Here is a 57,671-nt window from a genome sequence, read left to right as displayed (position 1 = left end):
GCCTCGACCAACGCCGCGGGCGGCGTGGGCGGAACCTTCGCGCCGTCGCTGTTCGTGGGGGCGTTCACGGGGGCTTCGATCGCCCTGCTGTGCAATGCATTTTTCGACTGGGACGTCTCGGTCGTCTCGTTCACGCTGGTGGGCATGGCCGGCGTGATGTCGGGCGTGATGAAGGCGCCGCTGACCTCGATCTTCCTCATCGCGGAGCTTTCGAACGGCTACGGGCTGTTCATCCCGCTGATGATCACGGCCTGCATCTCGTTCGCCGTGGACTACTACCTCGACCCCGACTCGATCTACACCAAGCAACTGCGCCAGCGGGGCGAACTGCTCACGCACGACAAAGACCAGTCGGTATTCGTCTTCCTGAAGCTCGACGATCTGATGGAGACCGATTTCCTGCGCATCAAGGAGAATTTCACACTGGGCGACATCGTGCACATCATCTCGACGGCACGCCGCAACATCTTCCCCGTGATCGACAACTTCGGACACCTGCTGGGCGTCGTCCAGCTGGACGACCTGCGCGAGGACATGTTCAAACACGAAAAATACGGGCATCCGATCTCCGACTACATGATCCAGCCCCCGGACAAAATCCTCGAACACGAGTCGATACAGGGCGTCATGGAGAAATTCGAGGACAAGCACACCTGGATGCTGCCCGTGGTCGACAAACAGAACCGCTACCTGGGCTTCATTTCCAAATCGCGCATCTTGAACGCCTACCGCGAACAGCTGGTGAAGATACAGCAGTAAACCGGGGTTAACCTCCGCATCTTCGCTACAATGCCCATAATCACTCCGCACCTCCCGTTGAAAAGGGAGGCTTTCCCCGACGATAAACCTACGGCAATATGACGACAGAAAATCCCTATCCCTGGGCCGACGGCATGAACTGCGCGGTTACGGTATGCGACACCGGGGGCACGATCCTCTACATGAACGACAAGGCGCGCACGACCTTCGCCCGGCACGGCGACATGATCGGCAAAAACCTCTTCGACTGCCACAGCGAACGGTCGCGCGGAATTATCCAGCGCCTGCTCGCCGACGGGGGCACGAATGCCTACACGATCGAGAAAAACGGCGTCCGCAAAATGATCTACCAGACAGCCTGGCGCGTGGACGGCGTCGTGGGCGGACTGGCAGAAATCTCGATGGAGATTCCTGCCGAGATGCCGCACCACATCCGCAACTGATTCCGGAAAGGAGAAGCACCAGGGGTGCAGGAGTTCCCCCGAGCCGGATTACGACTCCCGGACTACCATTTTCGGACTACGACTCCCGGACTACGCCCCCCGGTATCATGAATTCGGGGTACAGCTTCCATCCCATACCCGATTCCCGGGGTTCAGGGTGTGCGTGCCCGGGAATTCGGGATACATCCGGAGCCGCCCTGCGCAATTCCGCCCCGGTAAATCATACCGCCGAACAAAATTTTTAGAGGGTCTAAAAGACCCTCTAATTTTTATGCCGCAAAAATTTTGTCGTGTTTATTTGCTAAAATGTAAAATATACTTTACATTTATCCTGTCTCAAACCTTTAAACAACCACGTTATGACAAAGGAATTACTACTTCCCCACAGTTTTAAGAAAATCGGCTGGGTCATCCTGATCCCGACGTTGCTGTTGGGCGTACTGATGCTCATCGACGGCTTCAACGGCTACCCGACCTACCTGATGCCGGCCCAAGGAACGGCCTGCTACGAAACGCTCTGCTCGGCAACGACAGGCCGTGCGCTGAACAACATCGCTCTGGTGGGCATCTGCATCGGCGGGATATTCGTAGCCTGCTCCCGCGAACGGATCGAGGATGAAATGATCTCCCGCATACGGCTGAACGCCCTGCTGACGGCACTTTACGTCAACTATGCCCTGCTTATCGCCACGGCGCTATGCACCTACGACCTCAGTTTCCTCTACGTCATGATCTACAACCTGCTCACCATGCTGCTGATATTCCTCGCGGTATTCCGCTGGAAACTGTGGCGTCTGAAACACGCGGTCGCAGATGAAGAATAGGATCCGGGTCGAACGCGCCGAAGTGCGCATGACCCAGCAGCAGTTGGCCGATGCTATCGGCGTAAGCCGCCAGACCGCAAACGCCATCGAGGCCGGGCGCTTCGTCCCCTCGACGGTACTGGCACTGAAGATCGCCCGGATCTTCGGCAAACCCGTCGAACAGGTTTTCCAGCTCGAAGAGGGGGACTGACCGCGGAGACATACCGGCAGACAAGACACGCGGGGACGGTACCGCATGGTACCGTCCCCTTTGTTTTCACGGCAGGCGCTCCGTTCCGAACAGACCGTCCCCGTCTATGCGGCGTGACGCAGTTGCGAAAGCCCTATAACTTGATGTCGTAAATCTGGATCACGCCCTGCAACTTCCCTGCATCGTCGGTGACGAGCAGCGACGTGACCTTGTTACGGGTCATCATCTTCTCGGCCTCGATCAGTTTCTTATCCGCGGAGATGGTTTTCGGGTTGGGCGTGGCGATATCGGCGGCCTTGATATTGAAAAACTCGGCGCGGCGGCGCTCCATCGCACGGCGCACGTCGCCATCGGTCACGATGCCCTCGATCCTCTCGCCGTCGCAGATGATGATGAGCCCCAGCCCGCCCTTGCTGATGGCGTGGATCATATCCGTAGCCGAGCAGTCGGGCGCCACGACCGGGAGGTCGTGCGAACGCATCACGTTGCCCACGGTCATCAGCAGGCGACGCCCGAGGCTGCCGCCCGGATGCAGGCGTGCGAAATCGACGCTCGTAAAGCCCCGCATCTGCATGAGCGACACGGCCAGCGCATCGCCCATGGCGATCTGCGCCGTGGTCGAGGTCGTCGGCGCGAGGTGCAGGATGCAGGCTTCCTCTTCGACGCTCACGTCGAGATGGATATCGGAATTCTTCGCCAGCGCCGATTCGGGGTTGCCCGTCATCGACACCAGCTTGTTGCCGTTGGAGTGGATGAAAGGCACGATCTTCAGGATTTCGTCGGTCTCGCCCGAATAGGAGAGCGCCAGCACGACGTCGTCCTTCGAGATCATCCCCAGATCGCCGTGGAAGGCCTCGCCGGGGTGCAGGAAGAAACTCGGGGTTCCGGTCGAGGCCAGCGTCGCGGCGATCTTGCGCCCGACGAGCCCCGACTTGCCCATGCCGGTGACGATGCATTTGCCGCTGCATGCGAGGATCAGCTCCACGGCATCGGCGAAATTGTCACCCAAGGTCTCCTTCATGTGCTTGAGCGCCAGCATCTCGGTATTGATGGCCTTGCGGGCCAGGTCGAGGATCTGCGCTTTGGTGGTATCGGTCATTATAGCAAGGTTTTAATGAGATTCTCCAGATCGTCGAGTTGCAACATGTTGGGGCCGTCGCTCCTGGCGCAGTCGGGGCAGGGGTGCACTTCGAAGAAGAAGCCGTTGGCACCGAACGCCCGGGCCGCCCGGGCCATGGCCGGCACGAACTCGCGGTTGCCTCCCGTCGTACCGCCCGCACCGCCGGGACGCTGCACCGAATGGGTACAATCCATCACCACGGTCTGCGCGATGCGCAGCATGTCGGGGATATTGCGGAAATCGACCACCAGATTGTTGTAACCGTAGATATTGCCGCGTTCGGTGAGCCATATTTCCGAAGCCCCCGCATCGCGCGCCTTCTCATAGGGGTACTGCATGTCCAACCCCGAAAGGAACTGCGCCTTTTTGATATTCACGGTCTTGCCCGTCCTGGCCGCGGCGGTGAGCAGGTCGGTCTGCCGGCAGAGGAAGGCCGGGATCTGGATCACGTCGACGACCTCGCCCACGGGCGCGGCCTGCCACGCCTCGTGGATGTCGGTCAGCAGGCGCAGCCCCCATTTCGCCCGCACGTCGGCGAGCATACGCAACCCCTTTTCGAGTCCGGGGCCGCGGAACGAGGAGATCGAGGTGCGGTTGGCCTTGTCGAACGAGGCCTTGAAGATAATATCCGTCCCGAGGGCCTTGTTGATCGCCACGAGGCGTTCGGCCACGGTGTCGAGCAACTCGGCGGATTCGATGACGCATGGGCCGGCGATGAATTTCATAGCTGTCATTTTATAAATTCCGGATGGTGTGACAAAAACTCCTCGGCACGTGCGAGGTCTTGGGGCGTGTCGATGCCGATGGTCTCGACGCCGGTGATGCCCACGCCGATCCTGTAGCCGTTTTCGAGCCAGCGGAGCTGCTCGAGCGACTCGGCCTTTTCGAGCGTGGACTGCGGCAACGCCGTGACGGCACGCAGCACCTCCGTGCGGAAGGCATAGAGGCCGATGTGCTTGTAGAACGTATGGTGCGCAAGCCACTGCGAGCGTTCGACGCCGCGCAGGTAAGGGATGACCGAACGCGAAAAATAGATGGCCCGCGACTGCGCATCGAGCACCACCTTCGGCGAATTGGGGTTTTCCAGCGCGGCCAGGCCGTCCGCTTCGGCAAAGGGTTTCACGAGCGTGGCGATGTCCGTCGCGGGATCGTCGAAGCAGCGCTTCACGGCTTCGAGCTGCGACGCCCGGATGAAAGGCTCGTCACCCTGCACGTTGACGACCACGTCGTAGGGCTTTCCCTGCCTGAGGTAGGCTTCCCAGCAGCGATCCGTGCCGCTCTTATGGTCTGCCGAGGTCATCTCGGCCTTGCCGCCGAACGCCACCACGGCATCGTAAATCCGCTCGTCGTCCGTGGCGACCACGGCATCGTCCAGTACGCCCGCCACCTGCTCGTAGACCCGCCGGATAACGGGTTTCCCGCCCAGCACGGCCAACGGTTTGGCCGGGAAGCGGGTCGACGCATAACGCGCCGGTATGATTGCGATAAATTTCATCGGCAGAGGAATTGATCCATAAAATTAAAAAAGTAAAAGGTGAAAAACAAAACTTTCCACCTTTTACTTCTTTCGGGTCGCTATATGAGCGCCTGTTTCAGCACTTCGTCGTTGGTCTTCACGTAATGGAAGGTCAGTCCGTCGATGTATTCGGGCTTGATCTCGGCGATGTCCTTGCGGTTCTCCTCCGAGAGGATCAGCTCGTTGATCCCGGCGCGTTTGGCCGCCAGAATCTTCTCCTTGACGCCGCCCACCGGCATCACACGGCCGCGGAGCGTCGTCTCGCCCGTCATGGCGATACGATCCCGGACTTTCCGCCCCGTGTAGGTCGAAACGATCGAGGTCACCATCGTAATGCCGGCCGAAGGGCCGTCCTTCGGGATCGCACCCTCGGGGACATGGATGTTGATATCGTTCTTCTCGAACAGCGCGGGGTCGATGCCCAGCTCCTTGCTGTGTGCCATCACCCACTCGTGGGCGATCGTAGCGGACTCCTTCATCACATCGCCCAGGTTACCCGTCAGGCTGACCTTGCCCTTGCCGGGCGTCAGCACCGACTCGATGTAGAGGATGTCGCCGCCGACCTCCGTCCAGGCCAGGCCCGTCACGACGCCCGTCATGCCGCCCACCTCGTACTCTTCCTTGAGGAACTTGGGCATGCCGAGGATCTTTTCGACCTCCCTGGCAGAAACCTCCGGGGCGAAAACCTCGTCGAAGGCGATCTGCTTGGCTCGGGCGCGGGCGATCTTGGCCAGCAGTTTGTCGAGCGAGCGGACACCCGACTCGCGGGTATAGCCGGCGATGATGCCTTCGACTACCTCGGGGGCCATCGTGAGCTCCTGCTCTTTGATGCCGTGCGCCTCGCGCTGCTTGGGCAGCAGGTGGTCGAGGGCAATGCGCACCTTCTCCTCGATCAGGTAGCCGGCGATATTGATCATCTCCATGCGGTCGCGCAGCGCCGGTGCGATGTTGGCGATATTGTTGGCCGTGGCGATGAACAGCACTTTCGACAGGTCGTACTCCATGTCGATGTAGTTATCGTGGAAGGTGGTGTTCTGCTCCGGGTCGAGCACCTCGAGCAGCGCGCTCGACGGGTCGCCGTGGTTCGAAACGGTCACCTTGTCCACCTCGTCGAGGATGATGACCGGGTTCGACGAACCGCACCGCTTGATAGTCTGGATGATCCGTCCCGGCATGGCGCCGATGTAGGTGCGGCGATGCCCGCGGATTTCCGACTCGTCGTGCAGGCCGCCGAGCGAGATACGCCCGAACTTGCGGCCCAGCGCCGCCGCCACCGACTTGCCCAGCGAGGTCTTACCCACACCCGGAGGGCCGTAGAGGCAGAGTATCGGGGATTTGAGATCGCCCTTGAGCTTGATGACGGCCAGGTGTTCGAGGATACGCTCCTTGACCTCCTCCAGCCCGAAATGGTCGCGGTCGAGCTGCTCGCGCGCGCAATTCAGATCGAGATTGTCCTTGGTTACCTCGTTCCACGGGAGTTCCAGCAGCAGTTGCAGGTAGGTCATCTGCACCGAATATTCGGCCACGGCGGGATTCAGCCGCTCGACCTTCTGCAACTCTTTCTCGAAGGTTTCGCCGACCTCCTTGGGCCAGTTCTTCTTCTTGGCCTCCTCGCGCATCTTCTCGATGTCGGCATCGGCGCCGTCGCCCAGTTCGTCCTGGATCGTACGCATCTGCTGCTGCAGGTAATAGTCGCGCTGCTGCTTGTCGATCTCCTGCTTCACGCGCTCCTGTATCTGGTTCTTCAGCTCAGCCAGCTGCTGTTCGCGGATCAGTATTTCGAGCAGCTTGCGGGCACGGGCCAGCAGGCCGGGGGCCTCCAGCAACGACTGGCGGTCTTCGTCCGTAAGCTCCATGTTCGAGCAGATGAAATTGATGATGCCGCGCTTGGAGTCGATGTTCTTGATGGCGAAGGCCGCCTCCTTGGGCATCGACGGCGAAACGTTGATGATGTTGAGCGCCACGTCGCGGATCGAATCCACGAGGGCCTCGAACTCGATGCTCTTCAGGTCGGGCGTCGTATCGCGCAGGGCGGTCACCCGGGCCCGGAAATAGGGCTCGGTCGTTATGTATTCGCGTATTTCGATCTTCTCCAGGCCGTTCAGGATCACCGTGAGGTTCCCGTTGGGCATTTCGAGGATTTTGATGATGCGCGCTGCGGTGCCGACCTTGTACATGTCGTCCGGCGCGGGGTCTTCGACGTCGCTCTCGCGCTGCAACACGGCGCCCAGAATGCCGCCTTCGGCATTCACGGCACGTACGAGGCTGATGCTCTTGTCGCGTCCCACGGTGATCGGGGTGATCGCACCGGGAAAGAGCACCGAACTGCGCAGCGTAAGGATCGGGATGATCTCCGGCACTTCGACCTCCTCGGCAACCTCGTCGCCGCCGGTCACGATCGGAATCACGTGGTGTTTGCCGTCGAGCAGCTCGGGAAGCAGGCTCGCATCTTCGACTTCGATGGTTTCGATTATCTTATCTTTTTTACTCATAGTTTACAGATACAAATATATAATGGTGCAAAGGTAACGATTTTTTATAGATATTTATTTTATCTTTGACAGAATGTTAATAACTTTGCAGGCCAAATAACGAAGCAAAACATTCACACCTTTATGCAAATCGCTGATAAATATTCGCCACAGGAGATCGAACAGAAATGGTACGACTACTGGATCGACAACCGGCTGTTCCATTCGGAACCCGACGGACGCGAACCCTACACGATCGTCATCCCGCCGCCCAACGTGACCGGCATGCTCCACATGGGGCACATGCTCAACAACACGTTGCAGGACGTGCTGATCCGCCGTGCCCGCATGTCGGGCAAAAACGCCTGCTGGGTGCCTGGCATGGATCACGCGTCGATCGCCACGGAGGCGAAAGTCGTGGCGATGCTGCATGAAAAGGGCATCGAGAAGTCGTCGCTCACGCGCGAGGAATTCCTCGAATACGCATGGGAGTGGAAGGAAAAATACGGCGGCATGATCCTCAGGCAGCTGCGCAAGCTGGGCGCCTCGTGCGACTGGGAGCGCACCTGCTTCACGATGGACGAACCCCGCACCGAGAGCGTCATCAAGGTATTCTGCGACCTTTACGAGAAAGGCAAGATCTACCGCGGCGTACGCATGGTCAACTGGGATCCCGCGGCGCAGACGGCGCTGTCGGACGAAGAGGTGGTATTCAAGGAGTCGCACGGCAAGCTCTACTACCTGCGCTACATGGTCGAAGGCTCGGACAAGGCGGTCATCGTCGCCACGACGCGCCCCGAAACGATCCTGGGCGACACGGCGCTGTGCGTCAACCCCAACGACCCGCGCTACGGCTGGCTGCCGGCCGGGGCGCGCGTCATCGTACCGCTGGTGAACCGCGCAATCCCCGTAATCCGCGACGAATACGTCGATATCGAGTTCGGTACGGGCGCGCTGAAAGTGACCCCGGCGCACGACGTGAACGATTACATGCTGGGCGAGAAATACAACCTCGAGGTGATCGACATCTTCAACGACGACGGCACGATCAACGACAAAGTGGGGCTGTACGTCGGCATGGATCGTTTCGACGTCCGCAGAAAGATCGAAGGCGACCTGGCGGAAGCCGGCCTGCTGGAGAAGACCGAGGATTATACCAACAACGTGGGCTATTCGGAGCGCACGGGCGTGGCCATCGAGCCGAAACTCTCGATGCAGTGGTTCCTTTCGATGGGGCAATTGGCCGAACCGGCGACGAAGGCCGTCATGGAGGACGCGATCCGCTTCGTGCCCGAAAAATACAAGAACACCTACCGCCACTGGATGGAGAACATCAAGGACTGGTGCATCTCGCGCCAGCTGTGGTGGGGCCAGCGCATTCCGGCCTGGTACCTGCCCCAAGGCGGCTTCGTAGTGGCCCCGACGGCCGGGGAGGCGCTCGAAAAGGCGCGCGCGAAAACCGGCGACGCCTCGTTGCAGCCGTCCGACCTCAGACAGGACGACGACGTGCTGGACACGTGGTTCTCGTCGTGGCTGTGGCCTATTTCGGTCTTCGACGGCATCCGCAACCCCGGCAACAGGGAGATCAGCTACTACTACCCCACCAACGACCTGGTGACGGGCCCCGACATCATCTTCTTCTGGGTGGCGCGCATGATCATGGCGGGTTACGAATACCGCGGCGAAAAACCTTTCGGAAACGTCTATTTCACGGGCATCGTCCGCGACAAGATCGGCCGCAAGATGTCCAAGCAGCTGGGCAACTCGCCCGACCCGCTCGACCTGATCGCCAAATACGGCGCCGACGGCATGCGCATGGCAATGCTCATCTCCTCGTCGGCAGGCAACGACGTAATGTTCGACGAGGCGCTCTGCGAGCAGGGACGCAACTTCGGCAACAAGATATGGAACGCCTACCGCCTGGTGAACGGCTGGTCGGCGGACGGCAATGCCGCACAGGACGAGAACAACCGCCTGGCTGTCGAATGGTTCCGCCAGACGCTCGGCGTCGCTTTGCGCCAGATCGCCGACGATTTCGGCTCCTACCGCATTTCAGAGGCGTTCAAGACAGCCTACAAGCTCTTCTGGGACGACTTCAGCGGCCTGTACCTGGAGATGGTGAAACCCGTCTACGGGCAGCCGATCGACGCGCCGACGTTCGAAGCCACGCGCACGTTCTTCGACTCCCTGATGCGCGTGCTGCACCCCTTCATGCCCTTCGTGACGGAGGAGATCTGGCAAGACCTCGCCCCGCGCAAAGAAGGCGAGTCGATCACCGTCGCCCCGATGCCCCAGCCGGCCGAAATAGACGGGCAGTTGCTGGCGCGGTTCGAGCTGGCCAGGGAGGTGATCTCCTCGGTGCGCAACGTCCGCAACCAGAAGAACCTGCCGCAGAAGGAGGCACTGACGCTCAAGGTGATCGCCGACGAGAACTACCCGGCCGAGTATGCCCCCGTGATGCAGAAAATGGCCAACCTGACGGGCATCGAGACGGTGACGGAGAAAGACCCGGCGGCCGCAGCGTTCATCGTCAAGACGACGCAGTACTTCGTGCCGATGGCGGGCAAAATCGACGCCGAAGCGGAACGACGCAAACTGACGGACGAACTGTCCTACCAGGAAGGGTTCCTCGCGAGCGTAATGAAAAAGCTCTCGAACGAGCGTTTCATGCAGTCGGCCCCCGAGAAGGTGGTGGCCAACGAACGCGCCAAGCAGGCCGACGCCGAGGCCAAGATCGCGGCCATCAAGGCGCAACTGGAAGCCCTTTCGTAAAAAGGACGGACATGCCTTGTCCCGAATTCCTGCGGGGTTCGGGACAGGTACTTTCCACCGCGGCCATGCCGCAGACGAACCATACCCGCACCGCAGGGCCGGGTTTAACGACAACACGATTTGCCGACAATCACCATATATACCGACGGCTCGGCGCTCGGGAACCCCGGGCCGGGAGGCTACGGCGTGGTACTCCTTTCGGGACAGCACCGCAAGGAGCTGTCGCAGGGATTCCGCCTGACGACCAACAACCGCATGGAGCTCATGGCCGTCTGCGTGGCGCTCGAGGCGCTCAAGTTCGACGGGTCGGACGTCACCGTGTATTCCGATTCGAAATACGTCGTGGATGCCGTGACGAAAGGCTGGCTCTTCAGCTGGGTGAAAAAGCGGTTCGCCGGTAAGAAAAACCCCGACCTGTGGATGCGCTTCCTGCGCGTGTACCGGCATCACAACGTCCGCTTCGTCTGGGTCAAGGGGCATGCCGACACCGTGGAGAACAATCGCTGCGACCAACTGGCGGTCGCTGCCGCCAACGACAAGGCGCATTTACTGGAAGATACGGGTTACGAACCCTGAAAAGGGGCGGACAGCATGTCTGCCCCTTCGTTTTTTTCGGTTCTAAACTCCCCGGAACTTCGCACTTTTAAGCCGGGAATTCCGAATTTCACATTATTATTCCTATCTTTGTCACGATTATCACATAAACTGCAAATAATCCGCCCGTAATGTTTAAAATATACATGAGGCTTCTGGGTTTCGCCCGACCCATCCGCAAATACGCCATCCCCTATTTCTTCTACTCGCTCTTCTACGCACTGTTCAATTCGCTCACGTTCCTGCTGATCATGCCGATCCTCAAGACGATGTTCGATGCGGATTACACGTTCGTATACGTGGAGAAACTCCCCCCGCTGGCGTTCAACCAGGAATACCTGACGGCGCTGTTCAACTTCACCTATTCGCACCTGTTCAACGAATACAACCCCGAAAACGTCCTGCTGCTGCTGGCCATCGTCACCATTTTCGTGAGCCTGCTGAGCAACCTGTTCCGCTACATGGGCGCATGGACGGTCGAGAACATGCGCACCCGCACCCTGCAGCGCATGCGCAACGAGATGTTCTCCAAAGTCGTGGACATGAACGTGGGCTATTTCAGCGACCAGCGCAAGGGCGACATCATCTCGAAAATCACCTCGGACGTCGGCGTGGTGCAGTTCTGCATCACCAACACCTTGCAGGTGGCTTTCCGCGAACCGTTCCTCATCATCGGCTATACGGTCATGATGGTCGCCATCTCGTGGGAGCTGGCGCTCTTCTCGGTGCTTTTCCTGCCCGTCGTGGCACTGATCATCGGCAGCATCGTCAAGCGCCTGCGCCATCCCGCACGCACAAGCCAGCAGCGCATGGGCGAACTGGTCTCGACGCTCGACGAATCGCTCTCGGGCATCAAGGTCATCAAGAGCTACAATGCCACGGGCTACGTCAAGCAGAAGTTCTACGACCTGAGCGAAGACCTGGCGCGGCTGACCCTTTCGATGGCCCGCCGCCAGCAGCTGGCTTCGCCGATGAGCGAATTCCTGGGCATCTCGGCCGTAGGCGTCATCCTGGTATTCGGAGGTTCGCTCGTATTCAAGGACGCGCTCAGCCCCGAAGGCTTCATCGCCTTCATCGCCATGTTCTCGCAGATAACGCGCCCGGTGCGCACGTTCATCGACCAGTTCTCCAACATCAACCAGGGTATCGCCGCCGGCGAACGCATCTTCTCGATCATCGACGCCCAAAGCGAAATCCAGGACAAGCCCGGGGCGATCGAACTCGACGGGCTGAAAGACAAGATCGAATTCCGGGACATCCACTTCTCGTACGACGGCAGCCGCGAGGTGATCGAAGGCATCTCGTTCGAGATCAAGCGCGGCGAGACCGTGGCCCTGGTAGGCCCTTCGGGCGGAGGCAAGTCGACCCTCAGCGAACTCATACCGCGTTTCTACGACGTGAAGGCGGGCGACATCCTGATCGACGGGGTCTCGGTGCGCGACTACACGCAGGACAGCCTGCGCGCCCACATGAGCGTCGTGGCACAGGACACCGTGCTTTTCAACGACACCATCGAAGGCAACATCGCCATGGGCAAGGCCGGGGCCACGCACGACGAGATCGTCGAGGCGGCCCGGATCGCCAATGCCGACTGCTTCATACAGGAAGCACCCGAAGGCTACCAGACCAACATCGGCGACCGGGGCGTCAAACTCTCGGGAGGCCAGCGCCAGCGGCTTTCGATCGCACGCGCCGTGCTGAAAAACCCCGAGATACTGATCCTCGACGAGGCCACCTCGGCACTCGACACGGAGAGCGAAAAACTCGTGCAGGATGCCCTCAACAAGCTGCTCGTCGGCCGCACATCGGTGGTTATCGCCCACCGCCTGTCGACGATTCACAACGCCGACAAGATCATCGTCGTCGACCACGGCCGCGTGGCCGAGCAGGGCAACCACACCGAACTGCTCGCCAAGGGCGGCATCTACGCCAAGCTGATCGAATTGCAGTCGTTCGACTAAAAATGCCGGCATGTACCGATGAGAGGCGAGAAGGAGAAGATGCTGGCGGGCGAATGGTTCGACCCGCATGACGCGGAGCTGACGGCCGACCGCGACCGTGCCACGCGCCTGATGCATCGCCTCAACGTCGAATGCTGCGGCCACGGCGACGACTACCGCACCACGCTCGGGGAATTGTGCCCCAACGTCCGCGGGTTCATCCGCGAACCTTTCCACTGCGACTACGGCTACAACATCCACATGGGCGAAGGTTCCTTCGTCAATTTCGACTGCGTTTTCCTCGACCTGGCACCGATACGCATCGGCTGCGGGACGCTCATAGGCCCCAAAGTGCAGCTGCTCACGGCGCACCATCCGTTCGACACCGCGACACGCGGGACGGCCCTCGAAGCAGGCAAGCCCATCGTCATCGGCGACCACTGCTGGCTGGGCGGCGGGGTGATCGTATGCCCGGGCGTCACGATCGGCGACAGGGCGGTCGTCGGGGCCGGGTCGGTCGTCACACGAGATATCCCCGCGGATTCGGTCGCAGCAGGCAACCCTGCACGTATCATCCGCCCGCTCTAAATATCCCCAGACATCCCATTGCACCATGTTCACACCCGACACCCCTAATTTCCAATCCCTGATGCTCATGCTGGACGCCGCCCACATGGGTTGGTGGAAAGCGGATTTCCAGGCCGGCGAACTGCATGTCTCCGAATATATCGCCAAGCTGCTGGGGCTCGACGGCGACAAAGTCCGGATCGGGCAACTGACACACCTGGTTCGCGAAGACTACCGGATGCCGATCCACAACGAATTCATGGCGCTCAAGGTCGACAGCAAATTCGACAGGACGTTCCCGATCGAACTTCCCGAGGGCGAAGTCTGGCTCCACGCCCAGCTCGTCGGACGGCAGACCGACCCCGCAACGGGTACGCACCTTTTCGGCTACATGCAGCGCGTCCCCGTGCACGACCGGCGCGAAGCAGAAATCCTGACGCTCGAAAACAACTACCACACGGTCGTAAAGGAAAACAAGCATATGGACGTGCTGCTCGACCACCTGCCGATCGGATATTTCCGCATCCGGCTGCTTTACGACAGCGACGGACGCGCCATCGACTACCTTTTTCTCTCGGTCAACCGCGCGGCGCAGCAAATCGTGGGGATAGAACCGGACGCATATATAGGCAAGACGGCACGCGAGACCGGGCACCCCGTCGATGCCCATATCGACAAACTCGCGCACATCCGCCTCGGCAATTACAAGACCGACGAATGGTTCGCGAAAAAAACCAGGCGCCATTGCCGCAGTTTCCTGTACAATACGCCCAACGACGGAAGCGAGATTGTGATCCTGATCCTCGACATCACCGACGCCATAACGGCACACAAGGCACTGGACGAGCAGGAAAAACTGCTGCGCAACATCATCCAGAACGCCCCCGTCGGCATCGAGATCTACAACGACCGGGGACGGCTCATCGACATCAACACCTGCGACCTGGAGATGTTCGGGGTGAAAGATCCGGGCAAAATACGCGGGCTCAACCTGTTCGACAACCCTAATTTCCCGGAGGAGACGAAAATCCGCATCCAGCACGGCGAAAGTGCGGATTTCACCGCCCGTTACGAATTCGGAAAACTCGGCGGCTACTACGAAAGCACGCGCCCGGGGCATTTCGACTGGACGGGGCGCATACGCTGCCTGTACGACGACCGGGGCGAACTCACCCACTACCTGCTCATCAATATCGACAACACCGAGTTGCGGCAGATCCAGAACCGGGTTTCGGAGTTCGAAGCCCTGTTCCGCATCATCTCCGAATATGCCCAGGTAGGATATGCCAACTACAACCTCTACAACAAAGAGGGCTATGCGCAAAACGTATGGCTGCGCAACTACGGGGAGGCCGACTCGGCGCAGATCGTCGACGTGATCGGCAAATACCGCCACATCCACCCCGAAGACCGCAAGCCCCTGCTCGACCTGCTGACCCGCTTCTCCGCGGGTGAAGTGCAGTCGGCAACGGCCATCTGCCGCGTGCAGCACGACGACGGACGGAAAACATGGATCAAAACCCACCTCATCTGCCGGGACTACCGCCCCGGCGAACAGGTCATCGACATGCTGGGGATCAATTACGACATCACGGCACTCAAGCAGACCGAACAGGAGCTGATCGCCGCCAAGGAGCGCGCCGAAGAGTCCAACAAGCTCAAATCGGCCTTCCTGGCCAACATGAGCCACGAAATTCGCACGCCGCTCAACGCGATCGTAGGCTTTTCGGAACTGATGGCTACGGAGGCCGATCCCGACCAGCGCAAAGAATTCGCCGACCTGATCCTGGTAAATAACACCCTGTTGTTGCAAATCATCTCCGACGTACTCGACCTGGCCCGGATCGAATCGGGACGCATAGAGATCGTCCGTACGAAATTCGACGCCCGCGATTTATGCCGCGAGGTGGCCGAGACATTCCGCCTGCAAGTCGCCGAAGGGGTCGTCCTGCGGCTGGAAGACAGCCTGCCCCGGCTCCAGCTCGAGGATTACAAGCAGGGACTGCACCAGATACTCGGCAATTTCGTACGCAATGCCGTGAAATTCACGATAAAAGGTTCGATAACGATCGGGTTCTCGCAACGCCCCGGATGGGTACGGTTCTACGTCCGCGATACGGGCATCGGCATCCCCGAGGAGGAACGCGCCAAGATTTTCGACCGGTTCTACAAGGTCGACACCTTCACGCAGGGCACCGGGCTCGGGCTGCCGATCTGCAAGAACATCGCCGAACAGCTCGGCGGCCGTATCGCGTCGATTCCGCCGTCGGCGCGGGGTCGTGCTTCTGGGTCGAAATCCCGGCCGGGAAATAGCCCGCTCCGGGCAGATGCCGCCACGGACGGAATAGGTGCAATTTTGCACGCTTTTCAAATCTTTTTTATATCTTTGCAAGTTGTCGGAAAAAGAGGAATCTTTCCGGCACTTCCGGCCATGCCGGCGTACGACCCCGAACGAAATAAAAAACACATATACCATGAAATTCAATGAGTATAAAGGCCTCGACCTGGCCCAGATAGCCGCCGACGTGCTCGGCGAATGGGACGCCCACGACACATTCCACAAGAGCATCACCACGCGCGAGGGGCACCCCGCGTTCGTATTCTACGAAGGCCCCCCGTCGGCCAACGGGATGCCGGGCATCCACCATGTCATGGCCCGCACGATCAAGGACGTCTTTTGCCGCTACAAGACACAGCAAGGGTATCTCGTGCACCGCAAGGCGGGCTGGGACACGCACGGGCTTCCCGTGGAGCTGGGCGTCGAAAAGAAGCTCGGCATCACCAAGGAAGACATCGGCAGGAAGATTTCGATCGAGGAGTACAACCGCACCTGCCGCGAGGCCGTCATGGAATTCACGGGGGCGTGGGAAGACCTGACCCGCAAGATGGGGTACTGGGTCAACATGGACGATCCGTACATCACCTACGACAACAAATACATCGAGACCCTGTGGTGGCTGCTCAAACAGCTTTTCGACAAGGGGCTGCTCTATAAGGGCTATACGATCCAGCCCTACTCGCCGGCTGCGGGCACGGGGCTTTCGACGCACGAGCTGAACCAGCCGGGCTGCTACCGCGACGTGAAGGACACAACGTGCACGGCGCAGTTCAGGATCATCCGCGACGCGAAAAGCGAAAAGCTCTTCGGCGACGCCGAAGGGCCGCTCTATTTTCTGGCGTGGACGACCACGCCGTGGACTTTGCCTTCGAACACCGCGCTGGCCGTAGGCCCCGCGATCGAATACGTGAAGGTCAAATGCCGCAACCCCTATACCGACGAACCCCAGACGGTCATCCTCGCCAAAGACCTCGTCGCATCGTACTTCACCAAGAAGATGGAGGGAACCTACCAAATCACGGGCGAAAGCTGGATGGGGCCCGAACTGGAGGGGATCCGTTACGAGCAGCTGATCCCCTGGGTAAAGCCGACGGGCGACGCATTCCGTGTGATCGTAGGCGACTATGTGACTACGTCGGACGGTACGGGCATCGTGCACATTGCACCGACGTTCGGCGCCGACGACGACCGTGTGGCCAAGGCCGCAGGCATCGCCCCGCTGTTCATGGTCGACAAAGCCGGCAAAAACCAGCCGATGGTCGACAAGCAGGGCAAGTTCTTCGTACTCGAAGACCTCGACCCGGAATTCGTAAAAAACAACATCGACGTCGAAAAATACAAGGAGTATGCAGGCCGCTACGTCAAGAACGCCTACGACCCGGAGATCGCCTGCGATGCCGAGACAACGCTCGACATCGACCTGGCCGTGATGCTCAAAGCCGAGAACAAAGCGTTCAAGATCGAAAAGCATACCCACTCCTACCCCCACTGCTGGCGTACGGACAAGCCGGTGCTCTACTACCCGCTCGATTCGTGGTTCATCCGCACCACGGCGCTGCGCGAGCGGATGATCGAGCTGAACAAGACGATCCGCTGGAAACCCGAATCGACCGGGTCGGGACGCTTCGGCAAATGGCTCGAAGGGCTGGTGGACTGGAATCTTTCGCGTTCGCGTTTCTGGGGTACTCCGCTGCCGGTATGGGCTACGGAGGATTATTCGGAACTGAAGTGCATCGGTTCGATCAGGGAGCTGATGGATGAGATCGAAAAGTCGATCGCCGCGGGCTTCATGAAGGGGAACCCCTACAAGAATTTCAAGGTCGGCGACATGTCCAAGGAGAACTACTCGACCCGCAATATCGACCTGCACCGCCCCTATGTGGACAATATCGTACTCGTGTCGTCGAAAGGCGAGCCGATGAAGCGCGAAAGCGACCTGATCGACGTGTGGTTCGACTCGGGTGCCATGCCGTACGCACAGCTGCACTATCCGTTCGAGAACGGCGGCGACTATTTCAAGTCGGTCTACCCGGCCGATTTCATCGCCGAGGGCGTCGACCAGACGCGCGGCTGGTTCTTCACGCTGCATGCCATCGCCTCGATGCTCTTCGACTCGGTAGCCTTCAGGAACATCATTTCGAACGGGCTGGTGCTGGACAAAAACGGCAACAAGATGTCGAAGCGCCTGGGCAACGGCGTCGACCCGTTCGAGGTTCTCGCAACCTACGGGGCCGACGCTACGCGCTGGTACATGATCTCCAACTCGCAGCCGTGGGACAACCTCAAATTCGACCGGGACGGCGTGGACGAAGTACGCCGCAAGTTCTTCGGGACGCTCTATAACACCTACTCGTTCTTCGCACTCTACGCCAATGTGGACGGATTTACGGGCAAGGAGCCGGAAGTTCCCGTCGAAAAACGCCCGGAGATCGACCGCTGGATCATTTCGTTGCTCAATACGCTCGTCAAGGAAGTAACCCGCTCGCTCGAGGATTACGACCCGACCCCGGCGGCACGCGCCATCCAGGAGTTCGTGGGCGAAAACCTCTCGAACTGGTACGTGCGCCTGAACCGCAAGCGTTTCTGGGGCGGCGGTATGAACGACGACAAACTGGCGGCCTACCAGACGCTCTACACCTGCCTGGAGACCGTTTCGATGCTCGCGGCACCATTCGCACCCTTCATCTCCGACCGCATCTTCCGCGACCTGAATGCCGTCAGCGGCCGCCACGCGGACGAGTCGGTACACCTCTCGACTTTTCCGAAGGCCGACGAAAAGCTGATCGACACCGACCTGGAAGAGATGATGTCCCTGGCACAGCGCGTATCGTCGATGGTGCTCGCCCTGCGCCGCAAGGTGTCGATCAAGGTGCGCCAGCCGCTCACCAAAATCCTCATCCCGGTGCTCGACCCGGCCATGGCACAGCATATCTCGGCCGTAAAGAACCTCATCATGAACGAGGTGAACGTCAAAGAGGTCGAACTGATCGAAGACACCACGGGCATCATCACCAAGCGCATCAAGCCCAACTTCAAGACGCTGGGCCCGCGCTACGGCAAATACATGAAGCAGATCGCCGCCATGACCGCGGAGTTCTCGCAGGAGCGTATCGCCCAGATCGAAGCCGCAGCCCAGACCGTACTCGACCTGGGGGCTGAAAAAATCACCGTAACCCCGGCCGATTTCGAGATCACCTCGGAGGACATGCCGGGATGGCTGGTGGCATCGGAAGGCAAACTTACCGTAGCGCTGGACATTACGCTGACGGAAGAGCTCCGGGCGGAAGGCGTGGCACGCGAGTTGATAAACCGCATCCAAAATATCCGTAAGGACTCGGGATTCGAGGTGACGGACAAGATCCGCGTCGAGATCGAACAGAAGGAGTTCGTAGCCGGCGCGATCGCCAAATATGCCGGATATATCGCATCGCAGACGCTCGCCGTCGAGGTGAAAGCGGCCGCACGGCCCGAGGGAGGCGTGGTCGTGGATTCGGATGTCGACGACGAGCCGATCCGGATCGCCGTAACACGCATCTGACGGGCGAACAAGGGCGGCAAAACCGCTTCGGGAACGGCAAATGCGTCTTGCTGAGAACGATATAAAGGGTGCGTCCGGACGATATCGTATATAACGATATAAAATTTGGTGTTTACGGAAAAATTGTTTAATTTTACATAAAACCAACAAGGAGAAGACGACTATGGCAGACGAAAGAACCAGATACAGCGACGCCGAACTCGAGGAGTTCAAGCAGCTCATCCTGAAAAAGCTTGAGAATGCGCGCGCGGACTATGAGCTGCTGCGCGCCACTATCACCCACACGGCCGATAACGACACGGAGGATACCTCCCCGACGTTCAAAGTCCTCGAAGAGGGCGCAGCGACCCTCTCGAAAGAGGAGAGCGGACGTCTGGCGGCACACCAGATGAAATTCATACGGAACCTGGAGATGGCCCTCGTGCGCATCGAAAATAAGACCTACGGCATCTGCAAGACGACCGGCAAGCTCATCCCCAAGGAGCGGCTGATGAAAGTGCCGCATGCCACCGAGTGCATCGAAGCCAAAGAGGGGCGCAGGTAAACCTGCAATCCGGATATGACAGAAAAAAGACGACTTTCGGGGTCGTCTTTTTTATTCGGGCCCGGCCGTCTGTCCCGGCACATGCCCGCCGACAGGCAGCCGCTATGTCAGCCGCAACGGCTGCTGGATCGACAGTCTTCACAACAGCCGCAATGACAGCTGCCTTAGCAGGTGCATTGTCAGTCTCAACGGCAGGGCAGACCGGCACCCGAAACCTCCCGTTTTTTGCCAAGGGTAACTCCTACGGGCCAGAAACTGTATTTTAGCAGGTTCAGGCGCACTTTTTCATCAAAAAATACGTTATCTTTGACGATATGTATCGCCGGATTTGCATACTCGTGCTGACCCTCCTCGCTGCGCAAAGCGTCTGTTTCGCCCGCACGGTCAATCCCGGCATGCGGGCGCCGGACAGGGTTTCCCCCGGCGGATTCTCCCCCGACAGCCTGAACACGGCGACCTCGGAGCGCAACCAGCGCCTTTACGACAGCATACAATCCAAAACCAACCGCCGCGCAGTTCCGCGCATGCTTTACAGGATGCTCTTCGTCAAACCCGTACTCGATACGACGATGAACGGGCGCGTATTGGACGAAAGCAGGCTGCTGGAACCTTACGCCGGGAAAACCGTAGGCGACATCACCATCGAGCGCATGATGCCGTTCGACTCATGCGGCAACTGGTTCGAGCGCGCAGGCAACAAAACCCACATGCTGACCCGCGAACGGGTTATCCGGCGCGACCTGCTGTTCAAGCCGGGCGACAAGTTCGATCCCCAGCTGGTCGTGCGCAACAAGCAACTGCTGCGTTCGCGCCCCTACATCTCCGATACCGAGGTGATCGTCGTACCCGACTCGCTCGATTCGACGCGCGTGAACATGGTCATCCGCACGCGCGACAGCTGGACGATCAGCATCGACGCAGGCATACACGGCGAAGGGCGCACCATGGTCGGGCTTTCGGACGCCAACATTTTCGGCACGGGCAACACCCTGAAACTCAAGACCAATTTCAGCCGCAGGGATTTCTCCTACGGAGGCAACATCGTGGAATACAAAATCCCCAACGTGCTGGGAACATTCTACACGGCCGACTTCTCAGCCGGCCGCGACTTCTACAACTCGGAACTGAACCTCGGGCTGCGCAAGGAGTTCATCCGGCCGACGGACTACGAGATCGGCCTCACGTACAGCGACATAAAATCGAAACGCTACATGGTAGACCTCGACACCTCGCTGCTCGTGAAAGTCCGCAACCTCGACGTATGGGGCGGCAAGTCGCACTACATCCGCTCCATCAAATCGAGCGTCTTCCTGACGGGCCGTTACAGCTATGCCCGGTTCAGCCGCCGCCCGCCCGTCACGGCCGACTACAACCCCGCGCTGCACGACCACGACGCCATGCTCTTCGGCGGGGGGCTCTACCGGGAAAAATTCTACACGGCGAACATGGTCTACGGATTCGGTACCCGCGAGTATCTGGCGACGGGTTACAAAGCCGAGCTGGTGAGCGGCTATTCGTGGGGCGAGTTCAACGACGAGATGTACCTCGGCATGTCTTACCAGACAGGCGGCTTCCGGGGGATGGGCTATATCATGGGCGGCTTTACGCTGGGAAGCTACATCGACCTCAAAAGCGGTATGTGGCGCCACAGTGCCGTCGACGTAGACCTGAAGTGGTTCTCGAACCTGTTTCTGTTCCGGCGCAGCCGCATCCGCCAGTTCCTGGCGTTCAACTACACGCAAGGCTGGAACCGGGGCGAAGGCAGCGACGAAATGATCCGCTTCACCCACGACAACGGGTTGCAGGCGCTCAAAGAGTACGTCACCGGAACCAACCGCATGATCCTCAACACGGAAACGGTGGTCTTCACCCCCTACCAGCCCCTCGGGTTCCGCATCGCGGTATTCGGGTTCGCAGACTTCGGACTGATCGGCTATTCGCCTAACATTTTCAAAAACGATTTTTTCACCTCGTTCGGAGTGGGTGTACGGCTCCGCAACGAGCGGCTCGTATTCAACACGGTGCAGATCCGCCTGGGAATCGCCTTCGGCAAACGCGGGTTGGTCGAGAGCGAATATTTCCGCCTGTCGAACGCCACGCGCGTCGAACAGTACCGCTACCGCCCCACCCGCCCTGAGATCGTAGGGTTCAAGTAAGCGCAACGCGCCGCAACAGGCCCGCAAGCGAAAGCCGCAGGCATGAAAAAACGGAGGCCACGGCCCCCGTTTTCGCCATTCCCCGCCCGGGGAGCGTCATTGCTCGACGATCTGTCCCGTCTCGTCGATCGTCAGCACCCGGTCGTATTGTTTGACCTTGGCTCTGAAATCGTGGAAATCTTCGGCCTCCTGGTACTTGCAGGGAACGACTTCGTTCCCCTGCCGGTCGATATACCCGTACCCGAGCCCCTTGATGAAGACACGCGCCAGCCCGCAGCTGAACGGATAGGCCTCGTGGTACTTGAGCGGCACGACCAGCTGACCGTTCGTGGCGATATAGCCCCAGCGGGCATCGTAGAAATCTTCGGCATTGGTACCGAAGCGCATCACGGCGGCACGCATCTCGCTGAACTCGGCGGCATCGTCCCACTTGGCCGGTATCACTTCGCGTCCCTCGGTGTCGATATAGCCGCAACGGGGCTCCATACCCTGGAAATTCATGCCGTAGAGGTCGGTATTGAAAGGCGCCAGCCCGTCGTTGAACCTGCCGATGCGTTTATAGCGGAACGAGCTGACTTCACCGCCGTTGCGGTCGACAAGCCCGAAATTGACATTGTTGTAGCTCACCACGGCCACCCCGCCCGAGAAGGGCCGCGCCACGGAGAAACGGGGCGAAATAGCCACATTCCCCTTGACATCGACATACCCGTAATTGCCGAACTGTTCCAGCCTGAACGCAGCGAGCCCCTCGCCCGGGGTGTCGAGGTAGTAGTAGCGGCACGGGATCGTCTCGTGCCCCAGCGTGTCGATAAGTCCCCACTGACCGCCGTAGGGCTCGTCGCGCAGCACCATGCTGCCGCCGTAGTTCGTCCGGGCATAGCCGTCCTTGAAATCGGAAATATAGGAGAAGAAACAAGGCAGCACTTCGCGCCCGTCGGCGCCGAGGAAGCCATGTTTGCCGTCGCTCGTCACGGGGATCAGCCCGTAGGCGTTCGGCTCGCCGATCAGGTTATAGGCACAGGGGACTACCACCTCGCCGTCTTGGCGCAGGACGCCCCATTTACCGTCGCGCAGGACACGCATCCAGCCACGTTCATCGGGTTCACCGATCTCGGAATAAAGGCAGGGAATGACGGTTTTCCCCGTTTTGTCGATACGGCCCCAGAGCTCGCCGGACTGAACCCAGGCCATGCCGTCGTCGAACGCCCCGGCCACCGTAAATTGCGGCGCCACGACCGCCCGGCCTGCGGTATCTATATAGCCCCACAGCCCTTCGGGCTCCTGCACGGCGGCCAGTCCGTCGTCGAAACTCCGGGCATCGGCATAACGGCATTCGATGACCAGCCGTCCCGTCCCGTCGACATACCCCCAACGGCCGACCCCCTCGTTGATGTCGAGCACCGCAGCACGGTTATCGTTCACGGATCCGACCTCAGCATATTTGGCCGTGCGCTGCTCGAATGTCCGGCCGCATGAAACGAGCGTTGCGACCGTAAGAAAAAATAGCAGGCGTTTCATAGCTTCTGTTTTGTATTTTACATGCAAAGATAACTTTTTCCATCCTAATTCTGCAAGTTTCACGCCCGTATCGCATGGCCGACGAAAAAACCCGGGGCGGCAGAACCGTCCCGGGCACGAACTTTTTATACTTATGGCCTGCTTATTTTTTCCTGGTCGTAATCTCGATGACGCCGTTGCGGGCTTTCCTGCCGTATTTCTCGACCGCCGAGGCATCCTTGAGTACGGATATGTTCTCGATCCGTCCGGGATCAAGCCCCTCCAGTTTTTTGGTATCCTTAAACACCTTGCCGTCGATCACGACAAGGGGTTCCTCCCCCTTTTCAAACGGCGACTTGCCCGATCCGCGGATCACGATCGTACTGCTCTTCAGCGTACCGGCATCCTCTGTCTGCTCCATATGTTCGGCGACCTTGCGACGGATCTCGACGCCGGCTGCCGTCGACCCGGCCTCGGCAGCTTTCGCCAGGGCAGCCTGTACCCGGGGGTCGGCCAAATGCGCCTGCGCCTCCTGTATCTGCTTCTGCGCCTCTTTCCACTCGTCGCTGGCCATATACTTGCGCACGGCCTCCTCCTGCTCACGGACGGCTGCGAGTTGCGCGGCAGACAGCCTGCGTGCCGAGGAGAGTTCCTTCTGTGCCTTGTCGAGTTCGGCCTGAGCCTTTTTCCACTCCTCGCCCGACATATATTCGCGGGCAGCCTCCAGTCCGGCACGGGCAGCCTTCATCCCTTCCTCTGCGGCTTTGAACCCGGCTTCCGCGGCCTGGGTCGCCTGCCCCGGCGACAGTCCGTCAACCTGCACCGCGTCCGGTTGCGTCTTCATGACGGTCACGCCCCCGTCGTCGGTGACGGTCACCCGGCTCTGGCTGACGACAGTCTTCTTCCCGTCGCTGCCGGTAACGGACACGACACGTCCGCGGGTTTTCGCACCGGCGTCGATCCCGGCCTTACCTGCGGGCACCGTAGAACTGCCGACCACCCTGACATCCGACATCTTCCCGGAACCGCGCACCACGACCTTGGCAGAGCCGTCCTCGGCGTCGACCGGGTAATCCCGCGCACCGCCGGCGGCATCCTTCGTCGAAACGACCACTACGCCGTTCCTGCCTTTCTCACCGTACAGGGCTTCTGCCGAAGCATCCTTGAGTACCGTCACCGAAGCGATCCGGTCAGGCGACAGTGTATCTATCGACGCCACCTCGAGGCCGTCGACCACGAAAAGCGGCTTGCCGGATTTTCCGTCTGAAGAGTAAAAATTCGTCCCTTCGATGCGGATCGAAACATTTTCTTTTTTACCTTTGTCATCAGGAAAAACATAGGCGGTGCGGGCGAACGCCCCGAGGGCAAGCCCCGTCAACGGCAGCAGGAAAAGCACCCTGGCCCCTGCCCACCGCGACGATCTTTTACGTAACATCATGGTAATACGGTTTTTAAGTTTACTGTGATTAAAGCTGTTGGCGACTGAGTACCACCTCCCGCCGGCAGCTTTCCTTATTAATAACAATTGGTATTGCCGGGCATCGACGCCGCTGTCCAGCACCGCCTCGTCGGCTTCGTATTCATGGATGGCGCGCAACTCACGGCGCAGGAGCCACATTGCAGGGTTGAACCATTGCAGGCACCCCGCAAGGTCGGTCACCAACAGGTCGAACGAGTGGCGCAGCCTCAGGTGGGCCTTCTCATGCAGCACGATCGCCTCGCCGTTCTCGGCCAGATCCTTTTCCGACATCACGATATACCGGTACCAGCTGAACGGTACGACCGGCTGGTCGGTGCGTACGAGCACGGAACCGTCGCGCAATCGCTCCCTGTGCCCCCGGCGGATCATGTGCAATACGCCGCATACCGACCCGAGCGTCCATAACAACGCAGCGGCGGCTCCCGCAAGGAAAGCGGCCGTCGCCGCCTTATCCCACGGGAAAGGTTGGGATTCCGGCTCCGCGGACGGGGCGTAGCCCGCATCCTCCGTCACCGGGAGTTCCGGCATGGCCGGGAGTTCGCGATAGACCGTAATGACACACAGCGGCAACACGAACGACAACACCATCGCCGCCAGCACCACGATCCGGTTCAGGCGGTGGAAGGTCTCGCGGCTCAGCAGCAATTTGAAGAAAAGGTAGAACACCGCCAGGCAGGCGCCGACCTTCAGGCTGTACAGCATCAGTGTGTACATGGCTAACGACGGTTTTGGGTTTCGATACGGTCGATCAGCTCGCGCAGTTCGTCGACCGAGATTTTTTCCTCCTCGACCAAGGCGGAAACGGCCCCGAGGTAGGAGTTCTCGAAATATTTGCGGATGACCCCGCCCAGCGTGCGGCGCGAAAATTCCTCCTCGGTCACCACCGGATAATACTGGTAGGTACTCCCGAAGGTATTGTGGGCGACATACCCCTTGGCTTCGAGGGCGCGCACCATGGTCGAAAGCGTATTGAAATGGGGCTTGGGTTCGGTGGCGAGCGCCACGAGCTCGCGTACGAAAAGCGGGCCGTGCTCCCAGAAGCAGCGCATCAGTTCCTCTTCCCTGCGTGTCAGTTTTTCCATCATACCGGTTTTGGTTTCTGTTATCCGCCCTGCTCCGATCGGCCGGCCGGGCTTACGGAAACAAAGGTAACTAAAAAAACTTCACCTGCAACTATTTTAGATAGTTTTTCAACTATATTTTTTAGTTTCACACAAAATGCCGCGAAAATACCGGCAGGGGAAGGAGCGGAAAGAAGCAGGGGAAGAAGAGAGAGGAGCCGGGAAAAGGCAGGGAGAGATTGGAAAAGATGATTATACAGACCGGCAAGCGTGGAAGGGCTCGGCAAGGTCAGAGGGGTGGAAAAGAAAGGTCGGGAAATGAAGAGGAAAACAAAAAGCCCCGGCTATTTCAGCCGGGGCATATGGATACCAACGGGATTAATCCTCGTCGCGGTACATGTGCTCTACGTAAACAGCGTGCTGCATCGCCTCGCGCTTGGCGATCGAAGGCTTGGTGAAATATTGGCGGCGGCGGAGTTCCTTCAGGACGCCCGTGCGCTCGTATTTACGTTTGAACTTCTTCAGGGCGCGTTCGATGTTTTCGCCCTCTTTTACCGGCATGATAATCATAGTAGTATTCTTTTTTTTGTTTTTTTAATATCGTCGTTTACTTAAATTCCTCCGGGGTTCGCATCACCTGATACCTCGCCCCATATCGTGTCGTTGTCCGTATCGTCAGCCCCGCTTCGGGTACCGAACCGCAGGTAAGGAGCCAGCCGTGCTGCCTCTTCGCGGGTCAATATGTTGTCTTCAACCAATTCCTCAGCGGTACTCCAACCTCCTTTCAACTGTCTTGTTTTAAGTAATTTCCGAAGCTTCTGCGGCGGAATATACGGATGCCGCCTAAGGACTTTCGGGGTTGCAAAGTTAATATCAATTTTCCGAATTTCACAACTATCGCAGCAAATTTGTTTCAAAATTTTCTCATAATTGCGTTCCGTGACTCCCGGAACCTCTGCGAGTTGCTCCAGACGGACAAATCCGCCGAGCCTCGCGCGGTAGTTCATGATCGACACAACCGTCCGCGCTCCGATCCCCACCACACCGCGCAGCGTCGCGGAATCGGCCGTATTGATCTCCACGGGTTCGTCGACCGGCGCAGCTCCGCGCTCGGGAAAGATAATATAGGGTTCGAGCGCCGCAGCCACCGAATCGCTCACGACATAGCAGGCGCGCAACTCCTCCATGTCGTAGATCCCGCTCAGGTCGCGCCAGCGGATGAAGGCCTCGGCCTGCCGCTTGGACAACGCCCCGATGGCCCGCAGGTAACGCGCCCCCACAGTGTCGATGCGAAACCGCGAGGGCGGCATGGGCTCGGGCACGACACGCCCCGTGCGATACTGCCGGGGCGCGATGGCGTATTTGCGCCCGATACGGATATAGGGAGCCAGGCGGCGGTAGAGCGAATCGCTGATACCGTAGCAAAGCGTCACATCCTCCGGGATACGGAAGATCTTCCCCGCAGCACGGTATTTCAGCAGGCTCACGGCTTCGTGCTTCGACAAGCCCAGCCGCCGAAGTCCGTCGTAGTCCACGGTATTGGGGTCGAACGGCCGCAGGTCGACCGAATCGGCCCGTCCTTCCATCTCCATCCCGGCCACAAAAGCCGCTTCGGGATCGGCCTTCGGGCGCAGGAGCACGATGCCGCCTATAAGCAATCCCGCCAGCGGCAGGAATACCGCCACGGCGCGGATTTCACGGTCTGAAAAAAATTTTGCCATATGCAGAAACTATTTATCACCGGTCATCCCCCGGCAGGATGCCCTGAAAACAACCCCGGCGGCACGAAATGGGCTACGGTACCCGTCAGCCCCCCCCCTCAACGCCACTGCGCCCCGTCGGAGAGCAGCAGGCGGCGGTAACGCCGCGACGGCGAACCGACAAACGCCCCCAAGCCATATTCCGGCCAGCGGCGGTCGACCAAAGCGACAGTCGCTTCCGACGCGGTCACGACGTTCGGGAAACGGCCGGGGTTCTCCCCCGCCCCGGGGCGTTTGCTCCGGGCATCGATCACCAACGCTGCACCTTCCGTCCGCACATCACGCCGCGGATCGGTATTGGCCGCAGCGAGCCACAAAAGTTCGGCAGCCGTGAGTTCCGATGCCGCCGGGTCGAACACGGCGAGGTATTTCACCCCCGGCGGAACCGGCACTTCGGCGTCCGGTGCGGCGAATGCGACCGCCACGCCCCATTTTTCGAGCAGGTCGGAGCGGTAGCCGGCCGGAGGGAGGGGCTGCCCGCCGTCCGCCTGCCCGTCACAAGCCCCGGATATTGCGTCATCCGCTGCGGGACGCACGCCCTCGACACCCCGTGGGGGATCGGCAGGCACACGCGTTGCAGGCTCCTGCGGATTCGCGCACCCGCCCCCGGCACCGTGGGCCGTAGCATTCAATGCAATTTTTCCGCCGAAGCCCGGCGTTGCCGTCGCGTGGTCGAGGACATCGAGAATCCCCTCGCTGCGGACTATGTCGCGCAGCGGGTCGAGGTTGCGCACGAGCCGCGCCAATGCATCCGTATCGCGCACGTCGGTCGCGGCCGGGACGACGAGCATGTATTTGTTGAACATCATCTGCCCGGCGCCCCACAGCGACTGGGCGACCTTCACGGCCTGTCCGGCATAGCGGCTGTCAATCGAAACGACGGCGATGTTATGCGCCGTTCCGGCCTCGGGCATCGTCATGTCGCGGATTTCGGGTTGCAGGGCCATGCGTATCGGCGCCAGGAATATCCGCTCCGTAGCCTGCGCGATCCAGGCATCCTCCTGCGGGGGAATCCCCACGACCGTGGCCGGGTATACCGCATCGCGCCGCCGCGTGAGGGCCGTGACGTGGAAAAGCGGATAACGGTCTTCGAGCGAATAGAACCCCGTATGGTCGCCGAAGGGGCCTTCGACAGCCTTTTCCTCGGCAGGGTCGACATAACCCTCGATCACGAAATCGCAGTCGGCCGGGACATAAATATCGTTGGTGACGCACTTCACGAGTTTCACGGGACGGCGGCGCAGGAACCCGGCCAGCAGGTATTCGTCCATATTGTCGGGCATCGGCGCCGTCGCGGCATAGGTATAGGCCGGATCGCCGCCCAGCGCCACCGACACGGGCATCCGCCGCCCCGAGCGTTTCCAGGCATCGTAATGCCGGGCCCCCGTCTTGTGGATATGCCAGTGCATGCCTGTCGTACGGTCGTCGAAGAGCTGCATACGGTACATGCCGACGTTGCGCACGCCCGTCTGGGGATCGACCGTGTTCACCATCGGCAGGGTTACGAAACGCCCGCCGTCGGCCGGCCAGCACTTCAGGATCGGAAGCGCCGCGAGCGACGCCTCGGCACCCGTCCACACGACCTGCTGGCATTCGCCCCGCCCCGACACCGTACGCGGGAACCAGCGGGACATCCCGGCCAGCAGCGGCAACGCCCGCAGCTTGTCCGCGAACGACGGGCGCGGCGCCATGGCCTGCCGCAGCAATCCGTCGACCCGTTCCGAGAGTTCGCCGAGCGACCCGACGCCCAGCGCCAGCGCCATGCGGCGTGCGGAACCGAACATGTTGGTCAGCACGGGAAACTCCGTGCCGGTATTTTCGAACAGCAACGCCTTGCCGCCGCCGGGCATTTTCGAAACCCGGTCGGTTATCTCGGCGATCTCCTCCACCGGCGACACCGGAGCCGCTATGCGGACGAGTTCGCCCTCGCGCTCCAGCAGGGCGATATACTCACTCAGGCTTCGGTGCATGCTCCAACGCCTTTTTCACCGACCCGTATTGCAGCAGCAACGCCCGTGCCTGCGCCTCGGAAAGCCCCGAAGCCTCGGCCACCATGCGCGTGCCGCGCCCCACGAGTTTGTCGTTCGTCAACTGCATGTTGACCATGCGGTTGCCCTCGACACGCCCCAGGCGGATCATCACGGCCGTCGACAGCATGTTGAGCATCAGCTTCTGTGCCGTGCCCGCCTTCATGCGGGTCGACCCCGTCACGAACTCCGGCCCCACGACCGCTTCGAGCGCATATTCCGCCTCGGCCGCCACGGGCGACGAGGGATTGCAGGTAATGGAGGCGGTCAACAGGCCGTGCTCCCGCGCCATGCGCAGGCCGCCGACCACATAGGGGGTGGTACCCGACGCGGCGATCCCGACCAGGACATCGTCCGCCGTGGGATGGTAGGGCGCCATGTCGCGCCAAGCCCCTGCGGTATCGTCCTCGGCATTCTCCACGGCACGCCGCAGTGCACCGTCGCCGCCGGCGATCAGGCCGATGACCCTGTCGAAGGGCACGCCATAGGTCGGGGGAAGCTCCGAGGCGTCCGTCACACCCAGCCTCCCGCTCGTACCGGCCCCGATGTAAAACATCCTCCCGCCGCGCTCCATGCGTTCGACGACCCGCTCCACGAGCCGTTCCATCACGGGGATGGTCTTGGCCACGGCCTCGTGGACGCATGCGTCTTCGCGGTTGATGCCCGTCAGGATGTCGTGCACCGACATCCGCTGTAAATTATCGTAGGCCGAAGCCTGTTCGGTTATTCTATTTTCCATAATGGTATTTGATAAGTCCTTCGGCAGGTGATGCGGCGATCCGGCCGACCCGGTACCCCCCTTGTGCGAGCACCTCGCGCAGCAGCCCCTCGAATGCGGCGGCAACGCCGCCGATGCAGGCGACCGTCAGATGCACGGGATAGCGGCTCAGGTTGCGTTGGGCGAAATCGGCGAAGGTTTCCGCCACCATAGCCCGCACCTCGGGGCAATCCAGGTACGCATGTACGAACGGCGCGAACGACGCCAGGAAACGGTTGGCATACGGCTCGCGGTAGACCCGGCGGATGATCTCCTCATAGGTCAGCCCATGCGCCGCGAGGAACTCCTCCCGCAGGGGGATATGCCCTTTGAAAATACCGTTCACCAGGTTGCGTCCCAGCGCCGCACCGCTGCCCTCGTCGCCGAGGACATACCCCAGCGGTGGGACGTTTTCCACGATTTCGCCGCCCCGGCACCAGCACGAATTGGAGCCCGTGCCGAGAATGCAGGCCACGCCTTCGCCGCGGCCGAACAACGCCCGGGCAGCCCCCAGCAGGTCGGTCTCGGCCTCGATCCGCCCCGTGCCGAAATGCGCGCGGAGTTCCCGCACCATCTTCCCCGTCGCTTCGGGGAAGGTACGCCCGCACCCGGCACCGTAGAAATGGACGGCCTCGACGGGGCCGCACGGCGGCAGTTCGGCAAGCGCTTCGCGTATTTGCTCCGGGGAATGCTGCACGGCATTGATTCCCCGCGTCCGGTATTCCGAGGTATGCACGCCGTCGGTCACGAGCCACGTGCATTTGGTCGATCCGCTGTCTGCAATGATTTTCATACTATATTGTTACTTCCTAATACATCAGAACCGCCAGCCGCACGTCAGCGAAAACCCGGCATCCGTAAGCCAGGGCGTCACATCGGTCGGCGCACCGAGTTCGACGGGCGACACCGAGAATTCCGAAGGCACAAACAGGATCGTCGGCGAAAATTTCAGTTCAAACCCCTTCGTCACCCGCAGAATCCACGCACATTCGACATTGAAGAAAGGCAATACCCTATCCTTGTCAAGATCGTTGTCTACATGCTTTAGTATCCGGTGGTATCCCGCCCCAACTCCGGCTCCGAAACGCAGAAAAAGCCTGCTTTTCACCACCGGCAGCCGATAATAGGCCATTGCATCCAGTTTATAAATATCCTGCGCAACCGTATTGCGGTAAGGGTCAGATCCGTGGCCGCTCCAATCGTAGCTCATCAAACTCCCCAGATGCCACCGGGCCGAAAAATCCACGCCCCAATAAAAATTTCCTTTCAATTGGCGGCTGTACTCCACCTTCACGCCGACAGTCACCTGATTATGCGCCGTGATTCCCGACGCGCCCGTCACAAAGAGATTATTCTCTTTCGAGGCGAGGCGATGACGTTCGATACGCGCCGCTGTTTTTGCATTCCGCGTCCGATCTGTTGCCGACGGCGGGCTTTGGGCATATGCTGCTGCGGTGACGCATACCGTCAATAATACTGTTCCTATTTTTCGCTTCATTCACAAGTGGGTTACATGTTCATCATGCAAGAAAGCAATAAAATTCGGAATAGCAATGTCCCAATGCAAATGCATTGCCGGTTTGCTCCTCAAACCTGCACTCCTTCCCGTCTGGCGCAGCGCCTTTTCGGAAAATTTGCTGCCGCCAAATCGGCTCCGAACCCTAATCCACCCCATTCCCTTTTCACAGCTTCGGAAAACAAAGATAACGAAAAATAATCCGAGCGGCAAACCCGGACATTACACAATTATATAAGGAGGCGATCAGCGCAGGAAAAGCAGCTCGCGGTATTTGGGCAGCGGCCACATCTGGTCGTCGACGATCTCCTCCAGCTTGTCGATGTGGCGGCGGATCTCGTCGAAACATGCGGCTACGGTATCATGGTAGGCGATCGCCTTCTCGCGCTGATCCTCGATCCTGTTGGCCACCTTGCGGGCGTCGACCATCCCGGCCGTGAGCCGCTGTATTTCGGCCGTATGGTACTGGATCTTCTTGATGAGTTCGATGTCGGCCGAAGCGTTCAGCCCCGGGATCTGCGACATCTTGTAGACCTTGTCGAGCAGCAATGCCTCGTACTTCGAAGCAATCGGCACGATATGGTTCATCGCCAGATCGCCCAGCACGCGCCCCTCGATCTGGATTTTCTTGGTGTAGGTCTCCCACTTCACCTCGGTGCGGGCTTCGAGCTCGACCTTCGAGAAGACGCCCGTGTCGCCGAACATCCGGAGCGTCTGCTTGTCGAGGTAACGGTCGAAAATCAGCGGCGTCGAGGTTTCGCAGTCCAGGCCGCGTTTGCGCGCCTCGGCCTTCCACTCGTCGGAATAGCCGTTGCCGTCAAAGCGGATGGCCTTGCAGGCCTTGATCATCTGTTTGAGCACCTCGTAGATGGCTTTCTCTTTCTTCATGCCGGCCTCGATCTTGGCATCAACGTTCTGCTTGAACTCAGCCAGTTCGTGCGCCATCGCCGCATTGAGCACGATCATCGCCTCGGCACAGTTGTCCGAAGAACCTACGGCGCGGAACTCGAACCGGTTGCCCGTAAACGCGAACGGCGAGGTGCGGTTACGGTCGGTATTGTCGAGCAGCAGCGTCGGGATATGCGAGATGCCGCTCATCTTGAACACATTCTTGGCGTCGAAGCGGATCGCATCGTCGCCCTTGCTGGCCGCCAGTTTGTCCAGCACGGCCGACACCTGCGTCCCGAGGAAGGTCGAGATGATTGCCGGGGGCGCCTCGTTGGCTCCCAGGCGGTGTGCGTTCGTGGCGCTCATGATCGCCGCCTTGAGCAGGCCGTTGTGCTTGTGTACGGCCGAAATGGCATTGACCAGGAAGGTGATGAACTGCAGGTTCTCCGACGCGGTCTTGCCAGGCCCCAGCAGGTTCACGCCCGTATCCGTCCCCAGCGACCAGTTGTTGTGTTTGCCCGAACCGTTGATCCCCTTGAAGGGCTTTTCGTGCAGCAGCACCCGGAACTTGTGACGGCGGGCGATCTTGTCCATCACGGTCATCAGCAGTTGGTTGTGGTCGTTGGCAAGGTTGGCCTCCTCGTAGACCGGCGCCAGTTCGAACTGGTTGGGCGCCACCTCGTTGTGGCGGGTTTTGACGGGGATGCCCAGTTTCAGGCATTCGTATTCGAGGTCTTTCATGAATGCCATCACACGGGTCGGGATCGCACCGAAATAGTGGTCTTCCAACTGCTGGTTCTTGGCCGATTCATGCCCCATCAGCGTACGCCCGGTGAGCATCAGGTCGGGACGTACGGCCCAGAGGCTTTCGTCCACGAGGAAATACTCCTGCTCCCAGCCCAGATACGAGATGACCCGCTGCACGTTTTTGTCGAAATAGTGGCACACCTCGGTCGCGGCCTTGTTCACCGCCGAGATCGAGCGCAGCAGCGGCACCTTGTAATCGAGCGCCTCGCCCGTATAGGCGATGAAGACGGTCGGGATACAGAGCGTCGTGTCGACGATGAAGGCCGGCGAGGTCGGATCCCAGGCCGAATAACCGCGAGCCTCGAACGTATTGCGGATGCCTCCGTTGGGGAACGACGACGCATCGGGCTCCTGCTGGACGAGCAGTTTGCCGGAGAACTCCTCCAGAACCCCGCCCAAGCCGTCCGGGTCGGCAAACGCATCGTGCTTCTCGGCCGTACCTCCCGTCAGGGGCTGGAACCAATGGGTATAGTGGTCGGCACCGTGCTCCAGCGCCCACTGGCGCATGCCCGCCGCGATACCGTCGGCAACCTCCCGCGTGAGGGGCGTACCGTTCTCCATCGTATCGACAAGGGCGTCGTAAGTAGCCTTGTTCAAATACTTGCGCATGGCTGCACGCCCGAATACCCGTTTCCCGAAATAGTCCGAAGGACGTCCTTCGGGAGCCTTCACCTCGACGGCGGTGTGGTTTATGGCCGCATCGACCATCTTGAATCTGAGCAATGATGACATAGATGTAATTGAATTGGATTAGCATTCCATTAAAAACATACGCGCAGGGGCGGAAGCCGAATAATTGCTGAACTAAAACCTAACCTAAAATTCCGGAGGGCAACTGCCTCGCGGCATACTCCGCCCAACCTGACTAACCCGCGGCTTCACCCCTGCCGCCGTATGTATCGATCTCGCTTGCAAATGTAATATTTTTTCAGTTACGTTGTTTTCACAAAATCGGCATTTTTTCGAAAAACACCCTATTTTTTCAGCATTTTCCGAAAAATTACATGCATTTTTCCATAAAACCGCCGAATTTCAATGCAATTTTCCGAAAAACACCCTTAAATTTTCGTCATATCCCCGAATTTTCACATTTTTAGTTTTTCGTAATTTTTATAGCTATTAAGAACAATATTAAACTATTTCACCACAACTAAAAAACTTCTTCCGGCGGTTGCCGAAAGCAAACGAAATCGCCTATATTATAAAAAGAAATTATATAGTGTTATTTTATTAACAATTTCTTGTTTCAATCACTAATAATTTTGTACCTTTACATGCAATTTTGAAACTACACTTATACTAATCTCTAAATAGTTATGGCAAATACCAAAAGTGAAAAGCTGTTCACTGAATTCCCGCCGGTTCCGACCGAGAAGTGGGAGGAGGTGATTACGGCCGACCTGAAAGGTGCTGATTACGAGCGCAAGCTGGTATGGAAAACGGGCGAAGGTTTCAACGTCCGGCCCTACTACCGCGCCGAGAACCTCGAGGGCATCAAGTTCCTGGGCTCGCAGGCAGGCGAGTTCCCTTACGTACGCGGTACGCACGCGCACAACCGCTGGCGCGTACACCAGACCGTGAGCGTCGTATGCCCCAAGGAGGCAAACGCCGAGGCACTGAAAATCCTCAACGCAGGCGTCGACTCGCTCGGCTTCTGCATCGCGTCGGCGGATTTCTCGGCCGCAGACCTCGACACGCTGCTCAAGGACATCTGCATTCCGGCTGTCGAGATCACCTTCTGCGGAGAGAAGACGGCCCATGTCGCCGAGCTCGTCCTGGCCAAAGTCGAAAAGGAGGGCATCGCCAAGGAGGATGTCCGCATCGCATTCTGCATCGACCCGCTGGTAAAAGGGCTTTCGTCGAAAGGCGAATTCTGCTCGCCCAACGGTGAAAAGTGCATCGCCCGCATCGTCGAGCTGATCCACAAGACCAAGGAGTACAAGCACGTGCGCATCGTAACCGTTGCGGGACAGACCTTCGGCAACTCGGGTTCGACCATCGTCGAGGAGCTGGCATTCACCCTTTCGGCAGGCCACGACTACCTCGTACGCCTGACGGACGCAGGGCTGGACGTCGACGCGGCCGCACGCAAACTGCGCTTCTCGTTCTCGGTAAGCTCCAACTATTTCATGGAGATCGCCAAATTCCGCGCGGCACGCATGCTGTGGGCCAACATCGTCAAGGGCTACGGCCCGGCGAAGAACTGCGCCTGCAAGATGCAGATACACGCCGAGACCTCGCGGTGGAACCAGACCGTCTACGACCCCTACGTGAACATGCTGCGCGGCACGACCGAGGCCATGTCGGCCACGATCGCCGGCGTACATTCGCTGGAGGTGATGCCGTTCGACGCCTCGTTCGAAAACCCGACCGAGTTCTCGAAGCGCATCGCCCGCAACGTCGAGCTGCTGCTCAAGAACGAGTCGCATTTCGACCAGGTCGTCGACCCGGCAGGAGGCTCGTACTATGTCGAGAACCTCACGCAGTCGATCGCAGCCGAAGCCTGGAAGCTTTTCCTCGAAATCGAGGAGAAGGGAGGCTACACCGAGGCTTACAAGGCCGGCCTGATCGTCGAGCGTATCAAAGCGTCGGCCGCAGCCAAGGACAAGAACATCGCTACGCGCCGCCAGACGCTGCTCGGCGCCAACCAATATCCCAACTTTACGGAGGTCGCCGGCAAGGAGATCACCGACGAGTCCGTTACGCGCAAGCAGGCCGAGGGCAATGTACTCGTCCCCTACCGCGGCGCCATGGCGTTCGAGGAGATGCGCCTGCACGTGGATCGCAGCGGCAAGGAGCCCAAGGCATTCATGCTGACGTGCGGCAACCTGGGCATGGCCCGCGCCCGCTCGCAGTTCTCGTGCAATTTCTTCGCATGCGCCGGCATCAAGGTGATCGACAACACTTATTTCAAGTCGATCGAAGAGGGCGCGAAGGCCGCACTCGAATCCAAGGCGCAGATCGTCGTGGTCTGCGCAAGCGACGACGACTATGCGGAGGCAGCCCCGAAAGTCAAGGAGCTGCTCGGCGGCAAGGCGATCCTGGTGGTTGCCGGGGCACCGGCCTGCGCACCCGAACTGGAAGCGCAGGGCATCACGAACTTCATAAACGTGAAGTCCAACGTCTTGGAAACACTTAAGTTCTACCTTAAAGAGATGGGAATCTAATCATGAGAGCTAAATTTTCAGAACTGACATACGACGCAGGCCAGCAGAAAAGTTGCTGCGCCTCGAAAGGCTGCGGACAGGTCGAGCCGTGGCTGACGGCCGAGGGTATTCCCGTCAAGGGCGCCTATACGGCCCAAGACCTCGAAGGCATGGAGCACCTGAACTATGCGGCAGGTATCGCCCCGTTCCTGCGCGGCCCCTACTCGACGATGTACGTGATGCGCCCGTGGACGATCCGCCAGTATGCGGGTTTCTCGACCGCCGAGGAGTCCAACGCATTCTACCGCCGCAACCTGGCCGCCGGGCAGAAGGGTCTGTCGGTGGCATTCGACCTTGCTACGCACCGCGGCTACGACGCCGACCACCCGCGCGTGGTGGGCGACGTGGGCAAAGCCGGCGTGTCGATCTGCTCGGTCGAGGACATGAAGGTACTGTTCAACGGCATTCCGCTCGACAAGATGTCGGTGTCGATGACCATGAACGGCGCCGTGCTGCCCATCCTGGCATTCTACATCGTGACGGGTCTGGAGCAGGGCTGCACGCTCGACCAGCTGGCCGGTACGATCCAGAACGACATCCTCAAGGAGTTCATGGTGCGTAACACCTATATTTATCCCCCCGAGTTCTCGATGCGCATCATTGCCGACATCTTCGAGTATACCTCGAAGAACATGCCCAAGTTCAACTCGATCTCGATCTCGGGATACCACATGCAGGAGGCAGGCGCCACGGCCGACATCGAGCTGGCCTACACGCTGGCCGACGGACTGGAGTACCTGCGCGCAGGTATCAACGCAGGCATGTCGGTGGACGCCTTCGCCCCCCGCCTGTCGTTCTTCTGGGCCATCGGCATGAACCACTTCATGGAGATCGCCAAGATGCGCGCGGCACGTATGCTGTGGGCCAAGATCGTCAAGCAGTTCGAGCCCAAGAACCCCAAGTCGCTGGCGCTGCGCACCCACTCGCAGACCTCGGGCTGGTCGCTTACGGAGCAGGATCCGTTCAACAACGTGGCACGTACCGCCATCGAGGCCATGGGCGCCGCCCTGGGACACACCCAGTCGCTGCACACCAACGCTTTGGACGAGGCCATCGCCCTGCCGACCGACTTCTCGGCACGTATCGCCCGTAATACGCAGATCTACATCCAGGAGGAAACCAATATCTGCCGCGAGGTCGACCCGTGGGCAGGCTCCTACTACGTGGAGTCGCTCACCAACGAGATCGCCCACAAGGCATGGGAGCGTATCCAGGAAGTCGAGAAACTGGGCGGTATGGCCAAGGCTATCGAGACCGGTATTCCGAAGATGCGCATCGAGGAGGCTGCGGCCCGCAAGCAGGCGCGTATCGACTCCGGCGAGGAGAAGATCATCGGCATCAACGAATACCGCCTGGAGAAAGAGGCTCCGATCGACATCCTGGCCGTGGACAACACCGCCGTGCGCGAAAGCCAGATCAAGCGTCTGAAGGAGCTGCGCGCTTCGCGCGACGAGGATGCCGTGAAGAAGGCCCTCGCAGCGATCACCGAGTGCGTGAAGACCAAGCAGGGCAACCTGCTGGAGCTGGCTGTCGAGGCCGCCAAGGTACGCGCTTCGCTGGGTGAGATTTCCGACGCCTGCGAGGTTGTCGTAGGCCGCTACAAAGCCGTCATTCGTTCAATATCAGGAGTATATAGTTCAGAAGTGAAAAACGACAAACAGTTCGAGCGTGCCAAGGAGCTGTGCGCCGAATTCGCCAAGAAGGAAGGCCGCCAGCCGCGTGTCATGATCGCGAAGCTCGGCCAGGACGGCCACGACCGCGGTGCCAAGGTAGTAGCCACGGGTTATGCCGACATCGGTTTCGACGTCGACATGGGGCCGCTGTTCCAGACCCCGGAGGAGGCCGCAAAACAGGCTGTCGAGAACGACGTGCATGTAGTGGGCGTTTCGTCGCTCGCTGCAGGCCACCTGACCCTCGTGCCGCAGATCATCGCAGAGCTCAAGAAGCTCGGCCGCGAGGACATCATCGTGATTGTCGGCGGCGTAATCCCCCATCAGGATTACGACGAACTGTACCGCGACGGCGCCGCCGCCATCTTCGGCCCCGGCACCCCGATCGCCACGGCCGCCATCAAGATCCTGGAAATCCTGCTCGCCGAATAACGGTTCGACAGAATACGGTAATCCCCGCCGAGACGTCTCGGCGGGGATTTTTTCATGGATACAGATGGTCTCGGGGACAAACTACAGGCAGGCTTCCAGAATCCTGCGCGCCATCGCCCCGTCGACATTGCGCGCCTCGCCGAACCTGCTGCCCGCAGCATTGAAGCGGCGTTCGATTTCGGCGATCGTAGTCTCGCCGATGCCCTCCTGCGAAAGATGCGTCGAAAGCCCCAGGGAACGGAAGAACTCCTCGTTGGCTGCAATCGTCCGCTCGATACGCTCCTCGTCGGAACCATCGGTGATACCCCATATCCGTTCGCCGTATTGCAGGAGTTTGCCGCGCTTCTGACCGCGCAGCACGCGCAACGTACCGTTGATGACAATGGCGAGCGTCGCACCGTGCGTCAGCCCGTGCAGTGCGGTCAGCTCATGCCCGATCATATGCGTCGCCCAGTCCTGCGCCACTCCCATGCGGATCATGTCGTTCAGCGCCAGGGTCGCCGCAAGCATATACTCCGACATCACGGCATAATCGTGCTGGTTCTCACGAATCCGGGGTGCGATCTCGATCACGGTATGCAGAATGCCTTCGGCCCAACGATCCATCAGGCGCGACTGCCCGGGCGTGGTCATATACTGCTCCAGCACATGCACGTAGGTGTCGGCCAGGCCGTAGGCGATCTGCTTCTGCGGCAAAGAGAACAATGCCTCGGGATCGAGGATCGAAAAGAGCGGATAGTCGCCGTTGAACGGGAATTTCTCCTTCGTTTCCTGGCACGAGATCACCGAGCCGTTGTTCATTTCCGATCCCGTCGCCGACATCGTGAGCACCGTCCCGAGGGGAACGGTTTTATCCGCTTGCCCTTTCAGGACGATCTCCCACGGGTCGCCGTCATAAAGCAGCCCCGCAGCGATCAGCTTCGTACCGTCGATGACCGACCCGCCGCCCACGGCCAGCAGGAACTCCGAGCCGTGCTCACGCCCCAATGCGATGGCCTCGCGGACGGTCTCGACCGACGGGTTGGGCTCGATGCCCCAGAATTCGACCCAGTCACGGCCTTCGAGGGCCTTGACGACCTGGTCGTAAATGCCGTTGCGGCGCACGCTGCCGCCGCCGAAGGTAATCATAATCTTCTTGCCGGCAGGAATCAGCTTTGCGAGCTGAGCGATCTGCCCTTTGCCGAAAACCAGTTTCGTCGGATTGTGATAAACAAAATTATTCATAATTGTATGCGATATGTTTTGATACGACTTCTAAATATACGCAAAAATAACAAAAAGAACGCCGGAATATTCCGGCGTTCAAAACTATATCGTATTTTTTATCCGAGGCTTAGAAATATTCGCCGCGCAGATCCTGGATGTTGGCCATCTGCTGGATGGCCTGCACCGAGAATTGCTGCGCCATGCTCTCGGCCATGGCCTGCGCACGCACCCTCTCGCCCTCGGCAGTCTGCTTGTCCGAAGTCTGGATGTCATCCACCTGGAAAACATAAACCCCCGACATGCCCTTCACCGGAGCCGACAGGACGCCTTTCTCGGTCGTCGAAGCGATGGCGCCTACCAGACGGGGCTCGACACCCGGGCCGTTCACGTAGAAGGCACCGAAAGTCACGCCGTCGAAATCGGCGACCTCGGAACCGAGGCTGGCAGCCTGCTCGTCGAGCGTCGTACCGGCGATCTGCTTGGTGATATAATCGTATTTCTTGTCCCGGAGAACCTGGGCGCGAACCTGCGCAGCCACCTTGTCGACCGGGGTGTACTCGTTGTCGTCGATCTCGGTCAGCGTAGCGACCACATAGTCGTTGCCGACGGTGAAGATTTCCGAAAGATCGCCTGTCTCGGCACCGTAAGCCCAGCGGGCAACCTCACGCGAATCCTCCAGGCCGCGGATCGTACGCTCGCCCTGCGCCAGCGAGGCGACACGGGGAGTAACGGCCGCTTCCGAAGCGGCGTTGTTGAACGCCTCGACCGAGCCCTTGGCATTCACCGAGAAAGTGCCGGCCAGGTTGTGGGCATTGCGGCGCGTCGCAGCCGAAGCCTCGACGGGATAGGTGATCGTCGCCACCTGCATGTGCTTCGAAGGTTTGTCGGCACGGTACACCTGCATCAGCTGGATGGCATCGCCCGAAGCGACCTTCACCACGTCCCCCCGCTTGGCATTGGCCAGCGCGGCAACGAATTCGCCCGTGAAAGCCGAGAAGGGAACCACGCCCACTTCGCCGCCGTTGGCTGCCGTAGCTTCGTATACTGAATACTGCGAGGCGAGCTGTGCGAAATCGGCACCGCCCTTGATTACCGTCAGCAGGCTGTCGGCCAGCGCCTCCTGCGTATAGGGCAGCACGATATGGCGGATTCCCAGCGTATCGGGCACCATTTTCGAATCCAGCACACGGGCCATCGTCCACTGGTTGTTCTTCAGCACGGGGCCGTAAGTCTCACCCGCCAGCAGTGCCTTGGCCTCGTCCTCCGAAAGCTGAGCCGCCGAAACATAGGAATCGGCGATCTTGCCGTTGCGGTTGGCACGTACGAACGACTTCAGCTCCTCCGTAGCGGCGAACTGTGCGCCCACCTCGGCAACGCTCTTTTCGAGAGCGAGCATATCGTCGTCCGTGGGGGTAACCTCGAACACGACATACGACAGCGTACGCGAGGGAGTCTGCTTGAACATATCCTTATGGCTGTTGTAGTATGCCTTGATGTCGCCGGACTTCACCTGGATCAGCGAATCGGGAACCGCCGAATATTTCTTGCCGGCCCATTTCCCGGAATAGGTATTGTTGGCCGCATTCACTCCGTTCGCAACTTCGAGTGCATTGACATACACGCCGCCCTTGATCAGGCCGAGGTACTTGGCGATCTCACGCTCCATGCGGGCCTGCTGGTTGAGCTGTGCCCAGGCCTGCTGTGCCTGCGCATTCGTTTCGGCCTGCGCGAGGAACTGCCCGACGGCAGCCACGTTGTACTCGCCAGTGCGGGGATCGGCGAAGGCGTTGTAGAACGCCTGCGACGGATGCTGGCCGCTGACCATCGACAGACGCTCGGGCTCCGTAACGCACAGCCCCATCTTGTCGAAACCGGGTTCCAGCACATACTTGCCGATCAGAGCCTGCCATGCAGCATTGGCGAGCATGGCGGACTGCTGTTCGTCGCTCTCCTGGGCGCCGCTCTGCGCCTTGATCTGCTCGTACTGGTTGTAGTACTCCGAATAGTTGATTTTTTCACCGTTGATGACACCGACCCGGGGGTCGTTACCCGAGAAGCCCATTTCGGTCTTCAGGGAGAGAATGAAAGCCAAGAGGGCGCCTGCGATGACAATCGACAGCACGATGCCGAACTTGGTGCGAAGAGTGTTTAAACTTGCCATATAAATCGTTAATTATTCGTTTGTTTCGAATTAGCAGTCAAAGGTAGTAAAATTTATTCGGAAAAAGGCCTTTATTATACTATAAAAATTCCTACAATTTCTTGACCCTCGCCAGCTCGATACGCGAACGCGTCGTACGCAGTATGCGCAACTGCAGGCCGCCGATGAAAACCGTTTCCCCGGCGGTCGGGATCCCGTCGTAATTGAAGATGATGAAGCCCGCCAGCGTATCGTATTCCTTGCTTTCTTCGATCCCCAGCCCGTATTTTTCATTGAGGTATTTCACCTCCAGCCGGCAGGAGAGGACATACTCGTCCTGGCCGACCTGCTTTTCGGTAAGGTCGGGTATGTCGTGTTCGTCCTCTATCTCGCCGAAAATCTGTTCGAGCACGTCCTCGAGCGAAATGACGCCCGCCGTCCCGCCGAACTCGTCGATCACCACGGCGATGTTGCTGCGGTGCTTGATGAAATTCTGCAACATCAGCTGCAGCGGCATGGTCTCGGGCACGAAATTGACCTGCATCATCACGTCGGCGATATTGGCCGGGCGCGTGAACAGACTCTTCGAATTGACATAACCGACGATGTTGTCGATACTCTTGCGCCAGACGAAAATACGCGAATATTTCGAATCGACGAACCGCGCCGTGAGCTGCCCGATCGACGTGTCGTCGATATCCACCGCCTCGACATCCACACGCGGCACCATGCAGTCGCGAACCCGCAGGTCGGCGAAATCCAGCGCATTCTGGAAAAGTTTGAACTCGTTGTCCGGCTCGGGACGCGGTTCCGACATATTGGTATCGAGCAGTGCCGCGAGATCGTCGCGGCCGAAGCTGTGCGACACGGCCCGCTCCTCGACACGGCGCCCCGCCAGGCGCAGGATACCATGCGATATGAGCGTCGTGAGGCGGGCGATCGGATAGAGCAGCAGGTAAAAGAAATAGATCACCGGCGCCAGGGCGCGGTAATAGAAGTTGGGGTTGTTGCGGAAGATCGACTTGGGAAGGAACTCCGCAGCAAAGATGATGATGACGGTCGACACGGCCGTTTCGATGGCGACCGAACCGTTACGGGCGATGCTTTCCCACCCCAGCGCATAGAAGATGCCGCGCAGCAGCAACGACATGTAAAGCGAATAGATGACCAGAGCAATGTTGTTGCCCACCAGTATCGTGGTGATATACTGCCCGGGGTGGCGGGAAAAAATCTCCGCGATATGGTCGAACATGCGGCTCTGTTTGCGGTCGATCTCCAGTTTCAGGCGGTTCTTGCTCGTGAAAGCGATCTCCATGCCCGAAAAGAATGCCGACAATAACAGCATTAAGACAATCAGTATGACCGAAGTAAGCATCGTCCTGTTTATTTTGGGTTACTCCCCCGCTTCGTCCGCATGTACGGCACGCCGCAGCGGCTGTATCTCACCGATCGGTTCGGCCGGGCGAAGCTCATCCTGCCCGTCGGGGCAGACAGCTGGTGCAGCCAAAGGCGGCTCCTCGGAAAGCGGTGCCGCGGGCCGCGCCGCAACCGGAGCGGCAGGCCGGTCTGTCGCAGGGTGGTCTGTCGCAGGGTGGTCTGTCGCAGGGCGGGGCGAATCCGAAGTCCGGTCGGCAGGTTCGGCCACCGCCGTAGAGTCCGATTCGTTAGGTTTGACCTCGACCTCCATGCGCCCCTTCATACGGCGGAAGCGCCAGTCCTTGAACTCCTCGTCCGACTCGAAACCTTCGCCGATGAACACGTCGCGGCCGTCGTTCTGCACGATTTTCGAATCGACGTTCGAATAGATTTTCTTGGTTCGCGCGTTCCAGAACAACTGTTGCGTATAGAGTTTCTTGCCGTCCGATTTCTCTACCACGACATTTCCCCGCGCCTCCCACAGGTCGCGGGTCTCGTAATGGATCGCATAGTTGGCCGTCAGCACGGCATCGACCGACGAGAGCGAATCGTTCTTATAGGTCGTCATCTCCACCCCCTTGGGGAACTCGCGGTAAGGCTCGCGCGCCAGCGAATAACCTTCGAGCAGCGGGGTTTTGAAATGATACGAACGGCGGCCGTTCTGCGACATGACAACCGACAGGTTTTCGCTGTATTCGGTCATCATCATCTCTATCCGGGACTCCGATTCGGGTTCTTCTTCACGCTCGCAAGAGAATAGCAAGATAGCACTCCCCACAACGGAGAGTGCTACCATCACGTATCTTGCGATAAATCTGTCCATCAATTAGCGGGGACGCACAGTAGTCGACACACCGGCAGCCGTACCGCAGTTGACGGTATAGCGTGCGCCTTCCTGCAACTCGTTGAAGAAGCACTCCTCCGAAGTCGGGAAACGGCTGCGGAATGCGTTCATCGAGGTTTTGGCAGGTTCGCGGTATTCCGAATCGCTCGGCAGCAGCTCGACGGCCTTGGCCATCGTGTCGTAAGCTGCCCAGAAGGTAGCCGGCCCGGCGAAACCTTCACAATGAGCTGCCGAAATGCCGTAGCACTGAGCCAGTACGAAATACGGCACACCGTCCTCGGGGTTCAGATCGCGGGCCTGACGGGCAGCCGATGCGGCGCCCTGGATGTCGTTGGAAACCAAACCTACCAGCGCCATGCGCACCAGCAGCAGCTGACGCTCAGCGGGATCCGTCTCGACGGCAAGCGCTTCATTGAGGTATTTCATGGCCTTCGTATAGTCGCCCTTGCTCTGGAAGGCCTGCGCAAGGAACATCGCAGTTTCGGACGAAGGTTTCACCGTATAGTATTTCTCGGCAATCGAGAAATAGAAATCGCCGTCGCACTTGGCACGCGACATCAGGGCTACGGCCTGCGCCAGCAACGCCTCATCGTCGGGAGCAGCCTCCAGCTTGCCGCGGAACAGATTTTCGAGGTTCTCGCAGCTGGCCGCGCCGCTCAGGCCGAAAGCCGCGTCGAACTGCGACTTGTAATCGCCGGCCTCGGGGTTCTTCTCGAAGAACGGGGTCAGGCGGTCGTACTCGGCGATGATCTCATCGGGCATCACCTCGTCGGTATTCTTATAATCCTCGCAGAGGTTCGAGAAATAGGCCACCACGGTTTCGGGGTCGGTGCTGTCGCCGCCCTGCGCGATTGCCGCGCGGAATGCCTCGCGGATGCCCTTGCGGTCGTTGGGTTTGTAGCGCAGGAACTCGCGCGCCTTCTGGTCGAGGATAAAGGCCGTCTTGCCGGGCTTGACGTTATCGCCGAAATACTGGGCACGCATATCGTACATCAGCATCAGCGAGTCGATGAACATGTTCTTCTCCGCCACGCTCTTGGCACGGTTGATCTTGTTCTTATACACGACGGCACCGCGCTGGTAGATCGACTCCGCAGCATCGGGTATCTTGTCGATAAGCCCCTTGAGGTAGTGTGCTGCGGCATCGTAGTCACGGTTGTCGCACGATTCTTTCAGGAAATTACTGTTCAGAATGTTCTGTTCACGCTCTTCGGGAGTAGCGCCCCATTTCGCATATTGCGGGGCACTGAAATCCTGAGCCAAAGCCGCCGAAGCCAAAAACACCAAAGCGGCAGAAAGCAGAAATTTTACGTTTTTCATCGGTCAGAGATTAATTTTTGTATTTCTTATACTTATAATTGTTTTCGTCAGTTAAACTACCTCCGTGTCGGGGTCGCAAGTTACTACTAATTCCTCGGACGTGCAATTTTCCGGCTCAAAAACTAATCGTATTTCGGCCTGCGGAACCAGTATTCCCCGTTCTCGGCACCCGCAAAGAGCGAGAATCCGACCGAGAATTTGAAATACTGCTGCCGCACCAGTCCCAGGCGCTCGGAAAGGTTATAGCCGCGACGTCCGTATTCCACGCCCACGTCGATGGTCGAACTGCCGAGGAACTTCACAGGCACCCCTACACCCAACGTAACGGCGTATTCGCCGATTTTATTGCCGTCGTAGGTCTGGTTGTAGGTTCCGTAACGGAAACCCGCCCGGTAGGCCCAGCGTTTCATGAACCTGCGCACGTCGTAATAGTTCGGCGTATACTCCACGCCCATCTTCACCATGCTCGTATTGGTATAGGCCACTTCGTATGCAGATTTGTCCGGCCCGCTGATCCCGGTCATTTCGGTCGCCTTATTGCCGCCGGTCCAGTTCTGATAGACATAGTCAAGCCCGATCGTCCATTTCGAGGTCATATAATAAGCCCCCACCGAAAGCTGACGCGGCAAGGCAAGTGCCAAATGGGTCGTATCGCCCTTCACGGTCGAATTATACAGGTCGCCGATATAGATCCGCTTGGTCACATCGGGATTCAGGTTGCCGCCGAAATCATACGTAGCGCCGAACGTCAGCATGCGTTTCTGGTTCATGACAGCCTTCCAAAGGACACCGACCTGTCCTTTGATGCTCGAAATGCTGTAATTGTCGCTGCCGACCGTCGACGAGAAGGTTCCGTCGCCCGTGATCGGCGTCGGGGTCATCACGAAGCTGCGGTCGATGTCGCCCCAGTAATACTGCGCCGCGACACCCAACGAGAAATTCTTGAAAATCTCCCAGCCCAGGCCGACCTTGACCTCCGTCACGTCGCCCTCGCCCTGATAGACGTACTGCACGCGCCCCACATTGCCCCAAACCGGATCGTTCGGGTCGTAGTCCTGGGTATACTTGGTACGGTAGCCCACCGAGCTGTAAGGCGTGAGGCTGAACCCGAGCCCGAGTTTCTTGGCGACCGGCATCTGGAACGCGATATCATGGAAATTGAACGTATTATAGGCCGTGTTTTTGGACACATTGTCCACCTTCTGCGAATTGTAGTAATTCTGTCCCTCGAGGCCGAAACTGAAGAGGAAGCTCTTTTGCGGGATGGTACTGTACGCTGCAGGGTTGAGCAGATTAATTTTACCCGGAGTACCCATGGCCACCCCGACGCCGCCCATCGAGCGCATCTGCGTCGTACCGGGCGTATTGATCTCGCCGACGCCGTACATCGTATAGGGAGAGAATGCGTTAATACTGCTTGTCTGGGCCGATACGGCATAAGGAAGCATCACGGCTGCCGCAACAACCAGCTTAATCAAGGTGTTCTTCACTTGCATTGTGCTCTAAAATTCTATTCAATCCGCAAAAGACCAGATTACAGTTTGCAAATATCGTATTTTTAATTCGTTTAACAAAGAATTTTGCATCCCCGCCGGTAAAAATTACGCACAGGCCGTCGATTTGTTCCCGCATGCGCACGACATAACCTTCGATTTCGAAGGCGATCCCGTTCATCACGCCCAACTCGATGGCCTCTTCGGTCGTGAGCCCCGAGAGTCCTTCATCCTCGGTCGCGGCACACAGCGGCAGCTTGGCCGTGTAATCGTGCAGCGCCCTGAAACGCGTCTTCACCCCCGGGGAGATGCAGCCGCCCCGGAACGTATTGTCAGCCGTCACCAGGTCGATGGTCACCGCCGTACCGAAATCGACGATCAGCACGTTCTCACCCGGATAGAGCACTGTCGCGCCGACGGCTGCGGCCAGTCTGTCGCGCCCCAGCGTCTCGGGCGTAAGGTATGCGTTGCCGATGGGCACGGGGGTCTGGGAGGTGAACTCCAGCAGATAATCCACCCGCCCGCGGAGCATCGCCGCCACGTCATCGACCTCGCCGCGCGTCGACGCCACCACGGCGCGCCGCACGGGCCATTCGGAGAGCAGTTCTTCGAGCATCGACGGGTGCAACCGCTCCGTGCAACGCTGCGCGACAAGTTCTCCCCTGTCGAAAACCGCGAGTTTTACCAGGGTGTTCCCGATATCTACGACTAAATTCAAAGCTGTTGCAGTGTTTTATACCCGTCCTCAATGTCTTTGACATTCCTAACGGTCATCGCCAGACGATTATTGTGCTGTTTGAGCACAAATCTGGCGGGATTTTGCGTCACCTTGCGAAGCAACTCCATAAAGGTATCGCTTTTGTAATAGGGCGAATTCTGCTCGCCGACGAAGTGGAGGATCATCAGCCCGTTCTTGACCTTCACCCGTTCGATGCCGAGGCGAATCGCCTCCCAGCGCAGGCGCACGACGTTGAGCAGTTCCTGCGCTTCGCGCGGCAGGGGGCCGAAACGGTCTGCCAGACGGCTCTCGAAGGCCTGCAACGCGGCTTCGTCCTTGGTCGAGTCGAGCTCGCGGTAAAGTTTCAGGCGTTCGGCCTGCTGCGCCACGTAGGCATCGGGCAACCCGGCCTCGACCTCTATTTCGATGTGCGCGTCATCCACGTAATGCATCTGCTCCACGACATCCTGCTCGGCGGCACCCAGACCCGCCACCTGCAAGCCTTCGGCCCGCAGCTCGGCGATCGCCTCGTTCATGATTTTCTGGTAGGTCTCGAAACCGATGTCGGCGATAAACCCGCTCTGCTCGGCACCCAGCAGGTTGCCCGCGCCGCGGATGTCGAGATCCTGCATCGCAATGTTGAACCCCGACCCCAGGTCGGAGAACTCCTCGATCGCCCGCAGGCGGCGCCGCGCATCGGACGACAGCATCTCCTCGGGCGGCGAGAGCAGGTAGCAATAGGCTTTCTGATTGCTGCGCCCCACGCGCCCGCGCAACTGGTGCAGGTCGCTCAGGCCGAAATTCTGGGCATTGTCGACGATGATCGTATTGGCATTGGGGATGTCGATGCCGTTCTCGATGATCGTGGTCGAAACGAGCACGTCGAACTCCCCGTATATAAAATCCATGATCAGCTTCTCGAGCTTCTCGGCCGGCATCTTGCCGTGTCCGACGGCCACGCGGGCCTTGGGGCATACGCGCGTGATAAGCCCTTGGATGGACATCAGGTCTTCGACGCGGTTATGGACGAAATATACCTGGCCGCCGCGTGCGAGCTCGGCCTCGACGGCGTCGCGGATGATCTCCTCGGAGAAGACATGCGACTCGGTGACGATCGGCTGGCGGTTGGGCGGCGGGGTCGAGATGACCGACAGGTCGCGCGAGCCCATGAGCGAAAATTGCAGCGTGCGCGGGATCGGCGTCGCCGTCAGGGTCAGCGTATCGACGTTGACGGCCATCTGCGTGAGTTTCTCCTTGGCCGCGACGCCGAACTTCTGTTCCTCGTCGATAATCAGCAGCCCCAGGTCACGGAATTTGATCTGCTTGCCCAGTATTTTATGGGTGCCGATCAGGATGTCGATACGCCCCGATTCGAGGTCGGCACGTATCTGCCCCGCCTCCTTGGCGGTCTTGGTGCGGTTGAGATACTCGACCCGCACGGGGAAATCGCGCAGGCGCTCCGAGAAGGAGCGGTAGTGTTGCAGGGCGAGGATCGTCGTCGGCACCAGCACCGCCACCTGCTTGCCGTCCACGGCAGCCTTGAATGCCGCGCGGATCGCCACCTCGGTTTTGCCGAAGCCCACGTCGCCGCAGACCAGCCTGTCCATCGGCTGGTCGGACTCCATGTCCTTCTTGACGGCCGCGACGGTCGTCTGCTGGTCGGGGGTGTCCTCCCACTGGAACGACGCCTCCAGCTCGTGCTGCAGGTAACTGTCGGGCGTGAATGCGAACCCTTTGCTGGCCTTGCGCTTGGCATAGAGGGCGATCAGCTCGCGCGAGATATCCTTGACGGCCTTCTTGGCGGCGTTCTTGAGTTTCTGCCATGCCCCGTTGCCGAGTTTATAGACCTTCGGCGGCTCGCCGTCGCCGGACTTGTAACGCGAAATGCGGTGGAGCGAATGGACGTTTACGAACAACACGTCGCCGTCCTTGTATACCAGCTTGATAGCCTCGTGCACCTTGCCGTTTTCGTTGATCTTCACCAGCCCGTCGAAACGCCCCACGCCGTGGTCGATATGCACCACATAGTCGCCCGGGCGGAGCTGGTTCAGCTCGGCGACGGTCATCTGCTCGTCGCGCCGGATCTCGCCGTTGATACGGTAACGCTGGTAACGGTCGAAAATCTGGTGGTCGGTATAGAGGCACAGTTTCAGGTCGTTGTCCACGAACCCCTCGTGCAGCGTAACGGAGAGCGACCGCACGGCGGCCTGCCCGCGCCCTATCTGGTGGAAGATGTTTTCGAGGCGTTCAACCTGCACCTTGTTCTCCGAGAGGATGTAGGTCGCATAGCCCCGCAGCGAATTGCGGATCATGTCGTCGGCCAGCATCTCGAAATTCTTGTTGAACTTGGGCTGCGGGGCCGTGTCGAACACCACGGCCGCCGTGGCGGGGCGTTCCGGCAGGTTGTCGCGCAGCGCCACCACGCTGTTGCCGGCCATGTCGCGCAACAGCACGTTGCGGCTGGTCAGCAGGCGGTCGATCTGCCCGGGCTCCTCCATGTCCGCGAGCACCTTGCGGCGCAGGTCGTTGACGCGGCGCAGCACATAGTCGGCATCGTAGAACCAGCAGGTTGCCCCAGAACCTGCGAACTGCACGAACGACACCCGGGGTGCCTCGCCGGCATTGAGGTTGGGGACGATTTCCACCCGGTCGAGCTTGTCGGCCGAGAGCTGGCTCGAAATATTGAAACGGCGGATCGAGTCGACCTCGTCGCCGAAGAAGTCGATCCGGTAAGGCTTGCTTTCCGAATAGGAAAAAACATCGACGATACCACCGCGCACGGAGTACTGCCCCGGTTCGTAGACGAAATCGACGCGCGTGAAGTTCGCATCCGCAAGGGCGTCTTCCAGCACGGCGATCGAAATCTTGTCGCCGAGCTTCACGGCAATCGTGTCGCGCTGCAAGGTCGCGGCGTCGACGACCCGTTCGGCCAGCGCCTCAGGATAGGTGCAGACCACCAGATATCCCTTCGTGAAGCCCCGCACGGCGTTCATCGCCGCGGTGCGCTGCACCACGCCCTGGGCATCCTCGGCGCCGTAGGCCGCCGAACGCTTGTAGGACGAGGGGAAGAAATAGACCTGCTTCTCGTCCAGCAGGTTGTAAAAATCGTTCAGCAGGTAGGCCGCGGCATCCCGGTCTTCGGCCATGAAGATATGCACGCCCCCCGTTTTCGCCACTGCCGCCGCCGCATAAAACGAAAGAGCACCGCCGACCAGCTCTTTCAGGTGGACGGTTGCGCTCTCCTTCTTATATTCGCGGCACAATTTCGGCAGGGCCTTCGACCCGGCGGCGAACTGCGCCAGCTGCTCGCTGGCAGTCATAGCGTCACTTGTTAATCAGGTCGTTATCCTTGTCATCGTGGTAATGCACCTCGACGATGCCGAGGCTCTGGTCTTCGACGACACGCAGGCGGAGTTTGTATTTCCACTCCCAGCGGCGGCGCAGCGACCAGATGCCCTTCCGCAGGAAAGCAGCCACATAGGGGCTGACAACCAGCTTGATATACTTGTGTCCCCGGTCTTGTGTGAGGAATGATATCTGGTTCTCGATCTTCTTGTCCAGCAATACCGTAGGCTCGATCTTGCCCGTGCCGTTGCAGGTCGGGCAGACGTCCGACACCTCCTCCACGGCCACGGGACGCACCCGCTGGCGGGTGATCTGCATCAGCCCGAACTTGGTGAGCGGCAGCACCGTATGCTTGGCCTTGTCGGTGGACATCAGCTTGACCATCTCGTCGAAGAGCGCCTGTTTGTTCTGCGCCTTGTGCAGGTCGATGAAATCGATGATGACAATACCCCCCAAATCGCGCAGGCGCAGCTGGCGGGCGATCTCCTTCGCGGCCGCCAGGTTGACGTCCATGGCGGTCTGCTCCTGGTTGTCCTCGGCCTTGGTGCGGTTGCCCGAATTGACATCGATGACGTTCATCGCCTCGGTGTGTTCGATGATCAGGTAGGCGCCGCGGCGCAGCGAGACGTACTTGGCGAAGAGCGACTTGATCTGCTTCGAGATGTCGAAGTTGTCGAAGATGGGGACGTTGCCCCGGTAAAGCTTGACGATCTTCTCCTTCTCGGGCTCGATCAGGCGGATGTAATTGCGGATGTCGTTGTACATCGCCTCGTCGTCGACGGCGATCTGCGAAAACGAGCCGTTGAGCGAATCGCGGATAATCGTATTGGCGCGGTTCATCTCGCTCATCAGCTGCGCGGGCGGCGTACTCTTCTTGATCGCGGCGCAGGTCTTGCGCCAGCGGTCGATCTGCGACTGGATGTCGTGCTCGATGTCCTCGTCCTTGGCCTCCATGGCCGCCGTGCGGATGATGACCCCGAAATTCTTGGGGAGCACCGCAGCCGCGATGCGCTTGAGGCGTTTCTTCTCGTCCGCCGAGCGGATCTTCTGCGAAAGGAATACCTTGGACGAAAAGGGCACCAGCACGACGTTGCGGCCGGCCAGCGAAATGTCGGAGGTCAGGCGGGGCCCCTTGGTCGAAATGGCCTCCTTGGCGATCTGCACCATGATGTTCTGCCCGACCTGAAGATAGTCGCCGATCTTGCCCGTCTTTTCGACGGGCGGCTCGAGCTTCATGCCCTCGACGCGCATTCCCCGCTTGCCGGGCTGCTGCGAAGCGACCAGCTTCTGCAACGAGGGAAACTGGCTTCCCAGGTCGAGGTAGTGGATAAAAGCGTCCTTTTCGTGCCCGATGTTTACGAAGGCTGCATTGAGCCCGGGCATTATCTTGCGTACTTTCCCGAGGTAGATATCCCCTACGGAAAAACCCGTCTGGCACTGCTCCTTGTTGAGCTCGACAAGCACCTTGTCCTCACACAGCGCAATGGAGATTTCTGTCGGGTTGACGTTAACGATTAATTCTCTGTTCATCTATATCGTGTGTCGCACCCCGGAAACGGGGTTGCGGAATACTGAAACCGGTTAGGCCGCATTTTGGTCTGAAGTGGCGGCGAACTCCAAAGGAAAATATTGTCCGGACACATCGGCCGGCAACATGGCGGGTAAGACAATACCCTGTTTTTTCGGCGGCACTGCGTCGCAATGCCTCTGCGGCAGCCTCATAACCTGCGTTGCAAGAGGGCCTGACGTCCGCAAACGGCTATCCGGGGATCTGCATTCCCCCCGGGGATACGGGCCCCGGTCGCAAAAAACCGCAAAAAATAGGTAAAGCTAAAAGAACCCGGGGCTCCTTTAGCTTTATCTATCGTTTAGCACTAAGGTGCTACCCTACTTTTTCTTGTGGCGGTTCTTGCGCAGACGTTTTTTGCGCTTGTGGGTAGCCATCTTGTGACGCTTATGCTTCTTTCCGTTTGGCATAGTCCTTAAATTTTAGAGGTTCTTTATTTATTGAATTATTTCACCTTCGCAGCGAAGCTCTTGGCGGGCTTGAAAGCGGGGATGTTATGTTCCGGAATGGTGATGGTCGTGTTCTTCGAGATGTTGCGTGCGACTTTCTTTGCACGTTTCTTCACGATGAAGCTGCCGAAGCCGCGGAGATACACGTTGTTCTTGTTGGTCAGAGAGGTCTTGATGCTATCCATGAAAGCTTCGACGATTGCCTGAACCTGCACCTTCTCAACGCCGGTGCTCTTAGCGATTTCGCTTACGATATCTGCCTTTGTCATAGTTATATAGTATTAAATTATTAAGTTCGTGTGAAGACATTCGGACTGCAAATATACGCTTTATTTACATTTTAGCCAATAAACCTCAACTTTTTTTCATTATTTTTCCGGCAGTCCCCTACCAGCCACTGGAACAAGAGGATAACAAATATCGGGCAAAACTCGGCGGAAAATTAAAATATTATGTGCCAGGCAATTATATCCGGACGGCACGCCGAAGCGAACCGCGCACAATAATCATTCATAATCAACACATTAACCACAAACCCGCCGAAAAGGAAGAAGCCTTTTCCGGGCATCATTGCGCCCGAAGCGTCCCGGCACGGCCCTCCCCGCCCGGATGCCGGTGCGGCAGCCCGCCCCGCGCCCGACGACACCTGCGCGGCCATCCTGCACACGGGCTGCAGAGGGCACGGCATCCTCGCCCTGCCCGGAGCCGGGGCTCCGCTCCCGCGAGACTCCCGGCACGCCGCTGCAAACCGTCCCGGAGGCGATTTACACCCCGGAACCGCGGATAATATCCCGCCAACCCAATAAACGCCCGGTTTTTGCGTTTGATAATAAAATAACTAATTTTGCGAACTAAAATCCGATAACCGTATGGTCAAAATACTCTGGGTGGACGACGAGGTCGAACTCTTGAAGCCCCACGTCCTGTTCCTCAAACAGAAAGGCTACGAAGTCGACACCTGCAACAACGGCTACGACGCGATCGACATGGCGGCCGAAGGCGCCTACGACCTGATAATCCTCGACGAGATGATGCCCGGCATGACGGGGCTCGAGACCCTCCCCAAGATCAAGGAGGTGCGCCCCACGACGCCCGTCATCATGGTGACCAAGAGCGAGGAGGAGAACATCATGGACAAGGCCGTCGGCTCGAAGATCGCCGACTACCTCATCAAACCCGTCAACCCCAACCAGGTGCTGCTCTCGATCAAGAAGAACGTGCACCAGCAGCAGCTCGTCACCGAGCAGACCACGGCCGACTACCGGTCGGAATTCGGGCGTATCTCCTCGTCGCTGCAGATGGCCGAGACCTTTTCGGACTGGTGCTCGCTCTACCGCAAGCTCACCAACTGGGAGGTCGAGCTTTCGGAATCCACCGACCAGGGCATCAAGGAGGTGCTCACCTACCAGAAGACCGAGGCGAACCAGGAATTCTGCAAGTTCGTACGCCGCAACTACTACAACTGGATCAACAAGCGCTCGGACGACACCCCCGTGATGTCACACACGCTCATGCGCACCAACATCTTCCCGGTGGCGGACGAGAACCCGAAGACCACGCTGCTGCTGATCGACAACTTCCGCTACGACCAGTGGCGGTCGATCTCCTCGCTGCTGCGGGGCTACTACGACGTGGCGCTCGACGATTTCTACTGCGCCATCCTCCCCACGGCAACGCAATACGCCCGCAATGCCATCTTCGCCGGCCTGATGCCGCTGGCCATCGACAAGCTGATGCCCAACAAATGGCTCAACGACAACGAGGAAGGCGGCAAGAACCAGTACGAGGAGGAGTTCCTCAAACGGCTGATGGCCCAGAACGGGAAGAACTGGAAATTCTCGTTCGACAAGCTCGTGCGCCCCGAACAGGGCCGCAGGCTGGTCGACAATATACAAAAAGTGTACGACGCCGATTTCTCGGTGATCATCTACAACTTCCTCGACATCCTCTCGCACGCCCGTACCGAGACCGACATCATCCGCGAGCTGACCGAGGACGACGCGGCATTCCGGTCGCTGACGCGCTCGTGGTTCGAGCACTCCGACCTCTACACCATCCTCAAGCTCCTCTCGGAGCGGGGGCACACGGTCGTGATCACCTCCGACCACGGCACCATCCGCGTGGACAACCCCGTCAAGGTGACGGGCGACCGCGAGACCTCGGCCAACCTGCGCTACAAGACGGGGCGCAACCTGGCCTACAACTCGCGCGACGTCTACGAGATCCTGAAACCCGAGGACGTACAGCTGCCGTCGAGCAACCTCACGTCGAGCTATATCTTCGCCTACAATTCGGATTTCCTGGTCTACAACAACGATGCGAACCGCCACATCCGCTATTACCGCAACACGTTCCAGCACGGCGGCATCTCGATGGAAGAAATGATCGTACCTTATATCGTCTTAAAACCCAAGCAGTAATATGAAAACGATCCACATCACCTCGCAGGACGAACTGCCGGACGTCGCCGAGGCGGTCATCGAAGCGCTCGGCCGCCGCACGGTAGTCGCACTGCGCGGAGAAATGGGCGCGGGCAAAACCACGCTGATCCGCGAGATCGCAGCCCAACTGGGCGCCACGGACACCGTAACCAGTCCTACGTTCGCCATCGTGAACCAGTACAAGGGCAAGGGCAACCGCCGTATCCATCATTTCGATTTCTACCGGATCAACGACATCCGCGAAGCCTATGATTTCGGTTACGAAGAGTATTTTTTCTCGGGCGACCTCTGCCTGGTCGAATGGCCCGAAAAGATCGAGCAGCTCCTGCCCGAGAACGTGATGACGGTGCGCATCACCGTCGACAGCGACACGGCACGCACGTTCGAAATCGACTGAAGCCCGGCCAACGCCCCGCGACACTACGACCATGGCAGACGGTTTCCGCATCGCATTCTGCATCGAATGCCATAAATACACCCCTGTCCTGCAGGAGTTGTGCCGACAGTTGCAGCACCCCGAAGCGGATATTTTCATCCATGTCGATGCGAAATCCGACATCGGGGATTTTGCGCCGCTGCGTCCCCTGGCACGTTTCATCCACCCGCGCAGCAAGGTGTACTGGGGCGAATACGGCCAGATCGACTGCATGCTCAAACTGCTCCGGGCCACCTGTAACGGCGACTACCGCTACATCGCCATTCTCTCGGGCGACACCCTGCCGCTACGCCCCTGCGGGCAGATACACGATTTCCTCGAAGCGTGCTACCCGCGGCAGTTCGCGGACATGCAGCCCGAACTGCACATCACCGAGCTGACGCAGAAGATGCAGTGGTGCCACTACCCCGACAGGAACGATTGGATCGGGCACCTGCCGGGCTATTTCCGCAAAAGGCTCTACAAACGGCTGCGCCCCGGGGACAACCCCTATTTCAGAACATTGCCGCCGCTCGAAAAGGGTTCCAACTGGATCGTCGTCACCGACCGCTTCCGGGATTTTGTGTTCGATTATCTGCGCACCCACCCCGATTATATCCGCGCATTCAGACACTCGCACTGCGGCGACGAGATCTTTTTCCAGACCCTGATGGGCATTTCCGAATTCGCCGGTGCGAATACGCGCCGTCCCCTCGTCTATACCCGGTGGGGCGGAGAAGGGGCGCCCCATCCGGAAACATTCGGCACCGACGACCTGCCCCGGCTGCTGCAGGCACGGGACACGGCGGCGGAAGTTCCGTACCTCTTCGCCCGCAAGATCGCCGACGACCTGGACATCGCCCGCTACCGGGCGGCCTTCTTTCCCCGACCGGAATAGCGCCGGTTTTGCGCGTCACGCAAAAAAACGCTATCTTTACAGCGCCCGAAACCGCATCCGATTTCTGAAACACATTTCATACAAGTTATACACACGCAATGCAAGAATATATCTCCAAGCAACAACAGGTTTTGCGTCCCGCGGAACAGATTTACGCGGTCATCAGCCGTTTCGACAACCTCACGCCCGCCCTTGCCGACAAGGTCGAAGAGTGGCAGGCGACCGAGGACAGTTGTTCGTTCAAGGCCAAAGGCTTCACCGTGAAACTCCGCATGGAGGAGCGCGAGCCGGGCAAATACGTCAAGGTCGTCGGCGACGACGGGGGCGTACCGATGGATTTCGCATTCTGGATCCAGTTGCAGGAAGTCTCCGCCGCGGACACCCGCCTGCGGCTGGTGCTGCGCATCGACCTGAACATGATGATGAAGATGATGATCGGCAACAAGCTGCAAGGGGCGCTGGATCAGATCGCCGAGGGGATCGCCCGGGCGATGAACGCCGCCCCGCAGGTCTGAACAAACGGCGGACGAAGTCCGGCATAGCCCC

At 59.2% G+C, this 57,671-nt stretch carries 42 protein-coding genes (1 of these 42 only partly in view); 18 read left to right on the top strand and 24 right to left on the bottom strand.

Annotation, left to right across the window (positions count from 1 at the left end):
- From DW189_RS00400 to DW189_RS00385, 4 genes are all read left to right on the top strand, one after another.
- Positions 1-759, top strand: the 3' end of a protein-coding gene (locus DW189_RS00400; protein ID WP_117506488.1) for a chloride channel protein. It extends 1,023 nt beyond the left edge of the window; 759 of the gene's 1,782 nt are visible here — the last part of the coding sequence; the start codon falls outside the window, past its left edge; the stop codon is at positions 757-759.
- A gap of 98 nt (positions 760-857) precedes the next feature.
- A complete protein-coding gene (locus DW189_RS00395; RefSeq protein ID WP_117506487.1) occupies positions 858-1,202 on the top strand; it encodes a PAS domain-containing protein in 345 nt (114 codons plus the stop codon).
- 359 nt (positions 1,203-1,561) lie between these two features.
- Positions 1,562-2,026: a hypothetical protein gene (locus tag DW189_RS00390; RefSeq protein WP_070099851.1), complete on the top strand. Its 465-nt coding sequence runs from the start codon at positions 1,562-1,564 to the stop codon at positions 2,024-2,026.
- Positions 2,016-2,216 carry a helix-turn-helix transcriptional regulator gene (locus tag DW189_RS00385; RefSeq protein WP_117506486.1) on the top strand — a complete coding sequence of 67 codons (201 nt, stop codon included), beginning with the start codon at positions 2,016-2,018 and terminating at the stop codon, positions 2,214-2,216. The genes DW189_RS00390 and DW189_RS00385 overlap by 11 nt, the downstream gene beginning before the upstream one ends.
- 133 nt (positions 2,217-2,349) lie before the next feature.
- Here DW189_RS00385 and DW189_RS00380 read toward each other — a convergent pair whose 3' ends face one another.
- The 4 genes from DW189_RS00380 to lon form a co-directional block, all read right to left on the bottom strand.
- Positions 2,350-3,315, bottom strand: coding sequence for an SIS domain-containing protein (locus tag DW189_RS00380; protein WP_022333400.1), 966 nt, complete (start codon positions 3,313-3,315; stop codon positions 2,350-2,352).
- Positions 3,315-4,061 carry a 3-deoxy-8-phosphooctulonate synthase gene (gene kdsA / locus DW189_RS00375; protein WP_174760530.1) on the bottom strand — a complete coding sequence of 249 codons (747 nt, stop codon included), beginning with the start codon at positions 4,059-4,061 and terminating at the stop codon, positions 3,315-3,317. The genes DW189_RS00380 and kdsA overlap by 1 nt, the downstream gene beginning before the upstream one ends.
- Before the next feature lie 5 nt (positions 4,062-4,066).
- Positions 4,067-4,831, bottom strand: a complete 765-nt coding sequence (kdsB, locus tag DW189_RS00370) for a 3-deoxy-manno-octulosonate cytidylyltransferase (protein ID WP_117506484.1) — start codon at positions 4,829-4,831, stop codon at positions 4,067-4,069.
- Between the two features lie 80 nt (positions 4,832-4,911).
- Positions 4,912-7,344, bottom strand: coding sequence for an endopeptidase La (gene lon, locus DW189_RS00365; protein WP_032135998.1), 2,433 nt, complete (start codon positions 7,342-7,344; stop codon positions 4,912-4,914).
- 123 nt (positions 7,345-7,467) lie between these two features.
- Here lon and DW189_RS00360 point away from each other — a divergent pair, with 123 nt between their 5' ends.
- The 8 genes from DW189_RS00360 to DW189_RS00325 all read left to right on the top strand — a co-directional run bounded on the left by DW189_RS00360 (position 7,468) and on the right by DW189_RS00325 (position 21,772).
- On the top strand, positions 7,468-10,095 hold the full coding sequence (locus tag DW189_RS00360; RefSeq protein WP_117506483.1) for a valine--tRNA ligase: 2,628 nt from the start codon (positions 7,468-7,470) through the stop codon (positions 10,093-10,095).
- Between the two features lie 120 nt (positions 10,096-10,215).
- A complete protein-coding gene (gene rnhA / locus DW189_RS00355; protein ID WP_117506482.1) occupies positions 10,216-10,671 on the top strand; it encodes a ribonuclease HI in 456 nt (151 codons plus the stop codon).
- Between the two features lie 149 nt (positions 10,672-10,820).
- Positions 10,821-12,650: an ABC transporter ATP-binding protein gene (locus DW189_RS00350; protein ID WP_117506481.1), complete on the top strand. Its 1,830-nt coding sequence runs from the start codon at positions 10,821-10,823 to the stop codon at positions 12,648-12,650.
- Between the two features lie 18 nt (positions 12,651-12,668).
- Positions 12,669-13,217, top strand: coding sequence for a sugar O-acetyltransferase (locus DW189_RS00345; RefSeq protein ID WP_117506480.1), 549 nt, complete (start codon positions 12,669-12,671; stop codon positions 13,215-13,217).
- Positions 13,218-13,242: 25 nt separating this feature from the next.
- Complete coding sequence (locus tag DW189_RS00340; RefSeq protein ID WP_259295416.1) at positions 13,243-15,684, top strand: ATP-binding protein; 2,442 nt, start codon at positions 13,243-13,245, stop codon at positions 15,682-15,684.
- Entirely contained in the window at positions 15,671-19,072 is a 3,402-nt protein-coding gene (gene ileS, locus DW189_RS00335; RefSeq protein WP_117506479.1) for an isoleucine--tRNA ligase, read from the top strand. Before DW189_RS00340 ends, ileS begins: the two co-directional genes overlap by 14 nt.
- 163 nt (positions 19,073-19,235) lie before the next feature.
- Positions 19,236-19,616: a TraR/DksA family transcriptional regulator gene (locus DW189_RS00330; protein WP_009598700.1), complete on the top strand. Its 381-nt coding sequence runs from the start codon at positions 19,236-19,238 to the stop codon at positions 19,614-19,616.
- Between the two features lie 314 nt (positions 19,617-19,930).
- Positions 19,931-21,772 (top strand): hypothetical protein, encoded by a 1,842-nt coding sequence (locus DW189_RS00325; protein ID WP_117506478.1) that lies wholly within the window; start codon positions 19,931-19,933, stop codon positions 21,770-21,772.
- A 96-nt stretch (positions 21,773-21,868) separates the two neighbouring features.
- On the opposite strand, the gene DW189_RS00320 is transcribed toward DW189_RS00325, so the two are convergent.
- The 10 genes from DW189_RS00320 to DW189_RS00275 form a co-directional block, all read right to left on the bottom strand.
- Positions 21,869-23,290: a WG repeat-containing protein gene (locus DW189_RS00320; protein ID WP_117506477.1), complete on the bottom strand. Its 1,422-nt coding sequence runs from the start codon at positions 23,288-23,290 to the stop codon at positions 21,869-21,871.
- A gap of 142 nt (positions 23,291-23,432) precedes the next feature.
- Complete coding sequence (locus DW189_RS00315; protein ID WP_117506476.1) at positions 23,433-25,463, bottom strand: M56 family metallopeptidase; 2,031 nt, start codon at positions 25,461-25,463, stop codon at positions 23,433-23,435.
- 2 nt (positions 25,464-25,465) lie between these two features.
- Positions 25,466-25,831, bottom strand: a complete 366-nt coding sequence (locus DW189_RS00310) for a BlaI/MecI/CopY family transcriptional regulator (RefSeq protein WP_117506847.1) — start codon at positions 25,829-25,831, stop codon at positions 25,466-25,468.
- A gap of 357 nt (positions 25,832-26,188) precedes the next feature.
- The gene (gene rpsU / locus DW189_RS00305; RefSeq protein ID WP_018695187.1) at positions 26,189-26,380 is read right to left on the bottom strand and encodes a 30S ribosomal protein S21; all 192 of its coding nucleotides are present in this window, start codon (positions 26,378-26,380) and stop codon (positions 26,189-26,191) included.
- A gap of 41 nt (positions 26,381-26,421) precedes the next feature.
- Entirely contained in the window at positions 26,422-27,531 is a 1,110-nt protein-coding gene (locus DW189_RS00300; protein WP_117506475.1) for a helix-hairpin-helix domain-containing protein, read from the bottom strand.
- Positions 27,532-27,629: 98 nt separating this feature from the next.
- Positions 27,630-29,540 carry a menaquinone biosynthesis decarboxylase gene (locus tag DW189_RS00295; RefSeq protein WP_117506474.1) on the bottom strand — a complete coding sequence of 637 codons (1,911 nt, stop codon included), beginning with the start codon at positions 29,538-29,540 and terminating at the stop codon, positions 27,630-27,632.
- Positions 29,521-30,336: an N-acetylmuramic acid 6-phosphate etherase gene (murQ, locus tag DW189_RS00290; RefSeq protein WP_117506846.1), complete on the bottom strand. Its 816-nt coding sequence runs from the start codon at positions 30,334-30,336 to the stop codon at positions 29,521-29,523. The genes DW189_RS00295 and murQ overlap by 20 nt, the downstream gene beginning before the upstream one ends.
- Positions 30,326-31,147 (bottom strand): ATPase, encoded by an 822-nt coding sequence (locus DW189_RS00285; protein ID WP_117506473.1) that lies wholly within the window; start codon positions 31,145-31,147, stop codon positions 30,326-30,328. The genes murQ and DW189_RS00285 overlap by 11 nt, the downstream gene beginning before the upstream one ends.
- A 24-nt stretch (positions 31,148-31,171) precedes the next feature.
- Entirely contained in the window at positions 31,172-31,852 is a 681-nt protein-coding gene (locus tag DW189_RS00280) for a hypothetical protein (protein ID WP_055204597.1), read from the bottom strand.
- A 264-nt stretch (positions 31,853-32,116) separates the two neighbouring features.
- Positions 32,117-34,273 carry a glutamine synthetase III gene (locus DW189_RS00275; RefSeq protein ID WP_026318244.1) on the bottom strand — a complete coding sequence of 719 codons (2,157 nt, stop codon included), beginning with the start codon at positions 34,271-34,273 and terminating at the stop codon, positions 32,117-32,119.
- A 608-nt stretch (positions 34,274-34,881) separates the two neighbouring features.
- On the opposite strand from DW189_RS00275, the gene DW189_RS00270 reads away from it, so the two are divergent.
- Both DW189_RS00270 and scpA read left to right on the top strand, forming a co-directional pair.
- Positions 34,882-36,732, top strand: a complete 1,851-nt coding sequence (locus DW189_RS00270) for a methylmalonyl-CoA mutase family protein (RefSeq protein ID WP_117506472.1) — start codon at positions 34,882-34,884, stop codon at positions 36,730-36,732.
- Positions 36,733-36,734: 2 nt separating this feature from the next.
- Positions 36,735-38,873 carry a methylmalonyl-CoA mutase gene (gene scpA, locus DW189_RS00265; RefSeq protein ID WP_117506471.1) on the top strand — a complete coding sequence of 713 codons (2,139 nt, stop codon included), beginning with the start codon at positions 36,735-36,737 and terminating at the stop codon, positions 38,871-38,873.
- 81 nt (positions 38,874-38,954) lie between these two features.
- Here scpA and DW189_RS00260 read toward each other — a convergent pair whose 3' ends face one another.
- The 10 genes from DW189_RS00260 to DW189_RS00215 all read right to left on the bottom strand — a co-directional run bounded on the left by DW189_RS00260 (position 38,955) and on the right by DW189_RS00215 (position 53,640).
- On the bottom strand, positions 38,955-40,097 hold the full coding sequence (locus tag DW189_RS00260; protein WP_117506470.1) for an iron-containing alcohol dehydrogenase: 1,143 nt from the start codon (positions 40,095-40,097) through the stop codon (positions 38,955-38,957).
- A gap of 109 nt (positions 40,098-40,206) precedes the next feature.
- On the bottom strand, positions 40,207-42,240 hold the full coding sequence (locus DW189_RS00255) for a peptidylprolyl isomerase (protein WP_117506469.1): 2,034 nt from the start codon (positions 42,238-42,240) through the stop codon (positions 40,207-40,209).
- A 91-nt stretch (positions 42,241-42,331) separates the two neighbouring features.
- Entirely contained in the window at positions 42,332-43,594 is a 1,263-nt protein-coding gene (locus DW189_RS00250; protein ID WP_117506468.1) for a hemolysin family protein, read from the bottom strand.
- An 18-nt stretch (positions 43,595-43,612) separates the two neighbouring features.
- Complete coding sequence (gene lptC / locus DW189_RS00245; RefSeq protein ID WP_232045616.1) at positions 43,613-44,458, bottom strand: LPS export ABC transporter periplasmic protein LptC; 846 nt, start codon at positions 44,456-44,458, stop codon at positions 43,613-43,615.
- Between the two features lie 3 nt (positions 44,459-44,461).
- A complete protein-coding gene (locus tag DW189_RS00240; protein WP_055204584.1) occupies positions 44,462-45,799 on the bottom strand; it encodes a tetratricopeptide repeat protein in 1,338 nt (445 codons plus the stop codon).
- A gap of 122 nt (positions 45,800-45,921) precedes the next feature.
- Positions 45,922-47,295, bottom strand: a complete 1,374-nt coding sequence (locus tag DW189_RS00235; RefSeq protein ID WP_232045617.1) for an OmpP1/FadL family transporter — start codon at positions 47,293-47,295, stop codon at positions 45,922-45,924.
- Positions 47,270-48,010: a type III pantothenate kinase gene (locus DW189_RS00230; RefSeq protein ID WP_055204582.1), complete on the bottom strand. Its 741-nt coding sequence runs from the start codon at positions 48,008-48,010 to the stop codon at positions 47,270-47,272. The genes DW189_RS00235 and DW189_RS00230 overlap by 26 nt, the downstream gene beginning before the upstream one ends.
- Positions 48,007-51,330 (bottom strand): transcription-repair coupling factor, encoded by a 3,324-nt coding sequence (gene mfd, locus DW189_RS00225; RefSeq protein ID WP_117506466.1) that lies wholly within the window; start codon positions 51,328-51,330, stop codon positions 48,007-48,009. Before mfd ends, DW189_RS00230 begins: the two co-directional genes overlap by 4 nt.
- A gap of 4 nt (positions 51,331-51,334) precedes the next feature.
- A complete protein-coding gene (locus DW189_RS00220; RefSeq protein WP_018695171.1) occupies positions 51,335-52,885 on the bottom strand; it encodes an Rne/Rng family ribonuclease in 1,551 nt (516 codons plus the stop codon).
- A 482-nt stretch (positions 52,886-53,367) separates the two neighbouring features.
- Positions 53,368-53,640, bottom strand: coding sequence for an HU family DNA-binding protein (locus tag DW189_RS00215; protein ID WP_009596092.1), 273 nt, complete (start codon positions 53,638-53,640; stop codon positions 53,368-53,370).
- A 600-nt stretch (positions 53,641-54,240) separates the two neighbouring features.
- On the opposite strand from DW189_RS00215, the gene DW189_RS00210 reads away from it, so the two are divergent.
- The 4 genes from DW189_RS00210 (at position 54,241) to DW189_RS00195 (ending at position 57,640) form a co-directional block, all read left to right on the top strand.
- Positions 54,241-55,791, top strand: coding sequence for a response regulator (locus DW189_RS00210; RefSeq protein ID WP_022333367.1), 1,551 nt, complete (start codon positions 54,241-54,243; stop codon positions 55,789-55,791).
- Position 55,792: 1 nt separating this feature from the next.
- On the top strand, positions 55,793-56,209 hold the full coding sequence (gene tsaE / locus DW189_RS00205) for a tRNA (adenosine(37)-N6)-threonylcarbamoyltransferase complex ATPase subunit type 1 TsaE (protein ID WP_018695169.1): 417 nt from the start codon (positions 55,793-55,795) through the stop codon (positions 56,207-56,209).
- A 31-nt stretch (positions 56,210-56,240) separates the two neighbouring features.
- A complete protein-coding gene (locus tag DW189_RS00200; protein ID WP_117506465.1) occupies positions 56,241-57,125 on the top strand; it encodes a beta-1,6-N-acetylglucosaminyltransferase in 885 nt (294 codons plus the stop codon).
- A gap of 98 nt (positions 57,126-57,223) precedes the next feature.
- On the top strand, positions 57,224-57,640 hold the full coding sequence (locus DW189_RS00195) for a polyketide cyclase (RefSeq protein WP_018695165.1): 417 nt from the start codon (positions 57,224-57,226) through the stop codon (positions 57,638-57,640).
- Positions 57,641-57,671: the final 31 nt, after the last annotated feature.

The sequence above is a fragment of the Alistipes sp. AM16-43 genome, from assembly GCF_003435745.1.
GTDB classification, from domain to species: domain Bacteria; phylum Bacteroidota; class Bacteroidia; order Bacteroidales; family Rikenellaceae; genus Alistipes; species Alistipes onderdonkii.
The sequence above is the reverse complement of the archived record's forward strand: the minus strand, read 5'-3'. Positions and strand labels throughout refer to the sequence as shown.

What these genes read in the sequence shown, in the direction of transcription:
- DW189_RS00285 (WP_117506473.1), bottom strand. Translation starts at nt 31,147, where the DNA reads ATGAAAATCATTGCAGACAGCGGATCGACCAAATGCACGTGGCTCGTG.
- DW189_RS00195 (WP_018695165.1), top strand. Translation starts at nt 57,224, where the DNA reads ATGCAAGAATATATCTCCAAGCAACAACAGGTTTTGCGTCCCGCGGAA.
- DW189_RS00310 (WP_117506847.1), bottom strand. Translation starts at nt 25,831, where the DNA reads ATGGAAAAACTGACACGCAGGGAAGAGGAACTGATGCGCTGCTTCTGG.
- murQ (WP_117506846.1), bottom strand. Translation starts at nt 30,336, where the DNA reads ATGGAAAATAGAATAACCGAACAGGCTTCGGCCTACGATAATTTACAG.
- rpsU (WP_018695187.1), bottom strand. Translation starts at nt 26,380, where the DNA reads ATGATTATCATGCCGGTAAAAGAGGGCGAAAACATCGAACGCGCCCTG.
- scpA (WP_117506471.1), top strand. Translation starts at nt 36,735, where the DNA reads ATGAGAGCTAAATTTTCAGAACTGACATACGACGCAGGCCAGCAGAAA.
- DW189_RS00270 (WP_117506472.1), top strand. Translation starts at nt 34,882, where the DNA reads ATGGCAAATACCAAAAGTGAAAAGCTGTTCACTGAATTCCCGCCGGTT.
- lon (WP_032135998.1), bottom strand. Translation starts at nt 7,344, where the DNA reads ATGAGTAAAAAAGATAAGATAATCGAAACCATCGAAGTCGAAGATGCG.
- DW189_RS00200 (WP_117506465.1), top strand. Translation starts at nt 56,241, where the DNA reads ATGGCAGACGGTTTCCGCATCGCATTCTGCATCGAATGCCATAAATAC.
- DW189_RS00380 (WP_022333400.1), bottom strand. Translation starts at nt 3,315, where the DNA reads ATGACCGATACCACCAAAGCGCAGATCCTCGACCTGGCCCGCAAGGCC.
- kdsB (WP_117506484.1), bottom strand. Translation starts at nt 4,831, where the DNA reads ATGAAATTTATCGCAATCATACCGGCGCGTTATGCGTCGACCCGCTTC.
- DW189_RS00360 (WP_117506483.1), top strand. Translation starts at nt 7,468, where the DNA reads ATGCAAATCGCTGATAAATATTCGCCACAGGAGATCGAACAGAAATGG.
- DW189_RS00210 (WP_022333367.1), top strand. Translation starts at nt 54,241, where the DNA reads ATGGTCAAAATACTCTGGGTGGACGACGAGGTCGAACTCTTGAAGCCC.
- lptC (WP_232045616.1), bottom strand. Translation starts at nt 44,458, where the DNA reads ATGGACAGATTTATCGCAAGATACGTGATGGTAGCACTCTCCGTTGTG.
- DW189_RS00325 (WP_117506478.1), top strand. Translation starts at nt 19,931, where the DNA reads ATGTATCGCCGGATTTGCATACTCGTGCTGACCCTCCTCGCTGCGCAA.
- DW189_RS00220 (WP_018695171.1), bottom strand. Translation starts at nt 52,885, where the DNA reads ATGAACAGAGAATTAATCGTTAACGTCAACCCGACAGAAATCTCCATT.
- DW189_RS00340 (WP_259295416.1), top strand. Translation starts at nt 13,243, where the DNA reads ATGTTCACACCCGACACCCCTAATTTCCAATCCCTGATGCTCATGCTG.
- DW189_RS00275 (WP_026318244.1), bottom strand. Translation starts at nt 34,273, where the DNA reads ATGGTCGATGCGGCCATAAACCACACCGCCGTCGAGGTGAAGGCTCCC.
- DW189_RS00385 (WP_117506486.1), top strand. Translation starts at nt 2,016, where the DNA reads ATGAAGAATAGGATCCGGGTCGAACGCGCCGAAGTGCGCATGACCCAG.
- kdsA (WP_174760530.1), bottom strand. Translation starts at nt 4,061, where the DNA reads ATGAAATTCATCGCCGGCCCATGCGTCATCGAATCCGCCGAGTTGCTC.
- DW189_RS00250 (WP_117506468.1), bottom strand. Translation starts at nt 43,594, where the DNA reads ATGCTTACTTCGGTCATACTGATTGTCTTAATGCTGTTATTGTCGGCA.
- DW189_RS00345 (WP_117506480.1), top strand. Translation starts at nt 12,669, where the DNA reads ATGAGAGGCGAGAAGGAGAAGATGCTGGCGGGCGAATGGTTCGACCCG.
- DW189_RS00330 (WP_009598700.1), top strand. Translation starts at nt 19,236, where the DNA reads ATGGCAGACGAAAGAACCAGATACAGCGACGCCGAACTCGAGGAGTTC.
- DW189_RS00240 (WP_055204584.1), bottom strand. Translation starts at nt 45,799, where the DNA reads ATGAAAAACGTAAAATTTCTGCTTTCTGCCGCTTTGGTGTTTTTGGCT.
- DW189_RS00390 (WP_070099851.1), top strand. Translation starts at nt 1,562, where the DNA reads ATGACAAAGGAATTACTACTTCCCCACAGTTTTAAGAAAATCGGCTGG.
- DW189_RS00320 (WP_117506477.1), bottom strand. Translation starts at nt 23,290, where the DNA reads ATGAAACGCCTGCTATTTTTTCTTACGGTCGCAACGCTCGTTTCATGC.
- DW189_RS00260 (WP_117506470.1), bottom strand. Translation starts at nt 40,097, where the DNA reads ATGAATAATTTTGTTTATCACAATCCGACGAAACTGGTTTTCGGCAAA.
- DW189_RS00295 (WP_117506474.1), bottom strand. Translation starts at nt 29,540, where the DNA reads ATGCACCGAAGCCTGAGTGAGTATATCGCCCTGCTGGAGCGCGAGGGC.
- DW189_RS00315 (WP_117506476.1), bottom strand. Translation starts at nt 25,463, where the DNA reads ATGTACACACTGATGCTGTACAGCCTGAAGGTCGGCGCCTGCCTGGCG.
- DW189_RS00300 (WP_117506475.1), bottom strand. Translation starts at nt 27,531, where the DNA reads ATGGCAAAATTTTTTTCAGACCGTGAAATCCGCGCCGTGGCGGTATTC.
- DW189_RS00255 (WP_117506469.1), bottom strand. Translation starts at nt 42,240, where the DNA reads ATGGCAAGTTTAAACACTCTTCGCACCAAGTTCGGCATCGTGCTGTCG.
- tsaE (WP_018695169.1), top strand. Translation starts at nt 55,793, where the DNA reads ATGAAAACGATCCACATCACCTCGCAGGACGAACTGCCGGACGTCGCC.
- DW189_RS00215 (WP_009596092.1), bottom strand. Translation starts at nt 53,640, where the DNA reads ATGACAAAGGCAGATATCGTAAGCGAAATCGCTAAGAGCACCGGCGTT.
- ileS (WP_117506479.1), top strand. Translation starts at nt 15,671, where the DNA reads ATGAAATTCAATGAGTATAAAGGCCTCGACCTGGCCCAGATAGCCGCC.
- DW189_RS00280 (WP_055204597.1), bottom strand. Translation starts at nt 31,852, where the DNA reads ATGAAGCGAAAAATAGGAACAGTATTATTGACGGTATGCGTCACCGCA.
- DW189_RS00350 (WP_117506481.1), top strand. Translation starts at nt 10,821, where the DNA reads ATGTTTAAAATATACATGAGGCTTCTGGGTTTCGCCCGACCCATCCGC.
- DW189_RS00395 (WP_117506487.1), top strand. Translation starts at nt 858, where the DNA reads ATGACGACAGAAAATCCCTATCCCTGGGCCGACGGCATGAACTGCGCG.
- mfd (WP_117506466.1), bottom strand. Translation starts at nt 51,330, where the DNA reads ATGACTGCCAGCGAGCAGCTGGCGCAGTTCGCCGCCGGGTCGAAGGCC.
- DW189_RS00235 (WP_232045617.1), bottom strand. Translation starts at nt 47,295, where the DNA reads ATGCAAGTGAAGAACACCTTGATTAAGCTGGTTGTTGCGGCAGCCGTG.